The sequence below is a fragment of the Leptospira vanthielii serovar Holland str. Waz Holland = ATCC 700522 genome (assembly GCF_000332455.1).
Lineage (GTDB): Bacteria > Spirochaetota > Leptospiria > Leptospirales > Leptospiraceae > Leptospira_A > Leptospira_A vanthielii.
Window position 1 is genome coordinate 228,156 of the sequence record NZ_AOGY02000065.1, and the last position, 54,433, is coordinate 282,588.

Below are 54,433 nucleotides of genomic sequence, written 5' to 3' on the forward strand. Positions count from 1 at the left end.
AACGGACCCTCTGGATGGCAAGTTGGCGTTTAGATCGTAACCACAAATGCCTGTGGTTGTGTAAAAAGTCGGGTCCATGTTCTTTGGGAGTGATGGGATACTGGTGCGACTCACCCACAATGGAGAGAGAATGCAGGAAGAGTTCCTGTCCCGCTGGTGCCTTGGGATTATCTTGTAAAACTCCATGAACCACCAAAGAGGTTTCTTGTGGTAGGGCTTTGACCTGTTTGAAGATATCCTCCCCTAAAAATTCTTTTTCGGCCACCACTTGGTGAATTTTTCCATCGGTGCGCAGTTGCAGGAATTGGACGTGGTTGTTTCCTCGGAGTCCTTGGACCCAACCTTGAAAACTATGTGTGGAAGCCGGATTTTGGGAATTGGATTGTGATGGATCTAAACTTGGAGTCATGGATGGTTTTTTCTGTTTGCCAGTTCAATTTTCTCTGAAATTTTGAACTTACAGAATGAAATCTAGCATCCTATTAGACGGTAAAGCGATTTCCGAAAAAATTCGAAATCGAATCGCAGAAACATTAGCAAAAGCTAAATCCGAAGGTAAGGGAATTCCTACTCTTGCCACCATCCTTGTCGGTAACAATCCCGCTTCCGAAACCTATGTGAATATGAAGGTGAAGGCCTGTGAAAAAGTAGGCATGGTATCACGTTACGTGAGACTGGGAGAGGAGACAACCACCGAAGAGCTATTAGCCGAAATTAAAAAACTGAATGCTGACAGTTCTGTAAACGGTATTCTTTTGCAACACCCAGTCCCTCACCAAATCGACGAACGTTTGTGTTTTGATGAAATTGCCTTGGAGAAGGATGTGGATGGTGTCACTACTGTTTCCTTTGGAAAACTATCAATGAATAGTGAGGCATATTATCCGTGCACTCCGTACGGAATGATTCTACTACTTCAAGAATATGGAATCGATGTTACAGGAAAACATGCAGTGGTTGTAGGAAGATCCCCCATCTTAGGAAAACCCATGGCAATTATGCTCACGAATCTAAATGCAACGGTTACCCTTTGCCATTCGAAAACCCAAAACCTCCCAGAGTTTGTAAAACAAGCGGATATTATAGTCGGTGCAGTTGGGAAACCTGAGTTTATCAAGGCAAATTGGATCAAAGATGGCGCTGTTATTTTAGATGCCGGATATAACGTTGGTAATGTGGGAGATATTGAAATCTCGAAAGCCAAAGACAAAGCTTCCTACTACACTCCCGTTCCAGGAGGGGTCGGACCTATGACAATTTCTGTTCTTTTACTTCAAACTATGTATAGTTTTCTAAATCAATTTTCCCCTAAGTTGGATTCTCATGCCTCAAACCGCTAGTTTTGATGAATGTTTCCAGACGGTGCCCAAACTAGATCCTCCAACGGATTTGGATAGTTTTTGGAAGGAAGGGATTGCTGAGTTAAAAAAAGTCCCCATCAAAGCCACATACAAAACGGTTTTGAAAGGATCTTTTATTTGGGAATCACTCAATGATGTAAGTTTTCAAAGTATCGGCAATCATGTGTTATATGGGAAGCTGGCCATCCCGAGAAAAAGGGGAAACAGGCCAGTTGTTGTTTATTTCCATGATTATTTAGCCGTCCCTGAAGAAATTCAAAAAGGTTATTCTGATATAGGGGTAGCGCAACTTCATATCACCTTACGGGGACATGGTGAAGAAATGGTTCATGCACCCATAGATCCAACCACAGGAAAGGCTCCTATTGGTTGGACTCCGAATTATTTTGCGCATGGTCTCGACCAAAAAGAAGAGTTTTATATGCGTAAACTCTATTTAGATGTGATCCGAACCATTGAATTTTTACGATTAACCGATGGGATTGATGGCGACCAAATCATTTTACATGGGAAGTCCCTTGGATCTGCTCTTTCTGTATTTGGGGCAGCCTATTCCGATCGAATCAAAGGTTTGATTTTAGAGACACCTTCTTTTTGTTATATTGATAAAGATCAAATTTCTTTAAAAGGAAACCCATGGGTTCGGGAATTGACTCCCTTTTTAGAAAAGAGAGCCACTAAAAAAATTGACTATAAAAAGGAATTAGCTTATTTTGATGCGCTTAACTTTGCTAAAAAAATAAAAATTCCAGCTCTTGTTTCCTGTGGAATGGAAGATACAATCTCTCATCCCAAATCCACCTTTGCATTGTTTAACCATCTAAATTGTGACAAACGTATGCAGCTTTATCCCACCGAAGGTAATGAAGCAGGAAAAGACAAACAACCCCAAGCCAACTTGGAATTTGTAAAAGAAATTTTTGCCTTATGAGTTTAGTTCCCTTCGTTTTTCATAATTCTAAATCGGGGAAAAAGGAAACCTTTCGGCCAAAGGATGAGACAAATGTTACGATTTATTCCTGTGGACCTACGGTTTATAATTTTGCTCATATTGGGAACATTCGTTCCTTTTTATTTGTGGATGTTCTCCGCCGTGCTCTTTTGTTAGGTGGCTATAAGTTAAACCAATCAATGAATATAACTGATATCGATGACAAAATTATCAACGAATCGATCAAACGGAAAATCAGTGTTGAAGAATTCACAAAACCTTGGACAGAAGCTTTTTTTAAAGACTTAGAAACTTTACACGTTCAAAAGTTAGAACATTATCCTAAGGCAACCGAGTCCATTGAAGATATGGTGGGACTTGTGGAAAAACTCCAATCTAATGGTCTTGTTTATGAAAAAGATGGAAATTTATACTTTTCCATTCAGAAGTTTAGCCGGTATGGCGAACTATCTAAAATTGATGTTTCTGGGATGAAGTCTGGTGTTCGTTATGATGCCGATGAATACGAAAAGGATGACGTGAGAGATTTTGTCCTTTGGAAAAACCAAAAAACCGATGAGGAAAAGTGTTGGCATACGCGGATTGGGAACGGACGTCCTGGTTGGCACTTAGAATGCTCTGCGATGATTCGAAAAGTATACGGATCGGGTGTGGACATCCATACTGGTGGTATTGACCTCCTATTTCCTCATCATGAAAATGAAGTTGCTCAAAGTCTTGGTGCTTATCCCGAAGAAGAGTTTGTCGGAACCTGGCTTCACTGCGAACATCTATTAGTTGATGGAGAAAAGATGTCAAAAAGTAAGGGAAATTTTTATACCTTACGAGACATTTTTGAAAAAGGATTTGATCCAAATTCAATTCGTTACCATTTGATTTCTGCGCATTACAGAAGTAAGTTGAATTTTTCGTTAAATAAACTGGTAGAATCAAAGATCGCAATGGATCGGATTCAAAATACAATTTATCGTGTTTTAGAAGCTGGTAATTTATGGGATCATGTCCCGGAAGGTTTTGAAAATTGGGATTTTACGGTTCCTGAATTACAAAATATTAATTTAGAATTTATAAATTCTTTAGCAGATGATTTAAATGTTCCGAAAGCTCTTGCATCCGTTTTTGAATTAGTTCGAGTAGTAAATCAGTATTTAGATGCCAAGGATAATGCAGTAGATATATCGTTTTTAGGAGAGTCCATTCGACTTTTCTATAAAATCAATGAGATCTTTGCCGTGTTTCAATTTAAAAAGGAAATCCAGACTCTTGAAGGTATTTCAGAAGATTGGATTTTGGAACAAATTGAACTACGAAAGATCGCCAAACAAAACAAAGATTTCTCAACTGCCGACAGAATTCGTAAAGAGTTGGAAGAAAAAGGAATCCTTCTCGCTGATACAAAAGAAGGAAGAACCACATGGAAAAAAATCCAGTAGAAATACTTTTTGGGAAACGTAATTTTTTTGAATTTTTGGAGTCGTTAGACCAAGTGGCTCCCGAACGTGGAATCAAAACCATTCGGGAAGTGATTGTAAAGGACTCACTTGGAAACGAAGAAAAACAAAAGATCCGACAGTACATCCCGAATTCAATTAAATTTACGACCGTATCCACCCGGGAACTAGATAGAATTGCTTCTGATAAAAACCACCAAGGTTATGTAATCATTCGTACCAAACAGAAATCCTTTTTGTCACTTGGATTTGAACAGTTTAAACAAAATGTAAAGGTCGGCGAAGGTCCCATTTTAATTTTAGATCGTATCCAAGATCCAGGAAATCTTGGAAACATTTTGAGAACTGCTGAATGTATGGGTGTGAAACATGTGTTAATGTCTGATAGAGATACCTCTCCTATTACTCCCGTTGTAGAAAAAGTATCGGCGGGAGCTGTCCACCATTTGCAAATTTATAGAGTGGCAAACCTGATGCACGGGATGGAATATCTCAAAAAAAATGAATATTGGATTTTGGCCACTGATGAGGAAGGAGAAGAAACTATTTGGGAAACTTTACCAGAAGCTTCGCAGATGGCGGTGATCATGGGAAATGAAGGCGAAGGTGTGAAACGTTTACTTTTAGAAGAGGCAGATTACGTGGCAAGAATTCCCCTTTTTGGTTCTGTGACATCTTTGAATGTTGTAGTTGCTTGTGGTATCACTTTGGATCGGATTCAAAATGTTTCGCGTTAGGCGAAAGATTCTATCTAGTTTTATACTATTCCTAATAGGAATTTTTGTATTTCAATCCTGTATCTACGATTTTTATCGAAAGGAATTTGCTTCCGATAAGAAAAAAAACTATGAGTTGTTGATTTTAGCACTCCTTGGCCTTTTACCAAATCCAAACCAGAAATTGTTTGGATTTGCTCCTGGATTTTCTAGAAATCTTTCAGATTCACAATTTGTAACCGCAGATTATTTTCCTAAAACGGGAAAAAAAAAGTTAGTTTTGATCCATGGTTGGAATCCAGCAGAAAGAGATTCCGATCCTGTTACCAATGATGAAAAAAAAATTCAAAATATAAAGAATACTTTTTCGAATGGCTTGATCCACTTTCAAGAAGGAAGGGGATCTGCAACTAGTGATTTTGATCTTTATCTTTATACTTATCGCACTTCTAACAGTATCCTTGTCAATGGAAGGCAATTTCATTCCACACTTCGTTCTAATTTTTCTGATTCAGATCAGGTATACATCATTGCCCATTCCATGGGAGGACTCGTGACAAGAGTGGCTTTATCTCCAGAAACTGGCTCTCTTCCTTTTGTTCGTTTGGTGGTAACACTGGCAAGTCCCCAATTTGGATCCCCGTTTGCTACTCCCAGTTTTTTAAATAGTAATCCTTTTCTAAATGAATTAGGAAGTTATCTTGTGGGAACACAAGGTGGTTCGGAGCTTGCTTATACAAACCAAGGTGCAGGACAACCTCCTTTGTCGGAAGCAGAAAATCTGGTTCTCGATACACTCAATCAATCCTATCTAAGTTCCGGTCTGAATGGAAAGTTTGTCAGTTTTGCTGGAGTGATGAGTGGCTGTAATGTCGGTCAAACGGCTTATTATAATATAGGTTGTAACATTTTGAATGGCGCTGGTTTTACGCAGTCAGATGGGATTGTTCCGATCAATAGTGCAAGGCTTGGAAATTTATCTTATAAACAAATCAATATTGCAGATTGTGACCATTCCATGATGGCTTTCCAAACGATAAGCCCAGATGATGTTAAAAGTCTGAATCTTTTCACGCAAGTGATTACGGAAATTCGTAATTCACCTTTTTAATTGTTTTTGGTTTAATTTCCTGATTGGTTTTGTAAAGAACGGAGAGAAAAATACAATCCAAGTAGTCCTAATAGAAAAACGGGAAACCCAATCAGTAGATTACCCTCTTTCCAAACTAGACATTGGATCGTATACAAACCACCAAAAACAAAAGAAAGACCAGAGAGTGTTCCAAGAAGGGAGATACCTAAACGATTCTCGTAAATGGTTTGTTTCTGGTTTGGTTCTTGTTGGAAAAGACCCTTCCAAAAGAAAAAGGGAGGTTTCGTTGTTTCATAAAACCTAACTAAAACATCGCGATCGGTATTCGGTAATATATAGGTAGATAAAATCAATAAGACACTGGCTGTAAGAGAAGTATAAAGAACGGAATAAGGAAATTCTACCTTTAGGTAAACAGAAAAGAGTAAATACAAAAGTGGAGAAAGGACAAAGGCTAAAATTTCTGTCCAAGCCGAGATTCGCCAAAAAAACCATCTGACAATTAAGATAAACCCAATACCGGATGATGCTTCGAGTAAAAATACCCATGCTCCTTTGATAGTTTCCATTCCGTAGACTGCCAGGAAAAAGGAACAAATGGCTGTTAGTATTTGGACGGCATAAGATACTTTTAGGTAATACGAGTCAGACCTTCCCTTCTCTAAGATTGGTTTCCAAAGATCATTAACGAGATAGGAGGCACCCCAATTCAAATGTGTTGCCAGTGTAGAAAGGTAAGCGGCAAGGAAGGCACTGAGCATAAGCCCCATCATTCCACTAGGCATTCCTTCTTGTAGTACCATAAGAAATCCTTTTCCACTTTCGACTTCGGAAAGGTTTGGATAAAGCAGGAGAGATACTAGTGCGACCAAAATCCAGGGCCAGGGACGAACAAAATAATGGGCAATCACAAACCATAAAGAACCTTTTAGTGCAGCATCTTCATTTTTTGTAGCAAGAATGCGTTGGGCAATGTATCCGCCACCTCCAGGTTCAGAACCAGGATACCAACTAGACCACCAAAGAACGGTTAGGAGAATTAAAAAATGGTCCCAAGGGAGGGTTCCGGAAGATCCATTGGGGAAAAATAAAATTTTACTACTATCGAGTTTTGATTTTAGACCTTCGAGTCCACCAATGGTTGGTAAGTTGATAGCAAAGTAGGCAAAAAGAATACAACCTATCCAAGCTAAAAAAAAATTGAAAAACATCAATATAAGAAATACCTCTAAGGCCTGCGATCGAAGTATAGAACACACCAAATAACAGTAAATAAACGAGAATATGGGATGCGGTCCAAAGGGGGAAAAATACAGGAATAATTTTTAACATGGCTAAATTGACCCAACCAAGAATCACTAGGTTGAGTAAAAAACCGATGACAAATGCCTTGAATCCTCGTAAAAAATTTGCTTCCTTCCCACTATAACGTAGCCTTATGAGCTCCAAATCTGTGGATGCACCAGACCTCTTCCAAAGTTTCGAAAAGAAAAACACAGTCACAAACCCACCGACTGACATATACCACCAAATCCAGTTCCCGGCAATTCCTTGCCCTCGAATGATCTCTGTTACAGCAAGAGGTGTGTCAGCCGCAAAAGTCGTTGCGACCATGGCAGTTCCTGCCACAAACCAAGACAAACTACCTTCCGCTTGGAAGTATTCTTTTGTGGATTTTTGTTTGGAACGAAAACGAAGTAAAATGAGGACAATGACGACAAAAGGAAAAAGAAAAAATACAAAATCAAAAAAATGAAAAGGAATCATAGTCTCACTTTGATTCCCATCTCTTTCATTGTTTGTTTGGTTTCTTGGATGGAAAATTCGCCAAAGTGAAAAATAGATGCCGCAAGGACTGCATCCGCACCACCACGAAGGATTACTTCTGCCATATGTTCTGGATTCCCAGCACCACCCGAGGCGATGATCGGAATCGAAAGGTTTGATGTAAATGATTTCATTAGAGTTATATCAAAACCGTCTTTGGTTCCATCTTTGTCCATAGAGGTAAGAAGGATTTCTCCCGCACCCATCTCAAAAGCTTCCCGTCCCCAATCAAGGGCTTCCCTACCCGTTTCTAAACGCCCACCATTTAAGTACACTTCGTATCTTTTACGCTCTGGATGAAATTTAACATCGATAGCACAAACAATACATTGTGATCCATAAATTTCACTGGAATCTTTCAGTAATTGAGGATTTTGAAAAGCGCTGGTATTGATAGAAACTTTATCAGCTCCCTTATTCAATACAGCTTTTACATCTTCTATGGTGCGAATCCCTCCACCGACAGTGAAAGGAATAAAGAGTCTATTGGCTACTTGTTCCACTAAGTTCAGAAGGATATCTCGTTTGTCAGAAGAAGCGGTTATGTCTAAAAAACAAAGTTCGTCAGCTTTGTTTTCTTCATAAGCAACCGCACAGGCAACAGGATCACCGGCATCGACTAGGTTTACAAATTGTACCCCTTTGACAACCCTTCCGCCTTTTATATCCAAACAAGGAATGACTCTTTTGGTTAGTTCATCCATGTTAGGTGATCTCGGAAGGAAGTACCAATTTACAAATTTCTAATTCAGAAGTAGATTTGGCATAACTTAGGAGTTTTGTTTCATCAAAATGGGAGGAAGTAATTTGTAATCCGATCGGAAGCCCATTTGAATCCAGTCCTGCAGGGCAACTGATGGCAGGAACACCCGCTAAGTTGACGGAGGTAGTCAGAATATCTGCTTGATACATTTGAATCGGGTCTTTTGTTTTTTCTCCGACTTTGAATGCCGTTGTGGGTGACGTGGGTTGGAATATGATATCCACTGTTTTAAAGAATTCTGCATACTGTTTGCGAATGAGAACTCTTGCTTTCTGTGCTTTTCCGTAATAAGCATCGTAATAACCTGAACTGAGTGAAAAAGTTCCAAGTAAAATTCGACGTTTGACTTCGGGCCCAAAACCAGCGGTTCTAGATTCAGAATATAAATCTTCTAATTTTCCAGCCCCTTCTTTACGTAATCCGTATCGGATTCCATCAAAGCGGCTTAAGTTGGAAGAACATTCAGCAGTGGCAATCAAATAGTAAACAGGGATTGCATACTTTAACAAAGAAAAGTCGAGTGGAACAAGAGTGGCTCCTTTGGATTCCAATTCTTTTAAAATTTCCGTGTAACGTTTGTTTACGTCAGGTGAAAAGTTAAATTCTTCTGACTTCATCACCCCAATGCGTTTGCCTTTCCAATTCACAGAAGAAACGGAACTTGCTTCGAATGGATTTACTTTTGCTGTCGTTTGGTCTTTATGATCGAGGCCTGAGATAATTTCCATTAGGTCTGAGATCCCTTGTAAGTCATTGGAAAAGGGACCAATTTGGTCAAGGCTGGAAGCATAAGCAATAAGTCCATACCTGGACACACGACCGTAAGTAGGTTTTAGACCCCAGATTCCACAAAGTGCTGCAGGTTGTCGAATGGAACCACCTGTATCGGATCCAAGTGATACAGGTAACATAGAGGCTGCGACTGCCGCCGCCGAACCACCGCTAGATCCTCCGGGAATACGACTTGTATCAAAGGGATTTCTTGTAGTGTGGTAGGCACTATTTTCGGTAGAGGATCCCATTGCAAACTCATCCATATTGAGCCTTGGGAAAAAAACAAATCCTTTTTCTTTTAGTCTTTGAATGACGGATGCATCGTACGGGGATCTAAAGTTTTCGAGAATCTTAGAAGAACAAGAAGTGATCTCACCAGTAATACAGATATTATCTTTGATTCCAATGGGAATTCCATCAAATTCAGAAAGTAATTTCCCGGATTTTCTTCTATTGTCACTTTCTTCGGCTTGTTTTAAAATTCGCTCTTTGTTGAATTCGAGAAAAGCTTTTACCTTCGAATCAGTTCCTTCAATTCTTTTTATATAAGCAGAAACTAAGTCTACCGATTTTAATGAACCATCATTTAGCTTTGTTTTGATTTCGGAATATGTAAGAAAAATTAAGTCTTTCATGTTTCAATTACCTTGGGAACCACAATGTATCCATTTTCATAGGAAGGTGCAATTTTTGCGAGATCGTCTCTTTTTAAACCGTTCTCGGCAAAGTCCTTTCTCAATTCGTAAAAGATTTGTTCATAAATTTCATCATCACCTACACTCGTTGTGTCTAGGTTTTTGATTTCATCTACGTATTGTACAATCCGAGAAAAGTCATTTAACATAGAAGAAACTTCCGTATCCTCTATGTTAAGTTTTGCCAAGTGGGCAATGTTTTTTAATTCTTTTTCATCCATAATGTTTCCTCAGTATGCATTCCTATCTATAATTGTCTTAAGGGGGGTGAGTAAAATGATTTTGATATCGAGAAGTAGAGACCAGTTTTCAATATAAAAAATATCTGCTTCGATTCGTTTTTCGATCGAAGTATCGCCACGGAATCCTTGGACTTGTGCCCAACCCGTTATGCCTGCTTTTGCTGCGTGACGTCTCATATATTGTTGGTGTTCGTTTCTAAACTTTTCTACATAAAAGGGGCGTTCTGGTCTTGGTCCGACAACAGACATATCACCCAGTAATACATTAAAAAATTGCGGAGTTTCATCTAAGGATAATTTTCTTAAAACAGCACCCACTACTGTGACACGAGGGTCATCTTTTACTGTCCAGAGTGTATCAGATTTTTCTTTTGCTTGTACTACCATGGACCGAAATTTGAGCATTCCAAAAACCTTATTGTCGAGGCCTACTCTTTCTTGTTTGTAAAAAATGGGCCCCTTACTAGTTAATTTCACAAGTAAGGCAATGATCAGATAGAATGGGCTAAATAATAAGATAAAAAATAGGGAAAAGAAAATATCAAAAGTTCTTTTTAATACTAAGTTGTATCCCAATCTCAACGGGATGTTACGAATCGAGATAATAGGAATCCCGTCCAAAACTTCCACCCTTCCTTTTGCGGTGACAATTTCTTCGTAACTGGGAATAACTTTTAAATCAATACCATGAAAGTCTGCGATATCAATGATCTCTTTTAAAGAATCACCTTCATCATGCGATAGGGCATAGACGATTAAATCGATATTATTTTCTTCAACATAAGGCTCCAATTTTCCAGTTGTTGTAACGGTTTGTATTTTTTTGGGAGAAAGATTTTTTTTCCCAGCTACAAAACCCTTTACTGTATAACCATAGATTGAATGTTTTTTGATTGTTTCAGAAAAATTAATCGCAGATTTCCCTGTTCCAATGATAAGAACAGACTTTAGATTGAATCCTCGACTGCGTAAATATTGCATAAAGGATCGTAATATATAATGGGAAAATGAGGTAAGGATGACTGTGCAAATAGCAAAGTAACCGATGACTAGTCTTGAAAAACTTTCCCCTCGGAAAAAAAACAAAAGAGAAAGTACAACGAGTAAGTTTAAAACCACTCCCGTAACGATTGCAAATAGTTCATCAGAAAAAGACAATCCTCTGCGTGGATGGTATAAATCGATAGAGAGAAATGATAAAACCTGAGAAAAACCAAGTACAACACCCAAAATCAAATAATTTACAGGATCAATTATTTGGATTTGAAAAGCTGAATCAGGAGAAAGATAATAACGAATGATATAAGCGCATACGAAACTTGTCAGCGCTATGAAGAAGTCTGTTACAAGGAATAGGAGTTTGAAGGATTGGCTTCTTTCTTTTAACATTTGTAACTCTATTAATCGGTTAAGTCAGTGGATGTTCCATCAAGTGGACGTTTGCGGAATCTGTACAATCTAACTCTAGTGGCCTGAGCAGACGCAGAATCGCCAAAACTGAAATTGGTTAAGTTAACAGAAAAGTATACAGATTGATCATAAAAAGTCAATTGGTTGTTCATTGTGAGGCCTCCTGGCAGTGCCCGTAAATTCATACTATAACCCAAACGATATTCCCAGTTGTGTAGGTCGAGTTTCAAGGTCATCATAAACCTGTTGATATTAAAGACAGTTTTTTGCCTTTCTGTTTGGCCTTGGGCGCCGGTTCCCGCAGCTAAATCTTCCCAAATTGTAGTTTGGTCATAATTAGTTCCTGTTTGAGATGTATACATTTCCGGACTAGTATTCATTGCATAAAACTGACCTTGCGCTAGAGCTGTAAGTCGCCAAGGTTCTGTGACTCGGGAGTCAAGTTCTAATTCAACACCGGAATATCTTGTTACTTTGACATCAGTTCTAAAGAAAAATCTGTAACTATCCAAATAACTATCTTTATACACATGATACCATGTAGATCCTACTTCTAAGCTTCGAAAAGCACGAATGATTGGCCATGAAAAACCTCCCATTTTATAGGAAAGGGTAAGGTTATTTGATAGAGATCTATTTTGAGGAGTATGATGCACATAATCATTGTTAATGAATACACCGGAATAGAAGTTACGTTTTCTTTCCAAAAGACTCGGTCTACGTGTTGTAAATCCGTCCACAAAGTCAAAAAAACCACCGACTCTCACAACAGTATAATACCATCGTTGCATATTGGTAAGTCCTGGATTGTAAGAGGATGAAAATTGGCGTAAATCTCTTATCGTTCTTACAGAGATGTCCCAATCATTGAGCGCATAACTTTCTAATGCAAATTCCGCCTCGTTCTGGCGTAAATTTCCAAGGATAGGATCTTTTGCTTCTGCCTTGTCTGCATCTAAACGTCGGTATGTAGTAGATAAAAAGATTTCAGGAATACCCATTCGAACTGTATGAGATTGTCTGACATACTGATAGGATTGTTGTTTTAATAATGTGGCGTATGCTTTGTTTACGTCTCTGTCTGGACTGTTTAAATCATTTCCAGATCCGGGATACTCAACCGTTTGTTTGGTAGCACCCATATATACAGAAGGTGTAAATGACATATAAGCACCCATGGTTATTGGGGAACGAAATCCTGTTTCACCGATTACGTTGGTTTGCGATCGTAAAACAAAGTCTTGGTACTGACTTCTTGGATCCACAACCCCTGTTGTTGGATTGGTTCTTTGTTGGGGAGCACCGTAGATTCGATTGATATTGGTTTGAAAAAATAAATCCCAATAAATAGGACTGTTAGTTCCAGGAACCAAACCAATGTTACTGGAATTTCTGATTGTTACTGCTGGTAACGTATCTTGTGCTGCAAAGTATTGGTTTGCTTGGATTTGGTAAACAAGAGTTCGGCTCATCGCAATTCCGACACCCAAGTCTCCTCTGTTTTCAGTATAGTTTAAGTTCCAATTTAATAAGTTTCGGATGAGACCAAAACGAACATCTCTATAAGAGTATAATGATTGGAGTGAATTTGATGGTTGGTATCTGTTCCCAAATTCGTAGTCAAATTGGCGATTGCTATAATTTTCGTATTGGATTTGAACGTTTCTTGTGTAGTCACGCGAGAAATCATTGAATTTTGCATTCAATCGAAGGTCTGTTTTCCACCATGGATCATAGTTAACACCTGTATTGCGGTATGGCAACCCTGTATTCGGAAACATTTCGCCGCGATCTACGTTATTCGTGACTGCTACGTTTCCAATGCCACCATTACGGAACCGGTCTTCATATACAGGTGTGATTGTGTTATTTTTATAATTAGCGTAACCAAGATTGATATTGTAATTTAAAATTGGTGATACTTTCCACATCTCTAGCTGTGCGGCTTGTCCCGTTTTTTCATACATATCAAAGCGAAATTTATAACCATTGGCAAGTAGAAGACTATTCGGATAGGAATCAGACCATTGATAAGAGTTTTGCCAAAACCAACCTTGAGTATTGTTTTTACCAACTTGTGTTGTGACTCCGTTCCCTGACTCAGAATTGTATAAAACAGGAAGCCAAAACAATGGAGTTCCCCCTACCTTGTAGGAAACTCGGTATGCTACAACAGACTTGTCATCATGGATAATGATTTTTCTAGCTTGAAAGGATTCGTGAGGAAGTTCCGCATTACAGGCAGTAAAGTATCCCATCTCCAAAAGATATCTTTTTTCATCCAAACGTTTTATCTTTTGCCCAATGAAGTATGATGGGAACATACTTAGTTTGGAATTATACACAACACCTTGGTTGATTTTTAAATCGTAGATCATCCGGTCGCCATTAACTTTGGCAGTGCCGTCTTTGTATTCCACACCACCTTCAGCATAGACCTCTTGACGATTCGCATCGATGGATACCGAGTCAGCAACAAGTTCACCGGAGCGAATTTTAAGTCGCACTTTCCCACGAAGGACAAGAACCCCACCCTTCGTTTTGTCAATATTCAAAAGTTGACCTTCTGCGGCATTTTGGATTTGAATTGGTGGGCCTTTTTTTGTTTGTGAACTGAGTAATGCTTCAGGAGTTAACGCCTGTTCCTCTTCGGGAACAAGTGCCTCCCGTAGTCTTTCTCTTTTTGTATAAATGGTTCCCGATGGATTGAGTCCTAAATTTCGAAGATTGTCTTCTACTTCTCTATCAGACATGGAATCCACAGATTTTCTAACGAGTCCGCGTTGTACTTGGGCAGTAGTTTGTTTTCTTTCTTCTTCTTGAGCGTTTTTTGTAGGGCTGGATTGGTCAGGAAAAGTGAGTTTTAGCCCATTGATATCCTGCGCCAGAATTTCCATTCCGAAGAGAAAACCATAAAATAATATGAGAAAACGAATGGATTTTTGCACAGCGGGCTTTGAAAGTATAGAACGACAGTTTTACACCGGTCGAAAAAATCAATGGAAAACCAGGCAGAATTTCGAACAGGAATCTCGTATTTTATCGGAAAAAGAGGTTGCGAAACTATTCGTGTAATGGACATAATCAAATGGCTCATTCCTTGGGCATCCGGGAGTTTTGAATGGCAAAAACCTACTCTGGAGAACGTATTCCTGGTACTTTGCGGTACAATCTCAAAGTAAGAGAGGGAAGTACGGAACATTGTTTTACGGTTCCGGAACCATCGATCCAAATTCCCATGGAAGGTTTTGGACCGGATGAAAGTGCCAATCGGTTAGCCTTAGCCATCCTTCTAGATTTCACCAAAAACCCACAAACTTCGTTTTTATATTATAAGGACTTTAATTTTTTCTTAAGTGGACTTTTTTTGGAAGATAATTGGATGTTACATTCCAACCGCATTGATTTATTTTTTAAATTGTTAGAAGAAACTCCCCCGTTATCTAAATCTTTGGTGTTGGGGAAGCGCTAACGATTGTTATAGTGGCTTTATGATCGGTAAAGTAAAAAACCAAGATGAGGATTCTTCATCCCTGTACATTTTTCCCTTATGTTCGGTAACGATACTTTTTGAAACCTCTAAGGAATTCATTTGGGAAATTCCCTTCATTAGATCCTCTGCTCCATTGTCCTTGATTTGAATGAGAATATGGCTTGATCCGTCATCTTCCGCTTGTTTTAAGATGATTGTAATTTTTCTTCCAGTGGTATCTTCTCTCGTATTGACTCGAACCCTTGCATCTTGGATGAGATTGAGGAGGACTTGTTTTATTTTTTGAGGTTGGCAATAAGCAAGTGGTACATCGCCTATTTCAATTTCGCATTGGATTCCTTCTTTTAAAAAGTATTGGTGTAGGAAGGAACGAGTGTCGTTTAAAATACTTCCCAAGTTTGAATAGTTCCATTGAGAAGAAGTGGATTGTGAATAAGAAACTAAGTTTTTGATAATTTTTGCAATTCGTTCCGATTCTTCTGCAATTTTGGATGCTTTTTCACCCAATGAGGGATTAGCTAATTTTTTTGCTTCTAAAGAAATTAGATCTGCCAGATTTAAAATAGATGTGAGTGGATTATTGATTTCATGTGAAATCCCAGAGGCGACAAGTGCTATCGTCTCCCATTTCTGATTTTCAGCAAGCCTACTTTCCACATTGCGAATGTGTTTTTGCACTTGAGATTTGTAAATTGCCATTTCTACGGAAATATACAAATCACGGCTGTTAAATGGCTTGATTAAGTAACCGAAGGGTTCAGTGGCCTTGGCTCGGTTGATAGTGGCTTCGTCCGAATACGCAGTTAGATAAATAACAGGGATTTCTTTTGTTTTTTTTTATGATACTCGCGATTTCAATCCCATCCATCGGACCATTTAGCATAATATCCATTAACACTAAATCAAAGTGTTCGTTTTCAATATGTTCAATGGCATCGTTGGCATCGGAAACATAAGTAGCGTTATATCCATATTGTTTCAACGTAGAACATATATTGATCGCAATAATTCTTTCGTCCTCAACGACTAGGATCCTCTTAACGTCTGTTTCTTTGTCTGTTCCCACAACTGCTGTCATATTCTTTAAAACCGGTTTCATCTATCAAATACAATAATTAGAGTTTGTCAACAGAATCCGTACAACAAATCTCTGTATTGTGAATGAGGATTTAAACGAAGCCCAAAAATCAGTCATTTTATCACCTCCCGGCCCTGTCCTCGTCGTTGCAGGCGCAGGTACTGGGAAAACGAACACTCTTGTCAATAAATTAGCAGCTCTTGTTCAGAGTGGACTAGAGCCGAGTTCCCTACCTCTTTTAACCTTCACGAGAAGGGCAGCCAAAGAGATGTTGAACCGCGCAACGAAAAAACTAGACTCCAGGATGTTGTCCGTACAAGGCGGGACCTTTCACTCGTTTTGCCACCATTTCCTACGAAAATACTCGTTAGCTGTTTCCCTCAATTCCAATTTTACGATTTTGGATGAAGATGATGCCACAAGCCTTGTGGGTATGGCAAGAGACCAAGTGGTTTCCAAACAGTCCAAACTCCGGTTCCCAAAAAAAGAAACTCTTGCGGAGATTTTTTCCGCTTGTTTCAACCTTCAGATTTCCTTGGAAAAAGTGCTGCAAAAGGACTACCCAATGTTTCTCGGACTCACAAAAGAAATACAAGAAATCAAATCTAAATTTGTAGAATTAAAACTAAAACACAATTCTCTGGATTTTGATGATTTGTTAGATTTCACAAGAAAGATATTAATGCAAGAAGAATCTATCCGTGAACGGATTGGATTACAATATAAGTATATTTTAGTCGATGAATACCAAGATACCAATCGGATCCAGGCGCATATTGCTTGTTTACTGGCAAGTAAACATCAAAATATAATCGTTGTTGGCGATGATGCCCAATGTATTTACGGTTTTCGCGGAGCCAATGTCCACAATATGTTGGATTTTCCAAAAATTTTCCCTAACACAAAGATAATTCATCTAACAGAAAACTATCGAAGTACTCAATCCATTTTGGATTTAGCAAATGCTGTTTTGGACGAGAGTAAAGAAAACTATAAAAAAATATTAGTATCACATACGCAAGGTTCTTTAAAAAAACCAATACATACAAAGTTTGAATCCGTAGAAGAGGAAGCTACTTGGATAGCAGATAAAATTTTGGAATTGTATGAAGATAACATTCCTTTGTCGGAAATCGCTGTTCTTTTTCGAGCAGGTTATATTTCCAACCTTCTGGAAGTCAAACTAAGTGCTAAACAAATTCCGTTCCGAAAATATGGCGGAAAACGTTTTTTGGATTTAGCGCATGTGAAGGATCTTCTTGCTTACCTTCGCATCATTGATAACCCCAAAGACATCCTTTCATGGAATCGGGTTTTACTTTTAGAAAAAAACATTGGAAAAAAATATGCGCAAGTTCTTTATAAAAATCTAGAACTGAACAATTTCCAATATGATATGTTGGAAAGTTCATCCACATTTTTTTTGGGTATTCCTGAAGCAGCAAAGTCTGCGTTTCAAAGATTAGTTCAAATTTTCCAAGTAAATACGGTTAGTTTAGGAAATAGTTTGGCCGTAGTGGAAGTCGTTCTTTCTCACTACTTACCAATTTTAGAGCAGGAATATGATGATTTTGAAAAAAGGAAACAGGATTTGGATTCCTTGAAAATCTTGACAAAATCGACTGAGAACCTTTCCGAATACCTTGCAAATTTAACTCTAGATCCCACAGAAAAAAAAGATACAAGCTCTATTGATATAGAGGAAGATGAATTTCTCACACTATCCACAATTCACTCAGCTAAGGGGTTAGAGTGGAAGTATGTATTTACCATGCATTTGGTGGAGGGATGTATACCAAGTTCTCGGATCAAAACTGTCCAAGATTTGGAAGAAGAAAGAAGATTGTTTTATGTAGCAATCACTCGGGCAAAACAAGGTTTGTTTTTAACATCTCCCGTATTCTCTGATAAAAACCGATTAACAACTATCAGTCGATTCCTGGTTGATTTACCTAATCTCAGAGATTTAGTCGACGAAGAATCGACTGAAATTGCGAAGATTCATACTGAGGTAACAAAATCTAATTCGGAAAACGATCGGTTTCAGGACATCCAAAGATACTTTTTGAATTGATTTCTATCAAATCACCCTCTAGGATGGGTTCAGATTTGGGGGACGTATGAAATTATTCATTCGCAGTTTGGTTTGTGGAGTTTTTCTTTTGCCGCTATTTATGGCTTGTGCTTCACAAGACACAAAGGATGTTTCTGATCCATCTAACCAAGATTCTAAAACAAACTCAAGAGCTGCCAATCTGGAAGATCCAGAAAAAGGTGGAAAGAAGTTTGGTTGTATCGAGGGAAACTGTGTGAATGGAATCGGTAAATATGTTTATGATAATGGCGATGTTTACACCGGATCTTTCAAAAACGACTTACGAGAAGGCCCTGGAAGTTTTCTCTACTCTGACGGCGAAAAGTTTAGTGGTACATACATAGAAGATAAAAAACAAGGCCCCGGTGAATATAATTTCAAAAACGGGGACAAGTATATTGGAGAATTTCAAAACGGACAAATCAACGGAAAAGGAACTTATAGTTTCAAAGATGGTAAGTCTGTTTCGGGTGATTTTACTTCTGATGGTCAGGAAGGTATCGGTGTACTTACCGATGATGGTAAAGCCAGGAATTGCAAAATCGCAGGAAGAAAACTTCTCTGCGAATAAATATCACCTTACAATTGGCAGTTGGGACGTTTCCCTTCTGCTTTTGCCCGTTCCCATAAAACCATAGCATTCGGCATTGCCGCATTTAAGTGTTTCATTCTCGTGGCATCAGATGGATGAGTTGATAATAACTCGTTTGGTTTGTTACCACCAAGAGCACTCATATTTTTCCAAAGTTCCACACTCTGTCTAGGATCAAATCCTGACTTTGCCATAAGTTCCAAACCAATCAAATCAGCTTCCGATTCATGTTCCCGAGAAAACGGTAATAAAATTCCAAATTTTGCCCCCATTCCCAGAGCTCCTGCAATTGTAGGTTTTCCAAGGCTTTCTAAAATTTTAACTGACCCACCAGCCAATTGGTTTTGAGATACACGTTCATTTCCATGGCGAGCAATCACATGACCTATTTCATGCCCTATTACAGCTGCTAATTGGTCTTTGTTTTTTGCGATTGAAAACATTCCTGTATAAACACCAATTTTCCCCCCGGGCAGAGCAAATGCATTGGGATTGTTGTCTTTAAACACAACTACTTCCCAGGAATTTACTCCAGTTGTATCAGAGGTGACAGCTAATTGTGCAGACACAATGCAGTTTACATAAGTATTGGCGACCACGCTAGTATCGACAGGCGTTTTTGTCTTCATTTCTGAAAATGCTGAGGTTCCCATCTCATTCATTTCTGCATCTTTCACAAGTATGATTTGTTTTCTTCCTGTAGGAGAAGTGCTGCAGTGGATGAGGATTGTAAGCGTTAAAAAGTAAATTGAATTTCGAATCATTATTTTTCCTGTTGTGAATAGAATTGATGTATAAAAGGCACTACATCTTCGCTACCAATTGGTTTTGATAACCAATAACCTTGGATTTTGTCGCATTCATAAGATTTGAGAAGTTCCAATTGTTCTAACTCCTCTACTCCTTCTGCCACTACCGAATAACCAAGATCATGCGCCATATTGATAATGGAAATTAATAAAAAACTTTCTTTAGATCCTTCCTCCACATTATTAAGGAAAGATTTATCAATTTTTACAATGGATAACGGTAATTTTTCTAAATAAGAAAGGGAGGAAAATCCTGTTCCAAAATCATCTAAAGCAACCTTTACGCCAATATCAATTAAATTGGAAAGTATCGGCACTGTTTCAGAAAGGTTTTTCATTGCCAAACTTTCTGTAATTTCAACTTGTAAGGAGGTGTATGGAATCCCTCTTCTATTATGGAGGTCTACAATCCAATGGAAGATGTTTTGATCAAAAAAAACTTGTGGGCTTAAATTAACAGCTATGGAAATCGGTAGTCCTTGTTTGATTTGTACTTCTTCAATGACATTTGCAGCTTGTTCTAATACAAAACGAGTGATGGGAACGATGAGACCCGAGTCTTCCGCAAGGGGAATAAATTCTGCAGGAGAAACCATCCCCCTTTGGGGATGGCGCCAACGAACCAGTGCTTCCCAGTGACCGATTTTATTTTCTTTAAGATCTAAGATTGGTTGGTAGAAAACAAAGATTTCATTGTGCGTTAATGCTTTCTTTAGATCATTTTGAATTTCTAGTTGGAAGTGGATTTTTTCCTGCATTGCTTGGTTAAAAACTGATACAGTTCCTACCTTCTGCGATTTAGCATGAAACATTGCAATTTCTGCATTTCTTAAAAGAACATCAGCATCTTTTCCGCCAAGTCCGAAAGCCGAGATCCCACAAGAAGCAGTTAGATAGATTTCATATCCTCCGAGTGGAATGGGATCGCCTAGTCGTTCGAGAAGTCTTAATGCATAATTTACTCCTTCATCGATGGCGAGAAGATGGGTGAGTAGAATCGAAAAGTTGTCTGCACCAAGCCTTGTGATGACAGCATCAGAATCCGAAAATTGTTTAAGTCTTTCAGAAAAGATAACGAGGATTTGGTCTCCAGCATCATTTCCAAGCGAATGATTGATTCGTTTAAAGTTATCAATGTTGATACAAAATAAAATTGGATACCCTGTGTTCTTCATATTATAGGCGAAGATTTTTTGTTCAATCCTCGCAAGAAACAATGCTCGATTGGGTAGTCCAGTTAGATTGTCATAAAAAGCATCATGGGTTAATTGTTGTTCTGCGAGCTTTCTGTTGGTTATGTCATGATGGATTGCTATGTATTGAAATATGGATCCGTCTTGACCTGTAAACGGAACTATAGTTGTATCTGCCCAGTAATCACTACCATCTTTTTTAATATTGCGTATTTCACCCCGCCATACTTTTCCTTTCTGAATTGTTTCCCAAATTTTAGTCCAATCGTCTTTGGTTTTGTCTGCGGATTTGAGAATTCTATGGTTTTGTCCGATCAATTCTGAAACCGAATATCCGGTAGCTTTTGAAAAAGATTCGTTAACGTAAGTAATGATTCCATTCGCATCTGTAATCGAGACAATATTGGCTTGGTCTAAAGCAAATTTCTGGAGTTGGATTTCTTTTAAAGATTCATATAAGAAAGTCTCTGTAGTATTTTTTTCCTTTCTGTAGACAAGCTCCCGTCGTTCTCTTTCTAAAACCTCGGTTAATCGAAGAAGGTTTTTTCTATCAATTAGATCATTGACCCCAGACTTCATATAACTCAAGTTTTTCGAAAAGTCTTCTGGATCGCTAAGTAAAATGACTGGGATATCAATTTTTTTATCATTTAAGTATTGTAGGTAAATTGGAATTTCTGAATGGAATGGTTCTCTTGTGCTGCAGATGATGGCATCCCAGTCCTCTTCGTGTACAGTCGCTTCCCAGGATGCAAATGACTCCACTACTCGGTAAAGAGGACTTAGGCCGTTGGCCTTCATTTCTCTCACTAGGTCAAATACACTATTAGAATCGTTTTCGAGTATTAGAACGCTGATTGGAATGCCCATTGTATTTGCCGAACTCGGCTATCTCTCCCACTTATGTTTCGTATTTTTCTTAAAATCTCAACCTAAAAAAGATTCGAAATTTATTGGAAATTTCGTCTGATATTCCACGTGCATCCGAAAACTTTCGAAACTACTTATATCAAAAAAGATTATTTAGAGCATGAACTAAGGAAATTACTCTTGGACATGAGTGATTTGGATTATAAAGGACTCAATGAATACGACAAAGGTGGATACGATGGTTTCAACCAAGCGATCACTTTGGTTTTAAAAAGGCTACAAACCTAGGGTTTTTTCTAGTTAAAATGGCAGATGGGTGCAAGCGACAAGTTTCCACAAAAATTCTTTACAAAATTGGCAACTAAACAGATAGTATACGTGGCCAGTAGGAAGTTCAATGAATTTCACAACAAAACAAGTTAAAAATCATACAGTTGTTACACTAGAGGGTTCCCTCGATATTTATTCTGCACCCGCACTTAAAAAAGAACTCCACAAAATCATCGATGACGGGGCTGAATCAGTAGCAATTGATATGGTGAATATCAAACTATTGGATTCCTCCGGAATTGCTTTGCTTGCGAATCTTCAAAAGAAACTTAAGTCTGAAGAAGGGCAGTTTTTTCTTCTCAATGTCAGCCAGGATGTCATGGTAATTTTGAAACTGTCCAGTTTGGACAAATTCTTTACGATCCTCGGCGGAGAATCTGAACTTCCTTAAATTTAGAAATTTTTAGTTAAATCTCTCAGAGCCGGAAGAACTTCACTTCTCCCCGTACTACCGGCGCTTCAATTGATTTTGGTTTTGTCCAGTCTCCAGAACTATCTTGAATCCAACGACTCGATTCGGTTTGGGTTCCTGAACCTGTAATTAGTTTTACGTTACCACTTCGATCCCCGGATACTTGTACAGATACCACCAAATCATAAGGAAGGTTTAACCCAAAGGAACCTAATTGTAATGTAGCAAGGTTTCCTTCAATCCGCACTTCATCGCAAACCACTTCTCTTCCATCCCTTAACTGCACTTTCAGTTTTAAAGGAGTTTGAGATACCTGTTTTTTTATAACAACTGGAGGACTTTGTTCGGTAGTTTTTAAAGTCACTTCTGGGGTTTCTGCAACCAGTGGAATCTTTTCTTCTGAGACTACAGCGGCTAATTTCGTAGTTTCACCTTTGGAATCTTCGAGAGACTCCCGAATGTTTTCTTTGATTTCATTGAGTTCTTTTGTTTCTTCCACAGAAAGGTTGGATGCCGTTTCAGATTTTAACACCTTTTCTATGATGACCGGTTTTAGAACCAAACTTTTTCCTTCTTCGATATTCTCAGCTGCCTTGGAATCCCCTAGTTTGTTTGCTTCTTCTTTCGAAAAGGCTACAAGTGATTTGTTTTCTTGATAGAAATTTCCAATTAACAGTAAACGCCTATTAGCTCTAATGGCAACTTCTTTGTTTTGTTTTTGTTTGACGAGCTGAATGTATTCTTTTACGGCATTGGAAGTTTTACCTAACTCCTCCATCGCCCGTGCCTTGATATAAGATTGGTCTTTTGTCAAATTGGGTAGACTTTCCAAAGTTTTTAAGGTTTCTTCATAGTCTCCACTTTGGAATAGAGAATAAGCCAATTCCTCTGGAGACTTCTTTTTATTTTTCAGTTCCTCTTTTTTCTTTTCACCTTCCTCTAAAAAACTAATGAGGAGGCTCGCGTTCTCGGCATAGTGAGTTCCGGGAAATAAATCGATGGCTTTGGTGAGTTTGAGAAAGGCCTTTTCTCTTTCTCCCATCATCACCAAACAGTATCCATGATGAAGGAGTGTGAATGCCATTTCATCAGAAAGTGAAGAAGTGATCGCTTCTTCCAACTCTTGGTATTTTTTAGAAGCAATGGGATACTTTCGTGTTCTTTCCATATAGAACGCAAACTGCAATCGAATGATGGTTTTTTGTTGTTCTTCTAACTCCAACGCTGGTTTGAAATTTAGAAAACGAACTGAGTTAATGACATATAAACCAAAACGGTCTTGCCAGCTCATTTTTAAGTCCAAACCCTCTGTTTCGGAGTTCATAATCCCCGATTCGAGAATGTTGACTTTTACCTCAGACATATAATCATCTTTGGAAAGGAACATTTGTTTTAGTCGCTCTCTCAAAGTTTGAGAAGAGAGTTCGTAATTCATTAGCTGGTCTCGTAGAATCCCAAATCGCAGTTCCTGTAGTTTTACACTGACGATGGATTGAGAGGCCAAAGCGAAAAAGAAAAACAAAACAAAAAAAAGAGAGAAAAAGAAAAACTTTTTCATTCTGGTACATCAAGGACAATCATAGTCACATCATCCTTATATTCCTCATGTTTTTCTTCGAGTAGTGCCATTGCCTTTTCTACAATTTCTGCATTAGATAAATGAATGTTATCAAGAACCACTTCGGTGAAACGTTCGAGTCCAAAAAGTCCCCCTTCTTTGATGGGAGTTTCCACCACACCATCCGTATAAAGAATGATTTTATCACCGGGAAGAACAGGAAAGGATTCTAAAGAGTATTGGATGTCATCACCCATACCAAGTGGTGGGCCTGAACTATCTACATAAGTAATTTGTTTTGTGGAAGGACGAATGATAAAGGGGGCGTTGTGGCCTGCATTTACAAATTTAACAACACCTGGTTCTTCAAAGACGACAAAAACTCCTGTGGCAAAAAAAGATGCTTGGAGGCGATTGGCTATAACTTCACCTAGTTGGTTGATTGCTTCTATGGCAGAATGGTTTTCTTTCATAATGGCTTGTAGGGACATTGCCATAACGACCGTTACAAGTGCCGCAGAAACACCATGGCCTGAAGCATCAGCTAAAAAGAATCCGTAATAATTTTGTTCGGGAAACTGGAAGTATTGGTACAAGTCGCCGGAAACTTCTCTCATAGGGCGATAGAGTTTTCCAATATTAAACTTTTTATACTTTTTCACGGAAGGTAAAAATAATTCTTGTACTTCTTTTCCAATCTGAAGTTCTTGATTGATTTCTTCATTTAGTCGAGTAATCGTTGTTACTTTGTTTTGGATTTCTTCTGCCATTAAATTGAATGACTTCCCCAAACTATCCAACTCATCATTACTTTTGAAATCCCAAGTGACTCGGGATTGCAAATTCCCCGTTGCCATATCTTTTGAAGCAATTTCTAAGGATCCAACTCGTTTGAATATGGCTCGGTATACAAGGATTGCAAAAATAATATGAAATACAATTCCCCAAAGGACAGCATATCCAACTTGGATGTAGAGTTGTTTCAATCGGTCTTGGATTGAAGAGATATTGAAATGAGTGAATAAAAAAACTTCCTTGTTATCGGAGAGACGAATGGGTAAGAGAAAATCGACTGTGAAATCTGATTCGTTTAGATCTAAACTATACCGAGCCTTAAAGAGATTTCCTTCCTTATCGGAAGATACCTCTTTGGTTTTTTTTAAAACAGATTCTGTTATCTCTTTTACACCTGGACCAGACTCCGGTTCCGATAACACGATTTTGCCATCAACATCAAAAATTGTAAATTTGTTGATTTCGTATAATTTTAGTGTTTTGCGGAAGACTTCAAAACTTTCATCCCTCTCCCCCGAAAGACCAATCGTTTGGATATCGGCAAGAATGGTATTGGCAAGGTTTTCTGACTGGAATTGAAAGTTCTTGAGAAGCAAATCAGATTGATTTTCGAAGATCATCACCGTAAAAAAGATGATATTGAGTAAGGCAAGAAGGGAATAAAAGAGTCCAATCTTAAAGCGTAAGGAATTCGTCGTTTTGATTTTGCTTTTGTTCACGGCAATTACTAGTATTGTCGATAATTAAGTGATAGAAATCTATCACAAAATTGAGATTTTCCCATTGGTTTTAGGCATCCACATATCCTTCCCTTCCTGCTTGCGGGCCTCCCTTCTTACCTATTTCATAGTATTTAGTTTCTCAGCTCTTTCTGCCGACAAGATCCGGTTAAAATCAGGGGAAGTACTGAATGGAAAAGTGGTGAATGTGACCGCAAGTCATGTTGAATGGCAGGACCAGGGGAAACGTTATAAATTTTTAAATTCAGAGGTTTTGGGCATTGATGTTGGATACGATGGTCTTCCTGCTTGTGCCGATTACAAAACATTTGGTGAAGAAGATTGTGATTTGATTCTCACGAAACTTAACAAAACGACCGCAAGTTTTTCCAAAAAAAGTAGCCCATTAGAGCTCGAGATAATTCCCATCAAAAAAATAGCAACGCTGAAAGTGAGTGCGGAATTTGGACTTCCTATGGAGCGTTACATTGATTCCGGTGTACGGGGAAAATGGATTTTTGCGGACAAAGAGATTGTTGGAAATTTTAAATCTCTAGAACGCGGTAAAATTACCATTGAGACAGAATCAAAAACTTTGGAATCCTTTGATACTTTGGATTTTCAATCCTTTGAGATCCAAAATAGATCAGTGATTGTCAAAGTAATCAAAGAAGAAACTCCCAAAGTCATTCCAGGTTATGCTCCCATCACAGAAAAAAGATACGGCAAAGCTGCTTTTATTTTTGGAGGAGCTTTACTTTCCGGCTTAGGAATGTTATACGAATACAATGCATCTGTAAATGCAATTAATAAAGATATTGAATACATTCCTTCCGGAGACGGAAAAATATTTATTTTTGCTAATACCCTTAACACGGATAATTACGACTTTCACAGGCAACGTTTTCTTATCTATTCTGTGGTTTTCACTTCGATCATTACTTATAGTTTGATAGATAGTTTTTACTTGGGACCTATGGAGACAAAAAAGGAAAATACGAACGGAGTGTATTTGAAACCTTTTTTGGATATGAGACCAAACGTAAGTAGTTTAGGTCTTGGGTACCAACAGTTTCAAAAACCTAATGAAAGTTTTTTTTATGGGTTTAGTTTTGAATCTAAGTTTTAGTTTTATTAAATCAAACGATAGACTTTCTTAAGAATAAATTTTTAAAATTCTGTTTGAGTCTTAGGAAATGCCATTTGATTAAGAAAGCATAAGGAATTTGGTCCAGTTGACACATAGCACCACAATTTCCTTCTTCGTTTTCCTTAGACCATAGTATGGTACCTGAAAGTCCAACAAAACAATGCAAACCAATCCAAAGATCGAATTTGACTTTTGTATTTTCTTGAAACAATTGTGAGGTTGGCAGATAAAACATATTTGCCTGTATATGAAAGATAGCGGAGTTTTCTTCAACGTTTAATGTGTGTAAATCAACAGAACTAAAGAGAGGTACTTCAAGCATCCTGTCCCTAAAAAAATATGGATTAATAATTCCTGCAAAGAAAAACATCATAGAAAGGATCATTGGATACATTACAAATAAGGCAAAATAATCTTGAAGTGCCAAATCGGGAAATTTATGAGATATCCAATCGGGAGAATCAAATAATAAATATACTGATAAAATTCCAGGAACTAAAAAGAATACAGTAAGGAGAGAATGACGTATGGTTGGAAATTGTAAAAGTTTGATACCTGACGTAGATATATGTTTTTGAATATTTTGAATCCAACCTTCGTGCCGATTGTGACGACTCAAAATTTCATACTCTTCCATACTCATTTTTAAGAGTTTTAGGATGTGTCCAGGAACAAGGATCCTGGATTTCGCAATAGTCAGTTCTAATAAAAAGAAAAGGGAAAGAATACAAATAGGAAGAATTAATAATAAGTCAATTTCTTGAATTAAAGAAAGATTATACAATCCATGAATCCCAACACAAATTAAAAATCCAAAGGATAATTTTCCCCATTTAAAAACGGGATTTTTGTGAAATAAAAACATCATTAGATAAGCACCTATGAGTCCACCATTCATCATGTGGATGGGCAAAGCCGTGATGGAACGAAGCACTTGTGACCAAAGGCCTGTGTTGATGTAATATAAGATATTTTCAACTAAACCAAAACCTCCACCTAATACTAGTCCATAGAAAATACCATCGGTAACAGTAAATTCATCCTGATTCTTACGAAAAAAAAGATAAATTCCTAAGAGTTTCGCAAACTCTTCTATAAAGGCTGAGTGAATAAATGCATTCCAAAAGGGAGCACCATTCGGAATCCAATTTAATAGAAGAGCTTGCAGGCCAATCGCAACTCCTGCACTAAAAATGGAAAATGCAAAAGCAGTATATTGTAAAAAGGAATCCGTAAATCGGTAAAAATGAAATCGATAGAAGGAATAATAAAAACCTAAGGTAAGGAAGTTGATAAAAAAAATGATCAGACTAGGTATAGAAATTTGTGTGATCATTTGGTATGATTAACGGCTAAAAAACCTTGAAAATAAACGAGAATGCTACAGAAATTTGATTAAACTAGTCTTTTTACTGCCTTTCGTAAACCATCAATCGTTAGAGGAAACATGGTAACAACGTCTTCTATGGCCTCAATCGTAGGTGCTCCCCAGAAACGTTTGGGTTCTGGATTCAGCCAAACCGATTCTGGAAAATATCCCACGAGTTCCTTCAGAGATTCGAGTCCACTTTTAGCCTTTCGTTGTTTTTCTTCAGAGCTTGAGCTGTGATACGAATAAGGATTGTAAGGTGTTCCCATAAGTTCGTAAGGTGCCATGTATGCATCACCTACAAAAATCAGTTTTGTATTTTTGCGGAACTTTTCTTCGAATTGTTTGAGAGAAATTTTGGTTTGGAACTCGTGGTTTGCATATAAATATTCATGAAAGATATTATGGAAAAAATAATTATGAACTTCTTTGAAGTGATATAGTCCTCTACTTGCACTAAATAGTTTACTTACCCGATCTGAATGAGGGGTCATACTTCCGCCAATATCCATGATGAGTACAAGCCGAAGAGAGTTTTTACGTTCCCTTTCCTCTACCAATTCGATTTCACCTCCGTTTTCACAGGTTCTATCGATAGTTTTATCTACATGGAGTTCTCTTCTCCCTTCCTTTTTTAAAAACCTAAGTTCCTTTAAGGCAAGTTGGATGGATCTTGTGTCTAGGATTTCATCTTCCCGGTAGGCTTTGTACTTTCTTTCGTTCCACAAACTAACACCAGAACGGTTCCCTTCCCCCTCTGTATTTCCTCCAATGGAAATTCCATTGGGATTAAATCCTGAATTACCAAATGGAGAGATTCCCGAAGTCCCAACCCATTTGTTTCCACCATCGTGGCGTTCTTTTTGTTCGGCCAAACGTTTTTTTAATTCTTCGATGACTTCTTCCATACTTAAATTTGGAGCATTTAATTTTTCCGAACCACCCAAGTGTTTGGGAATATTTTCTTCCAACCATTCGAAGAGCGTGTCTCTAAACAAAATTCGTTGTTCCTTCCAACTTCCAAAGGTTTTGGAAAAGGCAAGGTCATAACTATCATAGTGTTTTAGATCTTTGGCAAAATTGAGTCTACCAACACGGTAAAGTTGGTCCAAGTTCATATAACCAGAAGGATCAGTAAGTTTCCTGAGACTTGCGAGAAATGCAATTAGCTCTCCCGTAGAACAAGGAACAGACTCTCCTCGTAGATTGTAAAAAAAATCCAAAAACATATTAGTTCAAATAAACTCGATAGTCGTCTTCGGATTTGAATAAAGTTCCCGCAAAAGGGATTTTACTGGATTCCAGAGTTTCCCCGGATACAAGGAGCACCTGAATCCAATCCAGAAGTTCACTTGTGGACGGTTTTTTTCGAAGACTTTCTATTTTTCGAATGGAATAAAACATTGCCAGAGCTTTTTCCATAAACTCGGTTTGGATGGAGGGGTAATGTGCTTTGATGATTTCTTTCATTGCTTCTCGTTTCGGAAATTCAATGTAATGGAAGATACAACGCCTGAGGAACGCATCGGGAAGTTCCTTTTCATTGTTTGATGTAATGATGACAATCGGTCTTTCTTTTGCGATGATATGTTCTTTTGTTTCTGGAATAAAAAACTCCATTTTGTCTAATTCCAGAAGTAAGTCGTTTGGAAATTCGATGTCCGCTTTATCAATCTCGTCAATGAGGACTACCGCTTTATTCGGTTGGGCAAACGCCTCCCCCAAGGCCCCAAGCCGGATGTAATTTTTTACCTCGCGCACCCGGAGCATCGCCTCCTCTTCGGGAAACCTAGAGTCATTCAAACGGGAAACGGCATCATAGAAATACAAACCTTCCTTGGCCAAACTGGTGGATTTAATATGCCATCGGTAAAAGGGAAGGTTCTTTGTCTCTGCAAGGAAACTCGCAAGGAGAGTTTTCCCAGTCCCCGGTTCACCCTTCAGGAGGAGAGGTCTTTTTGTAATTTCTGCCACTAGGACCGCTTCTTTCAGATCTTCGGACAGGATGTAATCAGCCATGGTGTTATCTACCTTTTGGACTCCAATCTTTTCAGAAAAACGGGGGAATCCACTAAAAATTGCTTTTTGTAAGAAATTGAATTCCCATATTAAGGATTTGGAACGATAGTAAATTATGGGCGATTTTGATAATACGAAACGGGCAATTGGCGTTGGGAAACTGGATGATTCTGCAAGAAAGGATATGTTCAATAAGTTTGTCAGTGCCGGCGGGGAAATTGTAAAAGAAAAACAACCCCAAAAAGAAGACGACTCAAAGAAGAACCGCCCGGAACCAAAGGTTCGTCAAAGCACTGTTTCTCGTGGTACTGGTGATGATAGCCGTTCGGGAAGTCGGGGTGGAAATCAAAACAAATCTGATTCGGGAAACGCAAGATCCCAAGCAGATTCCAAAGCCCAATATGAAAAAGAAATTAGCAGTTTTTCAGCCAGGTTTGGAATCAAACTCAAATGTTGGCTTGCCCGTGTCACTCCGTTTGGAACGAGTGATCTCACTCCGAAGTTTATGCATGATTTTAGCATACGCGCCAAACAATCATTAATTGAGCTTCAATACAGTGGAAATGAACTTTTAGCAAACCAACAATATTCCCCTCAACTGAGTAAAGCCTTAGATAAAATCAATCCACTCCTCGTAGAATTACTTGCCATGGGCCAAAAACTTTATAATGGCCCTGAACTAACAGATATTACTGATCCCATCCTAGTTGCCCCAGAGTCCCCTGTTGCTATCGAACGAGTCAAAAATCCAATTTATGCACTTTTTAAAAGGATGTACATTCTTTATCCTTATCAAGAGACTCTAAAAAAATCTTTTATGCAAGCTTATGATGAATTACAAAAATTGGAAGGGAAACCATCACTAATTTATGCAAACAAAAAACGAAAGGTAACGCAAGAAATTGATACTCTCTTTGAAGGTTTTTTTGATAGACTTTACCTTGTTGTTTTAAGGGCAGAAAACAAAAATATACCACTGATTTCTCGTTATATGGAGAATCTATTGGGTATTTTGCCTGAGGATCGACCTGGACAAAGAAAGTCAGGGGAAAACGTACCTGGTGGGAAACAGGTAGAAACCAAAGACGATAAAAAAGAGGAAGATTCAAAGAAGGAAGATACTGAAGAGGAAATTCCACTTTCCAAAGAACAAGCGTATGGCCTTCGTTTGATGCAGATGTATTCCCTGCCGAAACTTCGTAAAAAATTTGATCCAAAAAATGAATATGGCCACATTTCCGATTCGGACAAAGCACTGCTTGCCTTGTTTTATTTTTTTGAATTTGATGATGAGTATTCCTTTGTAATGACAACAAAAAAAATTGATATCAAACCTGGCTCGGTTAACGGAGTTAAGGTGGATTATCGTCAAAAGATGTTGGATATTTATGAAGGTACAAGAACCATCATTGACCAATTCCGTATTTATAACGATATCGTAAGAGAGTTAGAAAAACACAAAGCAAATCCTGGTGCCAACTACATTGAAGCTTCCAAAAAACTAACGGGAATTGAACAAAAACGTACCGGACAATCCAGAACCGTTAGAATGGCCATCAAAGAGTTTAGTTTAAAATCCAGAGATTCACTTCTTGTTCTGATAAAGGACATGAAAAGCAAAAAGGAAATCGTCGCCAACATGAATGACGTTTTGACTTTGGATTCGATGGAATCTCGCAAACGACTCAACAAAAAACCAGTAAAACAATGCATTATGGAAGCATATTGTTACTTAATGGCTTTGTATGAACGTTTGGAAACAGGAGATTTATTCGGTGGGCTTGTCGAACTCACTTCGGAACAAATGAAATCTTCCTTTGGTGTGGAACTAGGAAATGCCAGTGGTGAATCTACGGATACAGAGTTTGCCGATTTAGATAAAGACACGCAAGAACCATCGAAGCAAACTCAAACACCGAAAACAAATAATGATTTAGAAACTAAAGATTCTGAAGAAGATTCTTCTGATGAAGAAAATGACAGTTCGGATGATCCTTTGGATGATGACATATTACCAAGCGGGAATCCTTTTTAATGGCAGTCATCAAAATCGCAATCTACCAGAAGAACTTACACAAACGTCTAAACCCTGATGAAATTTCTAAAGTCCAACAAAGTAAGGCTCATTTTTTAATTTTACCAGAAGGTTTTCCTCATCTTTTCCAAAGTGAATCACCCCAAGATGCGGCAAAACATGAAAAAGAATACCAAGACCATCTATTGGAAATTTCAGAAACTTTTCCCGGTGTCATCCTCGGTGGCAGCCATTATCGAAAAAATGAAGAAGGTCATTTGGTTTCCGCTCTACCCATTGTCCAATCTCTCGTTTTAGTTGATTTTTATGAAAAAAAATCCCCTTCTCCTTCTAAAGAACCCGGAGTGGTTCCAGGAATAACAGAATCTATCTTTATTATGGGGGGACTCCGTTTTGGACTACTTGTTGGTGAAGATTTAGAAAATGAATCCATCTGGAAAGAGTTTAAAAAAGAAGATATCGAGATTATATTTTATTTATCTTATGCTGATGAAAAACGTTCTTACGAGGAGGATCTCACATACTTTGAATCCCTAGCGAAAGAAAGAGGGGTCCATTTAATCCGTGTTTGCGGACCATCAGAAGGAAAACCTGCTCGGAGTCTTTATGCCTCACCCTCTGGAATCAACTGGAAGGTAGGAAAAGCGGAAGAAGATAAAGATGTGTTTAAAACTTTGTCTGTGAACGTAATGAGAAGTTATTTGTTATAAATAAAAACAAGCGGGGATCTCTTTTTTAAAGAATGATCCCACTTAAGTTTTTTTTTCTGTAATCGCAGTGTCTTAAAGGATTTATTTTTTATCTAATTCTTTCCAGTCCATGGTAAGAAGGAGAATGACGATCCCAATCGACACACAAGAATCTGCCACATTGAATGCAGGCCAACGGTCAAAAAGTAAAAAATCGGGCCATTCAAAGTCTAAAAAATCCACCACCCCAATGTATTCGATACCTGGTTTTTCGGGGCTGAATCCAAATCGAAATCCTACGCCGGGAATTTTTACGAAGAATTTATCGGAAAAGTTTCCGAAGGCGCCAGCCATTACAAAGTTCCAACCCCAAGCATTGCCTAAATCAGCATTTTGCCAACGGTAGAAGATTAAGAATACAATCGCAAAACCTGTAGCAAAAAGGGATGGCAGGGCATTGTCTTGAAAAAGTCCAAACACAAAACCAGTATTAAAAGTTAAGGACAATCTGAAAAAATCACCTAACACTGGAATACTCTCATGAGCTAACATTTTTGTTATGATGATATATTTGGATGTCAGATCTAAAAAAAGTCCAAACGCAACAAAAGCAAGATATCCAGGTTTAAAGACCGAAAAAAATGGGGTTTTAGGTAGATTCATAAATTAAAGATGATCCGTTTATTTTTGTTTCCAATAACTAAGACTTGATTTGGCTAATGTCCAAAAACTCAGTCCTGATAGTATATAAAATAATATGCTTGGTTCTTTCCATAATTTTTCCGAATAATACATTCCGAAAAAGAAAAATATCGAACCGAGAGCTCCGAAGGTAAATATTTCTTTTAGCCGTAACTCCTCTTTTCTTGAGGAATCTGGGGTTTGGAACTCTCCACGGTTCCATTTATATAAAAATTCATTCAGTTCCTTGGGTAAAGAAAAGAGACTTGTAATGAATTCTTCTCCTTCATCCTTCCAAAGTTTTTTTAAGGAACTTCCTTTCAAAACGATCTGTGAAAATGGTTTTTCTGCATAATCGATCATAGACCGTGTTGGGTCTAAGTAGGATGAGTTTCCAAGTAACAAAGCGAGTACGCGGTGAAGGCTTAGGAAATTAGGAGGAAGTTTTAAACTAGAAAGAAGGCGTTTTAGACTCACTTGGATTTCTTTTAAAAAACGAAGGTCTTCTGCTGGACGAAGTGTATCGAGTCCAATATTGCGAAAGTGGTCAGTGGAATCCAAAATCCGATTTAGTTTTTCCAGAGAATACTTCACAATTTGGATGAGTTCTTCTTTCGATAATGATTCGGTGACAGCTCCGAGTTCAAATAAAGATTCGGTGATCAGGTGATAGTCCTTTCGCATAGCACCAATTAAAATTCGTTCTAAAATGCGAGTTTCTTCTTCTGAGATGGATTGAACGGCACCAAAATCAATAAAACAAAGTTCACCTGTTTCCATAAAAATTAAATTTCCAGGATGTGGGTCTGCATGAAAGAATCGGTATTCAAAAATCATCAGAATATAAGCCCGAACCAGTTTTTCTAAATTAGGATTTTTTTTGGTATGAGATTCTAAAACCCCCAATTCATAAATTTTTTTTCCCTCCACAAATTCTGTAACTAATGTATGTTTGTTACAAAGTTCATCAATGGGATTTGGAAAATAAAAATCCTTCTCTAAAGCAAATAGTTGTTTGGTGTATTTTAAGTTTTTTAATTCACTACGAAGGTCAAGTTCTGAACGAATCATCGAGTGCAGTTGTTCGTTTACTTCTTTGGCAGAAATTTTGAATACAAATCGGTCAATGATCCAAAGTACTCTAGAAATGGTTTTTAAATCACGAATGGCATCTTCTTCAATTCCTGGATATAAAGTTTTGATCGCTACTTTTTTCTCATTGTAATATCCAATGTGAACTTGGGCGGTGGAGGCACTGGCATAGGAGGTTTTGTCCAGGTCCGTAAAAATTTCGGTCATTGATTTTCCGTAATCACTAAACCAACGTTTGTCGATATCCTCAAATTTCCTGGGAGGGATTTTGTCTTGTAAGTCTTGTAGTTCCCATAAAAATTCCTCTGGTAAAACATGGAATAAATTGCTGACAAACTGACCAATTTTGATATATACACCACCTAACCGAAAGAATAGGATCTTTGTTTCTTTTCCTTTTCTTTTTAAAAACTGAATTCTTAGGTTTTCATATTTGGTTTGGCTTTTGATTTTTCGTCTTATTTTCGTTAATATGAGATACTGGAACCAAGTTCTTATCACAAAAAAATAAATAGAAGCGGACCTGTTTTGTTTTGAATTCATTGTTTTCGCCTGTAAATGGATTCTATCAAGTTTAGAATCTCAATATTGTCAGAAAGACTGCCTTCCATCGTTTGTTTTTTTCCTGTAATCACTTGAAAGATTTCATCATAAATTCCAATAAACGCATTGGCTGTCTCCGGTTTTGGAAACAGAGGTGGCAGAAAGGGAACTAAACTTCGGAATCCTTTGTACAACTTTGAAGTTTCTGATTGATAAAATTGAAAACCGTCATTAGAACAGATAATTCTGTGGGTATCCGTATGGATGTCGAGTTCAAATTGAAAATAGTTTCTTTCACCCGACACATCTAAAAAAACATCCACACCTGCTTTGGTTCGAAACCAGGCCACAGCTCTGGATTCGATAGAATTCTTTATTGGTCTTTCTAATTTTGCATCAACTAACTTGGGTTTTCCGAGAAACCAATGGATGAGATCTACCGCATGTGTACCATCATGAAGTAAAGGGCCACCACCTAGTTTTGAAAACGCAAGTCCAGGGTTTTTAGCCGAAGTAAATACAGAGGCGCGAATGGATTTTATGTTCCCAAATTTCCCTTTCGTTAGTTGGTCTTTTACAAATTGATAACTGGGATGATACCTTCTTTCATGGTTGATCCAAATTCGGGTTTTGTGTTTTTTTGCAAGTTTTTGAATTCGTTTGGCCCCGGATTCTGTGAGTGCCACTGGTTTTTCAATGAGAAGATTGGGAATCCCTTGTCGGATGCAGTGTTTGGCCCAGTCTTCATGGTTGTTGCTGGGAGTGGAAATGACAGCTAATTGAATGGATTTTGGTAGGGTCACTTTCGTGGGATCGGGGTTTACGATTTCTGTTTTTGTTTTCCAAAAGGATTGAAAGGACTCACATTTTTCGGGATTGGTATCTAACCCCAAAACAAATTCAAACCGATCCTTTCCCCATTCGGAGGTCAGAACACCCATATGAGTGCAGGGTTTTTTGCGAAATGGATCCGTTTCTAAACTGGAACAAATCCGTCCTAGGCCAATCAGGATGGTTTTGATTTTGGATCGTTTCATTTATCTTTTTCTTCCAAATCTTTCTTTCTGAAAGAAACTGGCGTAGAAGCTATGATCGCACCATTTGAATATTCCCTGTCAACTATTCTAAGTTTGTTTTCCAAAGACCCACATTGGGACCGGACAGACAATCCAACTTTTCGATGGATCACAACCTCTTCTGCTGAAGCCAAGTCTAGGTCTTTGTTTGTTCCCTTACGAGGAACAAGGGACGGTCATGAATTTATCCCTGATGCCTTATCGAAAGGGGCACTTGCCTTTCTATGCGAAAAAAACCATCCCATCTTAAAAAAACTTTCCGATGCCGATCAGTCGAAGGCGATTTTTGTTCCCGATTGTTTACAGGCATTGGGAGTGCTTTCTCGGTATCATAGAATTAGATTTAGACCCATCATTCTTGCCGTCACTGGATCATCAGGAAAAACAACCACAAAGGATTTGTTAGGTGGCTTATTTGGTTTTTTGAATCGAAAATCCTTTGTGGTTACAGAAAAAAATTATAACAATGAAATCGGACTTCCCTTTACTTTGTTTCGGATTACCGAAGAAACTCGAGTGGTAATTTGTGAATTAGGGATGAACCATAGAGGAGAAATTGCTAGACTCTCCCGGATCGCTGAGCCTACACATGCTCTCATTACAAATATTGGTTCGGCACATATTGAAAACCTGAAATCAAGAGAAGCCATTGCCGAAGAAAAAATAGATATCATCAGTGGAATGCGAGAAAATTCAGTAATCTTTGTTCCCGACGATTTGGAGTTTTTGAATCGTGTGAAATTGAGAGCTAAAAAACAAAAGATAAAGGTTTTGGTTTGGACTCATAAAGAAAAACCGAATTTAAAAATCAAAAAAATAGAACCAAATGGATTTCGCCTGGAATGGAAGGGAAAAGAAATCCATTGGAAACTCCCTGGTTCTAAACTTCTTTCCAATGTGCGCGGAATGTTAGCTGTCGGAACTCATTTTGGAATCAATCCGGACCAAATTGCAAAAACAATTCAAAATTACAAAAGCCCTGACAAACGATTGAATATCAATAAGGGTTACTATACCATCATTGATGATTGTTATAATGCCAATCCTGAATCCATGCTTTCTAGCATTGGAGCAGCAGTACAATTTGCCGGTAATAAAAATATTGTTTGGATTTTAGGTTCGATGAAGGAGCTCGGGAAGTTTTCCAAATACTATCATGAAGAGGTGGGAAAAGAAATCCAAAGGAGTGGCAAAGGTATCTTACTTGGGTTTGGCGAAGAAACAAAACCTATGGTGAAAAAAGTGCATGGAGCCCAATGTTTTACCGAAATGGATGAACTCATCCAATTTGTGAAATCGAATGTTCCCAAAAATTCTGTTTTACTCGTTAAGGGATCTAGGTCTATGAAAATGGAAAGAATTGTACAAGCCTTAGAAACATTTAAGGGTTGATGAAGAATTGGCCTTTCCTAGATTACACGTATGCCTACAAATCTACCAAAAGTAGCTGTCATTATGGGTTCCCATTCCGATTGGGAAACCATGAAAGAAGCCTGCGATATTTTGACAGAGTTTGGAATCCCTTTTGAAAAAGAAATTGTATCAGCACACCGTTCTCCCGAACGGATGGTTGAGTTTGCAAAATCAGCAAAACAGAATGGATTTGGTGTGATTATTGCGGGTGCCGGTGGTGCTGCCCATTTGCCCGGAATGACAGCGTCGCTCACCACATTGCCAGTATTAGGTGTTCCTGTGCAGTCGAAGGCACTAAATGGAATGGATAGTTTATTATCGATTGTACAGATGCCGAAAGGTGTCCCTGTTGCCACGTTAGCAATCGGAACGAGTGGTGCTGCCAACGCAGGGTTACTTGCGGTTCGTATCCTTTCTTTACTCGACCCGGCATTACACAAAAAATTAGAATCTTATGCAGACAACAATCGTAAGTTAGCACTTTCTAAAAATGACCAACTTATCTAAAGAAAATCAGAATCTAAAAATAGGTGTTTTGGGCTCAGGCCAACTCGGACAGATGATGTGTTTAGAGGCCCTTCCTCTAGGTTATGATTTTTATTGTTATTCACCAGACGAGGATTCTCCCTCAGAAAAGGCGGGAGCCCGTGCTTCCATTGGTTTTTATGAGGACTTATCCAGTTTAAAAACATTTCTTTCGAAAATTGATGTTTTAAGTTTCGAATTTGAAAACATTCCCAAATCTACTTTAGAGTATCTGGAATCCCAAACAAAACAAATCCAGATTTTTCCACCCCCGAGGGCACTGGTCATTGCCCAAGACCGGTATTTAGAAAAGACTCATTTTCGGAAGTTAGGATTTCGCACTGCCGATTTTTTTCACCTAACAAAAGACACTGCAAAGTTTGAAATCGCCATCACCTTCCCATGGATCATCAAAACACTTCGTTTTGGGTATGATGGAAAAGGTCAGGTAAAAGTTAAGGATGAAAACGAATACAAAAACTTTTTAGACAAAGCCTTTGTAAGTGGAAATGAAGAGTATCTTGTAGAGGAAGTGATTCCCTTTCAAAAGGAAATCAGTATCATCCTCACTCGTTTCCAAAATGGGGAAATTGTATGTTACGGGGCTGTAGAAAATGAACACAAAAATCATATTTTAGATCTCTCTATTTATCCTGCCCGAATTCCAGCAAGCCTGAACCTGGAGGCCACTGAGATGGCTTCCAAACTCGCGGAGACTTTGGGTTATGTGGGAACCATGGGTGTGGAATTCTTTCTAAATGAAAACCATATCTATCTTAATGAATTTGCTCCGAGACCGCATAACACGGGACATTTCACTCAAGACTGTCAAAGTTTTTCACAATTTCATTTGCATGTCTCTGCTATAACAGGAAATTTTCCCCCAACCGATGTTAGACCCAGACCTACGTTGATGAAAAATATTCTAGGAAATGAATACAAAGAGAGTTTGGCTATAGCCCGTTCTCTTCTAAAAGACGATAGATACCAATTGCATCTTTATGGAAAACGGGAAGCAAAAATAGGAAGAAAAATGGGGCATATCAATTTTAAAGGAAATTTAGAAGAGGTAAATCCCCTCTTCCATGACCTATAACTACGATTTGTCTTCTAATAATTGAAGGCCCCAGTCTCGCACATTCCCAGCGCCTAAACAAAGTAACATGTCCCCTTTTTTCAATTTAGACTTGATAGAGATTAAATCCAAATCTATTTCCCCTTTTAAGAACTCTACATTCTTAATTTCAAGAAAAGGTAAAAAGGATTCATGAGTGATTCCTGGAATGGATGGTTCCCCTGCGGAATAGATGGGTAAAATCATTAAGTGTTCTGCAAGAGAAAGAGACTCTGCCAGCTCTTTTAATAACAATTGTGTGCGAGTGTAACGATGAGGTTGGAAAAGAACAACAAACCTTCCGTTTGATTTCAATTTGTTTTTTAACGAACGAATGACCATGGCAATTTCTGTGGGATGGTGACCGTAGTCGTCCATCACGGTGACCCCATTCCAAATTCCTAAAATTTCTTGCCTTCGCTTAGCGCCAATATAACGAGAAAGGATACCCGCTGCTACTTCAGGAGAAACTCCTGCTATAAAAGCGCCGACCAAAGCCACAAGGCCATTGGTCAGATAATGAACCCCAGGATAGGGTAATTGTAAAGTTAGGGAAGTAAATCCAGGAAAATCAAATTCCAAAACATCCTCTTTGATCTGATATAGTATCACAATGAGTTGGTTTCCGAGTTTTGATTCTAAAGAATGATACCAATCCGACTCTTTATCTTTTTTTTCCATACAGAGATAGAGGTGGAAATCTGGAGAAAAATGAATGTCCTTAGTTTTATGTATGAGAACATCCCGAATCCCAGGATCATTGGCAAACAATACGGCATCACCGGCAGTGCCAAAAGAAATATATTCAAAAAAGGCATCTTCTAAACGTTCTCGGGTTTTGTAATAATCCAAGTGGTCATTGTCAATATTAGTCAATAGACGGATGGAAGCTTTGTGGCCAAGAAAGGTTCCGTCAGATTCATCGGATTCGTAAACGGCAAATTTTCCACCACCGATCTTTCCCCCTCGCTTTTCCAAAAGACTCGTGTCGCCGCCTATCATAATGGTAGGGTCCATCCCCAATTCTGTGAGAATTTGAGAAACCATGGTGGTCGTAGATGTTTTTCCATGACTGCCGGCAACGGAAATGGATTTTTGGTTGGAAACCAAAAGATGCATAAATTCTGATCTATGTTTTAGAGGAATATTTTTGTTTTTAATTTCATCAAACACTTGTTTGTGTTTGTCGTTGATTGCAGAACTATACACTACCATCTCGATTCCCTCTAAAGGAATCTGTTCGATATTGTTTTGAATGGTAGCCCCGCGTTCTTGTAAGTACCGAGTTGTTTCAGAGTTTTTTTTGTCGTAACCAAAAACCGATAGTTTTAAGTCGAGTGCCATATGAGCAAGACTCGACATTCCACTTCCACCAATTCCCAAAAATAAAATAGGACCTTTCATTGTTTTAAAACTTCAATTTCTGTTAATGAAAAAAATAGGAAACCGTTTGGTATGCTGCATTCACATTGGAAAGTGCTAAAGAGGTATGTCCCATTTCTCGGAGAATTTCAGAATGGTCCTTCCATCCGAGTAAAATCTGCACAAGCCTTGTTGGATCTTCTGAAGTGGAATGAATGGTCACCGCAGCACCTTGTGATTCTATATAATTTGCATTTTCCTTTTGGTGGTTGTCTGCGGCATAAGGATAGGGAATGAGAATCATCGGTAAACCAAATACCAAACATTCAGCAAGCACTCCGGCACCCGACCTTGCAACAACTATATTTGCCCATTCATAATTGGGTTTCATATCATTTGCATAAGAAATGATTTCTGCATCACCCACTGATTTACGTTTGGTTTCTTCATACAAAGAAGTTCCTGTTAACAAACGAAATTTATACTTGTTTGCAATATCAGGATTTTCCATTGCTTTTAGAATCATTTGGTTGAGTTGCCTTGCCCCTTGAGACCCACCAAGAACGAGAACATTTACGGTATTCTTTTTTCCTTCATGTAAGTTTTCATTTTGTCGGATATTTAAGTTTATTGGAATCACGCGCCTGCGAATGGGATTTCCAATGGTTTTGCCAGAAATAGAATAGCCTTCCGTTAAAGGAAAACTGAAAGCGAGTTTTTCTGAAAACCTTGCAAAGATCCGAGTGATTTTTCCTGGAACACAATTTTGTTCACAAAGATATAATTTCTTTCGAAATAGAATGGCATAGAGGATGGCAGGAAGACTCGAATACCCTCCCATCCCAATCACTGCCCTTACTTTCAACTGATGGAAGAGCAAAATCGTTTTAAAAAAAGGATATAAGAATAAAAGCGGATAAACTAATGTTCTTAAACCACCTAACTGTGGAACATTATGCCAAAGGACAGGACAAGGTGGATTTAAAAGATCAGGATTGTCTTTGTTACGCACAAGGGAATGCAGATACACCGCATCGAATCCAAATGTGGATATCTTCTCAGCCAAAACTTCAGCAAGTGCCACTCCTGGCGATATATGTCCACCAGTTCCACCAGCAGCAATTAATACGGATCCACTCATAATACCAAATTCTCTTTACTCGTGATGTTGGCAAGAATTCCGAATAGGATAAAAATTGTAATGAGGGACGATCCTCCATAACTTAAGAAAGGTAAGGAAATTCCAGTAACAGGGACAATCCCAGTCACAACAAATAGATTCAAAATGGTTTGGAAACCAAAGAGGATGAGAATCCCTGATCCCAAAAAGAATCCTAGTTTGTCCTTTAAACGCTTCAGTAAAAAATAGATTCTGACAAAAAGAAAAATCACAACAGAGAGAAATAACAAAAAACCAAAAAATCCAAAATCCTCAACAAAGGATGCCATCACAAAATCAGTATGACTATAGGCCAAATATCGGTGGGCATAACCGGAACCTACGGGGCGACCAAAACTTCCACCATCAAAGAAGGCACGAAAACTGGTCACAAGTTGGTGGCCTTCATCAAATCGAAATTTATAAGGATCAAGCCAAATTTCTAAACGTTTTTTTCTATAACCGACTTGGGTCACAAGAACTACAAGGAGAGGCAAAACAGAAGCGCCTAAGATAAAAAGCCGCTTCATGGGAAACCCAGCAAGGAGTACAAAGAAAAATAAAACAAGGAGGAGCTCAATCGTTGTACCAAACGCAGGTTCGATGACAATCAGAACTAATGTGGCAAAAATCAAAAGTACTGAGACAATTTTCTTTCTGTCCCATTTTACTTTTTTGAAATCAAAATTATAAAAAAAATAAGAGGAAAAGAGTAAAAGACTAATCTTTGAAAATTCGGAAGGTTGGATTTGGACTCCGCCAATTTGGATCCAACGATTGAAACTCCTTCCATAACTAGTTCCCACTGATTTTCCGAGGCCTGGGATAAAAACTGAGATTAGTAATAACAAACTAAAAACAGAAAATAAAAAAGACCAACGCACCAGAAATTGGTAAGGAATTTGACTGAAAATTAAAAAACTAAATACACCAAGAATCCCCCATAACAATTGTTTATTTAGGTAATAATTAGGATCAGAAAACTCACGTTCGGCGGGAATGACAGAGGCACTGTACATAATGACAATGCCCATTCCAAATAAAAAAAAGATTCCGTACAATACTGGCCCGTCAAACCTCGAGTTTCCAAATCGAAAGAGGTTTTGTATTGACCTGTAGATTTCCATAACTGTTGTCTAACCGTGATCGCCTATTGGATCTTAAGGGTAGATAAAGTAATGATAGCAAGGATGATTCCGATGATCCAAAAACGAATCACTACTTTTTCTTCCGACCAACCTGACAATTCAAAATGGTGGTGTAAAGGAGCCATCTTAAAGATTCGTTTTCCCGTCAGTTTGAATGACCCAACTTGTAAGATCACACTCACTGCCTCTGCCACAAAAATTCCTCCAAGGATCACAAGAAGGATTTCTTTTTTTAACATAATGGCAACAAGACCAAGGGTCGAACCAAGAAATAAGGAACCCGTATCTCCCATAAACACTTGAGCCGGATGGCAATTGAACCACAAAAATCCAAGTAAGGCACCAGAAAGTCCTGCAAGGAAAACCGCATATTCATGAGATCCAGGAAGGTAAGGAATGTGCAAATAGTTTGCGGCAGAGGGAGTGCCGGATACATAAGAAATAAGCGCGAAGGTTGCCGTTGCAATCACAACCGTTCCCGAAGCAAGTCCATCGAGTCCATCGGTAAGGTTGACTGCATGAGAACTTCCAATTAACACGATGATGGCGAAGGGAACTGCCAAGAATCCTAAATTCCAAACAGGACCTTTTACAAATGGTAAAAACAAATCGGTGATAGTAAATACGATCCCTTTGGTAGCGACCACATTGGATTTCCCGGTAAAGTAAAAGTAAAGAGTAGTGATAGATACAGCAAAGAAGATGGTCACAAGGAATTTGGTTTTTGCCCTCATCCCCCCTTTGATTTTTTTTACCGACTTCATATAATCGTCCGTAAAACCTAAACCTGCAAATAGAATGGCAGAGACAAGCAGTAATAAAACATTTAAATTGGAGAGATTTCCCCATAACAGAGTGGAGACGGTCAGCGATAAAATCATAATGAGGCCCCCCATGGTAGGAGTTCCCGATTTGGCAGCATGAGACTGAGGTCCATCGTTACGGACAGATTCTCGAAACTTTAAGGAAAGAAGAAAGGAAATCAAAACCTTACCAAAAAGAAAGGTGATAAACATAGAGGTAAGCCCCGCCATCATGGCACGGAGGGTAACATAACTAAAAACTCTAAGGAAACCATAATCGTTTCCGAACGATTCATAAATCCACTGGAACATTCTACTTCCCCTTTCGACTAAAGTCCTAAATTTTGAAAAGCATTCTCTATCTCTTCAAAATCGACAAATTTTGATTTTTCTTTTCCTATGATTTGGTAGGTTTCGTGGCCTTTTCCGGCAACCACCAAAATCCCATCTCGGTCGAGGAGTCCAACGGCTCTTTGAATCGCCACTCTTCGGTCTGTGATTTTTTCATACCTTTGGAATCCCCGAGAAAATCCCGATTCAATTTCATCCAAAATTGTTTCAGGAGATTCTGTTCTTGGATTGTCTGAAGTGAGAATAACGAAATCTGCAAAAGTTTCAGCAATGCGAGCCATTTGCGGTCGTTTGGTGCGGTCCCGATCCCCACCACAACCAAATAGACAAATGATTTGTTTGGGAGCAATTTCCACACAACTCTTTAAGATATTTTCTAAGGCATCCGGTGTGTGGGCATAATCCACTACCGCAATCCGAGTCCTGTCAGGAAAGGGAACCACATGAAAACGACCGGGAACCGTAGGGATTTTTTCCAAACAAGAAATCACTTCCTCCCATGGAAATCCCAACTCATAAGCAATGGCTAAGGCAAAGGAAGTATTGAATACATTGAAATTACCAAGTAAGTTTGTTTTGATACTACGGACTTCGATGAAGGGCAGGTTCTTTGCTTTTTTATGAAAACGATATTCACTTCCCAAAAGAGAAAGTTTTGTATTTGTATAATTGAACTCACCCGATTTTCCCAAAATAAAAACAGGAGATTTTAATTTGGCATCGGCGATTCGTTTGATCATTGCCGTTCCGTAAGAGACATCTCCGGCAACGAGTCCAAATTTATTTTTTACAGAGGATTGTTCTAAGAGTTGGAATATTTTGAACTTACTTTCAAAATATTCTTCCATATCAGGATGAAAGTCCAAATGATCTTGCGTTAGGTTCGTAAATCCAGCACAAGTGATTTCCAGGCCCGCCACCCGTCCCAGTTTCAATCCATGGCTACTCATTTCGATAAACACATATTCGATTCCCTCTTCTAACATTTGTTTGAGAAGAAGGTTGAGAGAAGATGCATCGGGAGTAGTATAACCTGATTCTAAAATCCGATCCATAATTTGGATTTGTACAGTTCCAATGAGAGCTGCGTTTTTCCCAACTTTTCTTGCTAGGTGGAAAAGGATGAAAGTTAAGGAGGTTTTGCCATTGGTTCCCGTGATGGCCACAAGTTTCATTTTTTTTGCAGGATTACCCGCAAGTAAACAAGCTATTTTGCCGTGAGCTTCTCCCACAGCTTCTTCTGTTTCAAGGATGGCAGAAAAAAGTTCCAACCCTTTTAATTTCAATTGTCGTTTGGAAACAAGGATTACCTTAGACCCAAGTTCCTCTGCCATCTTAAGGAAGGATTCTTGTTTTTCGTTTGTCTCTTCTGGGAGAACAAAGATATCATTGGGTTTTAGTTTGCGGCTATCTCCCCAGATATAATCAACTTCCAAAGAACTTTCCCCTTTGATGAGTTTTACATCGGGAATCCGTTTGATGATTTCTGATAGTTTCATTTTTTTTCGGTAAGTCCCTCTTCTGGGATGGGTGGGAGCTCTATCGTCACTGTGCGATTCCCAAGGCTTATGGGAAGAAATTGGTAGGTTCTGCGGTAAAGTGTTTCAATTCGTTCAGCGGAAGTATAAGCCACAATTCCGATTTTTAATTCATCATTTTTTCTTTTCAGTTCTTCTTTGGCGGAAGTCCTTTCGTGAATTTGGCGTGTGAGTCTTGCTTTCTCCAAACCTTGCCAAACAATGGAATAAAAAAAGACAAGGAAAGGAAATAAAACCACCATGGGTTTCAATGGAGAAAAAAAGCCAAGAACCAGTTCTGGTATGTTCCTAATTTTTCCTTTCATCGTTCCCATCTAGGTTTTAATATCGGATCAATTTTTTGGATCCCCCGTAATTTTGCGGAACGAGAAGCCCTGTTTTCTCGTATTTCTGTGTCGGTTGGTAGAATGGGTTTTTTTGTTAAGATATCAAAATGTTCGGTGGTCTTTAGATCACGAAAGGTCCACTTGACAATCCGATCTTCTAAAGAGTGAAAAGAGATACAAGCAAGAACTCCTCCCACTTTTAGCAAATCACTAAGAACCCGAATCCCCTTTTCTGCATGTAACAGCTCTTCGTTGACCTCAATCCTTAGTGCTTGGAAAATTTTGGTCGCTGGGTGGGATTCTTTTGGCCAAAACTTTCTAGGGATTGATGTTTCCACAAGTTTTACAAGTTCTGTATTGGTTGCAAATTTCTTTTTCTGCCTCGTCTGTACTATGTTATTTGCAACTTTTAAGGCCCAACGTTCTTCTCCGTATTCCCAAAAGACTTTTTTTAAATGTAAAACTGTGCTGTAATTGACGACATCCGCTGCCGTTTTCCTACCCACTTGGGGTTCGAGTCGCATATCCAGTGGTTCATCGTTTTTAAAAGTAAACCCTCTTCCCGAATGTAGGAAGTGGAATAAAGAAACCCCTAAATCTACAAGAGCTCCATCAAGCCCTGGACAATCCACCGAATCTAAAAGTTCTTTGTCCACTTCGGAAAAGTTCATTTGGAAGGGGTGGACTCGGTCAAGAGATCCAATCACGGATAAAATTTCTTTTTTGGCCCGTTCCAACATGACAGAGTCACGATCAATGAGAATGAGCTTTGCATTCGGAAAGGTTTGTAAAATGAGTTTGGAATGCCCACCTTCCCCAGCAGTCCCATCAAGAAACCATAGGGGTTCGGGGCTTTCGGTTTTTTGGAGTAAATCGATGACTTCTCTTGGAAGTACGGGAATATGAGGAGATTCTGACACTGTTACTTTCTTACTGTATACTTGTCAAAATCCTTGCAATCCTTTAATCCTTTAGGGAGATTGAAAGTACAAATGAGTTCCTATGAAGAACATTCGCTTAGAAAAAACCTGTTCAGCATAGGGAAACTAGGTTATGCCAAAGGGGATAGACCCAATGTCGACTGCATCCTTTGCGGGGTTCGAGACAAAAACGAAATTGTTCCCAATCTGACCATTGCAGAAACGGAACTTTCAATCGTTTCGGTTAATCTTTTCCCCTACAATCCTGGCCATATCATCATTTTTCCCAAACGTCATATCATCCACTACTTAGAACTCACGGAAGAAGAAGCACTCGACATCCATAAACTCACTCAAAAAACCATGAGAATCCTTGAGAAACAATGGAAGGTTCAGGGTTTTAACCTTGGATATAATTTAGGAAAGAATAGCGGCGGTTCTATCCCCCATATCCACGAACACATTGTGCCTAGATTTCCAAATGAAGCAGGATTTTTAGATGTACTTTCCAATACAAGAATAGTAATCTATGAGCCCTACCAAATGTGGGATGACCTAAAAAAACTTTGGGTTAAAGAAGACTAAAATTCTTATTCTTTTTTTTGGTAGATGGTATGACCTAAAAACTTAAAACTATCAGAGATTCCAAACATGGTTTCTGAGTGGCCAAGGATGAGATATCCCTTTGGTTTCAAACTGGCTTCAAAATTTTGGAATAGAGTTTTTTGCGTTTGTTTGTCAAAATAAATCACGACGTTCCTACAAAAGATTAAATCCAATTTATCCGTTATGGGAAAGGGAAAGTGCAAAAGATTGATTTGTCGAAAATCGATCAAAGCTTTCAGGTGAGGTTTTGCTTCATAGAAAACATGGTCTTTTTCTACCGTTTTAATGAAATGTTTTGTCTTCATGGCTTCAGAAACCGGTTCTAGCCTATCATCCCGGTAGAGACCTTTTTTTGCCGTGGCAATGACTTGTGTATCAATGTCTGAAGCATAAATTTTACAATTCCAACCTGGTTTTGCGTTGAAGTAATCGTAAACAGTAATGGCTATTGAGTATGGTTCTTCCCCAGTAGAAGAGGCAGAACACCAAATGCGCAGGGTTTTGGATCCGCCAGTCGCAGCTGCTTGTTCTAAGGCAGGGAAATATTGATTTTTTAGAAATTCAAAATGGTGGTTCTCACGAAAAAAATCTGTTTTGTTTGTTGTTATGCGGTTGATGAGTTCTTGCATCTCATCGGTGGCAAACTTAGGGTCTAGTTTTAATTTCGCTACATAGTTTTCAAAACTAGTGATTCCCAGTGTGCGAAGCCTTGCATTGAGTCTAGACTGTACCATGATTTTTTTATGTGGTGCTAAAAAAATACCAGCTTGTTTATACACTAAATTTTTAATGAATTCAAATTCTGCATCACCGATTGTGTTTAAAGATGTTCGAAAGTCCAATTTGCCCTCGTAAGTGATTCGACACTCTTTTCCTGTTCTGACAAGTTGTTTTTTATAAGGGAAATTAGATAATGAAAATAGGCATCGTAAAACACCTGAATGCCCGCCCCCTAACCCTCTATTTTGAGAGAACTTCCGGCTATTTACCGGTGTATGAAAATCCTAGTGTCCTCATTGAACTGCTAAAACGTGGGGAACTTGATTGTGCCCTTGTTTCCTCTATCGAATGCGAAAGAAACCGTGAGAGTTTGGACTTCACAAAGATTGTTGGAGTTTGTGCAAGGGACGTGGTACGTTCGGTTCTTTTCTTTCGCCATGAATCAGAGCCTGGTCTTCCGAAAGTAGTTTACACTGACAAAGGGTCAAGGTCTAGTGTGGCACTGTTACAATGCCTCCTCTTTCGTGAATTCGGAAAATTAGTTGAGGTAATTCCCACACCCGCTTCTGAAATCTCAGAGATGATGAAAGAAGGTAAGGGATCGCATCTTTTGTTTGGCGACCATGCCTTATTACAAACGCCAGTTCCTGGATACCAAGTGGTGGATCTTGCCGAATGGTGGAATCAGTCTACGGGGTTATATTTTTGTTTTGCCTTTTGGGCATTTCCCAAGGGAAAGGTTTGGGATGACCGGCTCTTTTTAACAGCTTTGGAATATGGATTAAAAGAATTAGACTCCATCATTAAAGAAGAGAAAAGACTACCGATTGCAGTCACTGACCGTTATCTCAAACAAGAGTTACACTACATTCCCGAACAGAAAAACTTAGATGGCTTTGATTTGTTTATCAAAACGGCAAAGGAACTAAAACTCGTTTAGAAAAAACGAATTTTGTATTCCCAAGTTTTTGAATCCTGATTTTCCAAAGTTTCCTGCAATGGAATTTGGTAGGTCAAATTTCCAAGACCGATAAAACCTCGATTGGAACTACATTCAGAATCTTTGGGAAATAAAACTTTAAATTGAATGCGACCTTCACGTAAAAGCCTAGAAGCTTCTGAAATGATTTTCTTTTCCCCAGCACTTGTATCTAAAATTGCATTGTCCGTGAGATTTGGAAAATCACGTTTTACCGTTAAGGATCTTGGTTTGGATTTGATAGAAAAGGTTCCAATTAAAACACCTTCCAAATGCAAAGGATCTTCAAAATCAAGTTTGTAAGACACCTTTCCTTTTCGTTTGAAATACATATCTGTCGTTTCCGATTTTTCTAATTCCCGAAAGGTAAAGTCTCTCACCTGTAAATTGTTATTCGATTTTTTTTTGACTGAAGAAATGATTTCTTCTTTGGAAGTCGGTAGAAATTTAATGAGAGAGTCGTTGGAATCTTTTTTTAAAGGGACTGTGTAAGCGATTTCTACTGTACCAGAACTTAACTTTCGAAAGAGGATGGTCTCCTCATATTCAAAACAACCAACAAAAAAAAGGATGAGTAATAAAGGAAAACGAAACACATCCTAGGCTTCCCATACGGAAAGCCCAGGGTCAAGGACTATTTAGAAACGGGGTAAGCTTCGTTTCCGTGTTCTAAAATATCCAAACCTAACAATTCTTCTTCTTCGGAAACACGTAGACCGATTGTTTTTTTGATGAGATAGAATGCTGCAAAACTGGTAGGAAAAGCCCATAAAAAGGCAGTCGCTACACCGATGGCCTGAGCCGCAAATTGCCCAAAACCAGCACCTGAAAAAAGTCCTGTATCCAAACTGAAGAGACCAACAGATAAAGTCCCCCAAGCACCGCAAACTCCGTGAACAGAAACAGCACCCACCGGATCATCAATTTTGATTTTGTCTAAAAATAGAACCGAGACAATCACAAGAATCCCAGCGATAGAGCCAATACAAACGGCACCAGTAATACTCACAACATCACAGGGAGCTGTGATGGCCACAAGGCCCGCAAGTCCTCCGTTTAAAGTAAGACCGATCTCTGGTTTTTTAAATAATAACCAGGTAAGAACCATAGCAGAAATGGCACCAGCGCATGCTGCCATGTGGGTAACAACAGCGATCCGAGCAAAACTTCCACCTTCAATGGACGTTGTGGAACCTGGGTTAAATCCAAACCAACCAAACCAAAGGATAAAGACACCAAGGGCTGCCATAGACATGTTGTGACCTAATATAGGATAGACCCTTCCATCGGTTTGGAATTTCCCCATCCGAGGACCAACAACGATGGCTCCTGCAAGACCTGCCCAAGCTCCCACACTATGAACGACAGTTGATCCTGCAAAGTCGTGGAAACCCACACCCTCTCCACCACCAAGTCCCAAAGTTTCTAAAAATCCAGAGGAGATTCCAAGGAGACTTCCCCAAGCAAAGGATCCAAAGATAGGATAAATAAAGGCTGTGATCACAATGGAAAAAACCAAGTAGGCAGAGAACTTTGTCCTCTCAGCCATGGCACCTGATACGATGGTTGCCGCAGTGGCAGCAAAAACAATTTGGAAAATAAAGAAAGTATATTTGGAAGGATCCATATTTCCATCTTCGGTATTGATGAGACTTTCTGCAAAGGATGGAACTCCCACTCCAATTCCTGTGAGGACTTGAGGACCAAACATAATGGAAAAACCAATCACCCAATAGGCGATGGCTCCCACTGTTAAGTCAGAGAAGTTTTTCATAAGGATATTCACCGCGTTTTTGGCTCTTGTGAATCCAGCTTCCACGTAGGCAAAACCTGCTTGCATAAAAAATACAAGAAAAGCTGCAATACAAGTCCACACCCAATTGGCTTCCTGTTTGGTTGTTTCTAGGGCAAGTTTTGTTTCCGCAAGGGAAGTTTTAATACCTGCCATTTCTTTTGCCAATGTTTCTAAACTCTGAGTTTCGTTTGCCACTTCTTCGGCTCCAAGTGCGGAACCAATAAGAAGGACCGATAAACTAAAAAATATTCCAAATCGTTTCATAATCTTTCCTTAACTAACTTTCTGCGAATGTGATTCTAACCTTAAAAGTGAGGTTTTTAATTCCAAACTTTGTGGTGTGTTCTTTACGCCTTGTTGCAACACTTTGATTGCTTTTGGTTTCGCATTTTCTTTCAAATAACATTGTGCAAGTAATATACTTGCTTTTGCAAAACTGTGATCACTCGAAAGTGCCATCTTTAACGCACGTTTTGCTTCCGAAATCATTCCTGCTTTATAATAAGCTCGTCCCATCATAAAATGAGATGCTGCTGTATTGTCACCGGAAGTCCGTAAATACTGTTCTAAATAGCGGATCGCTTCGTTATATTTTCCGTCCCTATAATACATCTTACCTAAAAAGACTAAGATTTCTTTCAGGGAAGAATCAATGCTATAGGCTTTGAGGGCCTGGGCATAAGCTTCTTCCATTTTCATTTTAGAATTGGATTGTTTCGCCATTTGAATGTAATGCGAAGCTTCTGGAATGGAATCCCCACAATACAGAAATAGAAAACTTAAATCATCTCCATTCGGAACATCCCCTTGGTATGCCCGAAATCGTTCTACAAAGGCATTGGAGAGTTTTTTTAGATCCACTTTCCCGCGACCTTCCATTACAAGGCGTTCTCTTTCGTCTTGTAACCAAGTAAGGATTCGATCCACTCCCACCTCATCTTTCAGATGGTTTCTTTGTTCGCTAAATCCATCAGAGATGAGAAGTAAAAAATCCCCAGGCTCCAACTTACCTTGTTTTTCTTCATAGTCGATTTTTCTAACAGGAAGGATTCCAAGAGGAACACCTTTAGTATCATACTGAATGAATGTATCATCAGCAGCCTTGTAATGTAACATACGTTGGTGGCCTGCGTTTACATAACCAAAAGTATAATCACTAAAAATACGAACCATAAAAGCAGTGAAATAAGTGGATTCTGGAAGTTGTTCTCTTAGTTTTTCACCAAGTTCTTCCATAATCTCTGTGAGGCCAAGTCCCGCCATCACCGATCTTCTAAACTGGTGGTGGATGGCCATAGTCACAAGAGCTGCTGGAATTCCATGTCCCGATACATCAATGTTAATTGCTGTTAAGGAATGGCCTTGTCTTACAATATCAACCAAGTCCCCACTGACTTCCGCCATGGGTTCGTAGTGGCTTGCAAAATAAATTCCGTTCCATGCACTTAGGTCTTGGGGAAGGATTTGGCTTTGGACATTTCGTCCCATTTTCAAATCCCATTCCAATTGGTTTAAAATAGCAGCCTCTCTAGCCCTTGCGGTCACAAGACCTTCAATAAGCCTTACCCCGTAAAGGGCCAGTGCCAATTGCGAAGTGAGCGCTTCTAAAATTTCTAAGTCATCGATGATATAAAAGTTTTCGCGTTCACTTTCGACAGCGAGAGTTCCGAGAATTTCTTCCTTTTGCATGATAGGAACACACATAACGGATTTTGTTTTTTCTCCCTCATCAAAAAAATGAGCCGAGCGAGTTAGGTCATTCACGAGAACCGGTTCTTTGGTTTCGAATACTGCTCCCGAATAACCTTCACCAATTACTAAATTTCTACGGGGGGGTTCTGTCTCTTTGACAAACTTAACAGGGACAAGATACTCTCCGTCCCAGAGTCGGAGTGTTGTATTGTCCGACTCAAAAATTTCCTGACAAATCAGGATGACTTTGGAAAAGAGTTGGTCCTCTCTATCTAAATTGGCAAATTCTTTGGAAATGTAGAGGAGGATCGCAATTTTATCTTTGTCTGTTAATCCTCCCACGACTTTGTTTTGTCCGCGGAAGTTGACGAGCATTCGTTTGGAAACTTTGAAATCAACCATATAGGATACCTTTCTGATTTAGATGCAAGTATCGTACCGACAGTGCATCTCGCCTAAAGAAGTCGGATTATCCTATATTTCTCTACACTTTGCTCCAATCTTCAGCGGAAGAGGTAAAGAGCAATTATGGAAACCATCCAATTTGCTTAAATAATAAACAAATGGTGTTCTTCATTGGAACTGGATTTGAATTTGAAAGGCAGCTCTCGTCTCAGCACCTTCTCTTTCGGGTACACTTAAGCCGGATCTTTGCAAAGAAATTGCGTATAAATACCCTTCTCCTAGTTCTTTCGGAAAGATCGAACCGGCAACCCCAAGAGAAGCCGTATAAAAACCTCTTAAAGATGAGTCGGCACGAAACTCTCTCCCTAGTCCTGAAATAAATTGGAATGATTCTATTTTACCTATCGCCAAACCAATGTTACCTGTATACATCGAACGTAATGGATATTGAAATGAGTTATCGCCTCCATTGAGCGATAGGTGGGATCTTTCAAAAAATGTCCGATTCCCTTCGATTTGTAAATCAATGAATTCTGTAATTTTGTAACCAATACCAACTAATAATCGTTCGGGGAGTCGTTCTTTTAATTTTTCTGATCCTAGATATTTATCAAAGCGGTAACTTCCTGGAGATTCTAAAATCACACCCAGCCGAAAATTTCCATACTGGTAGGCAGTTTGGGCAGATACATTCCATGAATAAGAGCTATACCCACCCATCCTTCCTGAAATTCCTGGTCCTAAATGTAAGGCAAAAGAAAGATTCTCATTCCACTTCCAACTAACAAAACCTTGGAAGGCATAATTGGAAAATCTTTCATCTGCAGGAAAGGATCTTAAAAAAACAGGTTTACCGCGAAATCCAAAACCTAGGGAATCGGAATAGGAAAAATACGCAGCTCCCGAAAGGTACAAAGGGGAGGTTTTTGGATTCGCATAACTTCCGTTTACTCCGCCGTCTACGATATGTTTGGGTTGATTTGCCAAAAAAGCAGCGTTTCCATAAAGACTTCCCATCGGATTTGAGCTAACCACGCCCGTGGATGAGAGTCCAAGCAAATAGGCAGATGGGTATGCGGATTCATAACCTGAAACTTGTGCGAAAAGACTTCCCAAAGAAGTGGCAGAAAAGAAGAGAACCAGTATGGGGAAATACCATTTTCTTTTGAAAATCATTTACTGCCATTACTCCAAAGATTTATTGGAAAGAAAAGGGATTTCTTATGACAAGGCCAATGTACAAACAATTTCGATCCCCACAAGGTTGGTATTCTTTTCTTTTTCCTGCCAATTGGGAACAAATGGTCGTGGAAGAAATTCCAGCCTTTTTCCATCCCAACGGGGGTGGCGCCTTACAAGTTTATGCTTTTGAATCAAAATTAGAAGATTTCGATGTGGATTTAGAATTGATAGATTCTAAAGTTTAACGCAACACTTCCTTTATTTTTTCCGCGGGAGTTTTCCAGCCAAGCGTTTTTCTTGGACGCTCATTTAAAAGCTTTTGGACTCTTTTCAGTTCTTTTCTTGATATATCATTAAAGTCAGTTTTTTTAGGAAAGAAATCTCTTATTAGCATATTCGTATTTTCACAAGTCCCCCTTTCCCAAGGACTTCCCGGATGACAAAAATATACTTTCATTTGAGTATCTTTTGTTAAATAGCTTATGGTTACTCATTTCTTTACATACGTGGCGT

The 54,433-nt window shown here is 38.7% G+C and carries 51 protein-coding genes and 1 pseudogene (1 of these 52 running past the window's edge); 19 read left to right on the forward strand and 33 right to left on the reverse strand.

Translation table 11 applies throughout. The annotated features are described in order from the left end of the window. On the reverse strand, positions 1-409 hold the 5' end (the start) of the coding sequence (gene asnS, locus LEP1GSC199_RS16040; RefSeq protein ID WP_002986986.1) for an asparagine--tRNA ligase. It extends 896 nt beyond the left edge of the window; 409 of the gene's 1,305 nt are visible here — the first part of the coding sequence; its start codon is at positions 407-409; its stop codon lies beyond the left edge, outside the window. Positions 410-464: 55 nt separating this feature from the next. On the opposite strand from asnS, the gene folD reads away from it, so the two are divergent. Genes folD through LEP1GSC199_RS16065 form a run of 5 tightly spaced genes read left to right on the forward strand, consistent with a single transcriptional unit; the run spans position 465 to position 5,591 of the window. After that, complete coding sequence (gene folD, locus LEP1GSC199_RS16045; protein WP_002987049.1) at positions 465-1,340, forward strand: bifunctional methylenetetrahydrofolate dehydrogenase/methenyltetrahydrofolate cyclohydrolase FolD; 876 nt, start codon at positions 465-467, stop codon at positions 1,338-1,340. After that, positions 1,324-2,292 (forward strand): acetylxylan esterase, encoded by a 969-nt coding sequence (locus LEP1GSC199_RS16050; RefSeq protein WP_002987472.1) that lies wholly within the window; start codon positions 1,324-1,326, stop codon positions 2,290-2,292. The genes folD and LEP1GSC199_RS16050 overlap by 17 nt, the downstream gene beginning before the upstream one ends. Further along, positions 2,289-3,746 carry a cysteine--tRNA ligase gene (cysS, locus tag LEP1GSC199_RS16055; RefSeq protein ID WP_002987021.1) on the forward strand — a complete coding sequence of 486 codons (1,458 nt, stop codon included), beginning with the start codon at positions 2,289-2,291 and terminating at the stop codon, positions 3,744-3,746. Before LEP1GSC199_RS16050 ends, cysS begins: the two co-directional genes overlap by 4 nt. Next, positions 3,728-4,501, forward strand: a complete 774-nt coding sequence (gene rlmB, locus LEP1GSC199_RS16060; RefSeq protein WP_002987173.1) for a 23S rRNA (guanosine(2251)-2'-O)-methyltransferase RlmB — start codon at positions 3,728-3,730, stop codon at positions 4,499-4,501. The genes cysS and rlmB overlap by 19 nt, the downstream gene beginning before the upstream one ends. Beyond that, positions 4,488-5,591 carry a lipase family alpha/beta hydrolase gene (locus LEP1GSC199_RS16065; protein WP_002987343.1) on the forward strand — a complete coding sequence of 368 codons (1,104 nt, stop codon included), beginning with the start codon at positions 4,488-4,490 and terminating at the stop codon, positions 5,589-5,591. Before rlmB ends, LEP1GSC199_RS16065 begins: the two co-directional genes overlap by 14 nt. 11 nt (positions 5,592-5,602) lie before the next feature. Here LEP1GSC199_RS16065 and LEP1GSC199_RS16070 read toward each other — a convergent pair whose 3' ends face one another. Genes LEP1GSC199_RS16070 through LEP1GSC199_RS16095 form a run of 7 tightly spaced genes read right to left on the reverse strand, consistent with a single transcriptional unit; the run spans position 5,603 to position 14,181 of the window. Further along, entirely contained in the window at positions 5,603-6,784 is a 1,182-nt protein-coding gene (locus LEP1GSC199_RS16070) for a sodium:solute symporter family transporter (protein ID WP_232420810.1), read from the reverse strand. Then, positions 6,675-7,340, reverse strand: a complete 666-nt coding sequence (locus LEP1GSC199_RS21895) for an SLC5/6 family protein (protein ID WP_002987041.1) — start codon at positions 7,338-7,340, stop codon at positions 6,675-6,677. The genes LEP1GSC199_RS16070 and LEP1GSC199_RS21895 overlap by 110 nt, the downstream gene beginning before the upstream one ends. Beyond that, positions 7,337-8,104: an imidazole glycerol phosphate synthase subunit HisF gene (gene hisF, locus LEP1GSC199_RS16075; protein ID WP_002987141.1), complete on the reverse strand. Its 768-nt coding sequence runs from the start codon at positions 8,102-8,104 to the stop codon at positions 7,337-7,339. The genes LEP1GSC199_RS21895 and hisF overlap by 4 nt, the downstream gene beginning before the upstream one ends. 1 nt (position 8,105) lies before the next feature. Continuing rightward, entirely contained in the window at positions 8,106-9,572 is a 1,467-nt protein-coding gene (gene gatA / locus LEP1GSC199_RS16080) for an Asp-tRNA(Asn)/Glu-tRNA(Gln) amidotransferase subunit GatA (protein WP_002987276.1), read from the reverse strand. Then, the gene (gene gatC / locus LEP1GSC199_RS16085) at positions 9,569-9,853 is read right to left on the reverse strand and encodes an Asp-tRNA(Asn)/Glu-tRNA(Gln) amidotransferase subunit GatC (protein ID WP_002987181.1); all 285 of its coding nucleotides are present in this window, start codon (positions 9,851-9,853) and stop codon (positions 9,569-9,571) included. Before gatC ends, gatA begins: the two co-directional genes overlap by 4 nt. A 9-nt stretch (positions 9,854-9,862) precedes the next feature. Beyond that, positions 9,863-11,263 carry an undecaprenyl-phosphate glucose phosphotransferase gene (locus LEP1GSC199_RS16090; RefSeq protein ID WP_002987356.1) on the reverse strand — a complete coding sequence of 467 codons (1,401 nt, stop codon included), beginning with the start codon at positions 11,261-11,263 and terminating at the stop codon, positions 9,863-9,865. A gap of 11 nt (positions 11,264-11,274) precedes the next feature. Next, on the reverse strand, positions 11,275-14,181 hold the full coding sequence (locus LEP1GSC199_RS16095) for an LPS-assembly protein LptD (protein ID WP_051999782.1): 2,907 nt from the start codon (positions 14,179-14,181) through the stop codon (positions 11,275-11,277). A 224-nt stretch (positions 14,182-14,405) separates the two neighbouring features. Here LEP1GSC199_RS16095 and LEP1GSC199_RS16100 point away from each other — a divergent pair, with 224 nt between their 5' ends. Then, a complete protein-coding gene (locus LEP1GSC199_RS16100; protein ID WP_002987256.1) occupies positions 14,406-14,756 on the forward strand; it encodes a hypothetical protein in 351 nt (116 codons plus the stop codon). A 6-nt stretch (positions 14,757-14,762) separates the two neighbouring features. Here the strand turns inward: LEP1GSC199_RS16100 and LEP1GSC199_RS16105 are convergent, their stop codons facing one another. Next, the gene (locus tag LEP1GSC199_RS16105) at positions 14,763-15,476 is read right to left on the reverse strand and encodes a sensor histidine kinase (protein ID WP_002987090.1); all 714 of its coding nucleotides are present in this window, start codon (positions 15,474-15,476) and stop codon (positions 14,763-14,765) included. 58 nt (positions 15,477-15,534) lie between these two features. Then, a complete protein-coding gene (locus tag LEP1GSC199_RS21900; RefSeq protein WP_232420811.1) occupies positions 15,535-15,876 on the reverse strand; it encodes a response regulator in 342 nt (113 codons plus the stop codon). Positions 15,877-15,934: 58 nt separating this feature from the next. Between LEP1GSC199_RS21900 and LEP1GSC199_RS16110 the strand changes: the two genes are divergently transcribed. Both LEP1GSC199_RS16110 and LEP1GSC199_RS16115 read left to right on the forward strand, forming a co-directional pair. Beyond that, positions 15,935-17,929, forward strand: coding sequence for an ATP-dependent helicase (locus tag LEP1GSC199_RS16110; protein WP_002987224.1), 1,995 nt, complete (start codon positions 15,935-15,937; stop codon positions 17,927-17,929). Between the two features lie 46 nt (positions 17,930-17,975). After that, on the forward strand, positions 17,976-18,521 hold the full coding sequence (locus LEP1GSC199_RS16115; protein WP_002987062.1) for an MORN repeat-containing protein: 546 nt from the start codon (positions 17,976-17,978) through the stop codon (positions 18,519-18,521). An 8-nt stretch (positions 18,522-18,529) separates the two neighbouring features. Here the strand turns inward: LEP1GSC199_RS16115 and LEP1GSC199_RS16120 are convergent, their stop codons facing one another. Together LEP1GSC199_RS16120 and LEP1GSC199_RS16125 are read right to left on the reverse strand one after the other, a co-directional pair. Then, positions 18,530-19,306 (reverse strand): M48 family metallopeptidase, encoded by a 777-nt coding sequence (locus LEP1GSC199_RS16120; RefSeq protein WP_002986963.1) that lies wholly within the window; start codon positions 19,304-19,306, stop codon positions 18,530-18,532. Continuing rightward, entirely contained in the window at positions 19,306-21,414 is a 2,109-nt protein-coding gene (locus LEP1GSC199_RS16125) for an EAL domain-containing protein (RefSeq protein WP_039927093.1), read from the reverse strand. The genes LEP1GSC199_RS16120 and LEP1GSC199_RS16125 overlap by 1 nt, the downstream gene beginning before the upstream one ends. Before the next feature lie 108 nt (positions 21,415-21,522). Here LEP1GSC199_RS16125 and LEP1GSC199_RS16130 point away from each other — a divergent pair, with 108 nt between their 5' ends. Together LEP1GSC199_RS16130 and LEP1GSC199_RS16135 are read left to right on the forward strand one after the other, a co-directional pair. Next, complete coding sequence (locus tag LEP1GSC199_RS16130; RefSeq protein ID WP_002987119.1) at positions 21,523-21,702, forward strand: hypothetical protein; 180 nt, start codon at positions 21,523-21,525, stop codon at positions 21,700-21,702. A gap of 109 nt (positions 21,703-21,811) precedes the next feature. Beyond that, positions 21,812-22,135: an STAS domain-containing protein gene (locus LEP1GSC199_RS16135; protein ID WP_002974097.1), complete on the forward strand. Its 324-nt coding sequence runs from the start codon at positions 21,812-21,814 to the stop codon at positions 22,133-22,135. A gap of 25 nt (positions 22,136-22,160) precedes the next feature. Here LEP1GSC199_RS16135 and LEP1GSC199_RS16140 read toward each other — a convergent pair whose 3' ends face one another. Together LEP1GSC199_RS16140 and LEP1GSC199_RS16145 are read right to left on the reverse strand one after the other, a co-directional pair. Further along, positions 22,161-23,714, reverse strand: coding sequence for a tetratricopeptide repeat protein (locus LEP1GSC199_RS16140; protein WP_002987458.1), 1,554 nt, complete (start codon positions 23,712-23,714; stop codon positions 22,161-22,163). Next, on the reverse strand, positions 23,711-25,228 hold the full coding sequence (locus LEP1GSC199_RS16145; RefSeq protein WP_002987315.1) for a SpoIIE family protein phosphatase: 1,518 nt from the start codon (positions 25,226-25,228) through the stop codon (positions 23,711-23,713). Before LEP1GSC199_RS16145 ends, LEP1GSC199_RS16140 begins: the two co-directional genes overlap by 4 nt. Positions 25,229-25,256: 28 nt before the next feature. On the opposite strand from LEP1GSC199_RS16145, the gene LEP1GSC199_RS16150 reads away from it, so the two are divergent. Beyond that, positions 25,257-26,357, forward strand: coding sequence for an LB_137 family protein (locus LEP1GSC199_RS16150; RefSeq protein WP_002987157.1), 1,101 nt, complete (start codon positions 25,257-25,259; stop codon positions 26,355-26,357). A gap of 10 nt (positions 26,358-26,367) precedes the next feature. Here the strand turns inward: LEP1GSC199_RS16150 and LEP1GSC199_RS16155 are convergent, their stop codons facing one another. Genes LEP1GSC199_RS16155 through LEP1GSC199_RS16165 form a run of 3 tightly spaced genes read right to left on the reverse strand, consistent with a single transcriptional unit; the run spans position 26,368 to position 29,766 of the window. Next, positions 26,368-27,714 carry a PrsW family glutamic-type intramembrane protease gene (locus tag LEP1GSC199_RS16155; RefSeq protein ID WP_002987102.1) on the reverse strand — a complete coding sequence of 449 codons (1,347 nt, stop codon included), beginning with the start codon at positions 27,712-27,714 and terminating at the stop codon, positions 26,368-26,370. 59 nt (positions 27,715-27,773) lie between these two features. Continuing rightward, positions 27,774-28,976, reverse strand: a complete 1,203-nt coding sequence (locus LEP1GSC199_RS16160; protein WP_002987411.1) for a VWA domain-containing protein — start codon at positions 28,974-28,976, stop codon at positions 27,774-27,776. 1 nt (position 28,977) lies between these two features. Further along, positions 28,978-29,766 (reverse strand): AAA family ATPase, encoded by a 789-nt coding sequence (locus LEP1GSC199_RS16165; RefSeq protein WP_002987286.1) that lies wholly within the window; start codon positions 29,764-29,766, stop codon positions 28,978-28,980. Between the two features lie 115 nt (positions 29,767-29,881). Between LEP1GSC199_RS16165 and LEP1GSC199_RS16170 the strand changes: the two genes are divergently transcribed. After that, positions 29,882-31,801 (forward strand): hypothetical protein, encoded by a 1,920-nt coding sequence (locus LEP1GSC199_RS16170; protein ID WP_002986944.1) that lies wholly within the window; start codon positions 29,882-29,884, stop codon positions 31,799-31,801. Further along, positions 31,801-32,511, forward strand: coding sequence for a carbon-nitrogen hydrolase family protein (locus LEP1GSC199_RS16175; RefSeq protein ID WP_002987357.1), 711 nt, complete (start codon positions 31,801-31,803; stop codon positions 32,509-32,511). Before LEP1GSC199_RS16170 ends, LEP1GSC199_RS16175 begins: the two co-directional genes overlap by 1 nt. A gap of 81 nt (positions 32,512-32,592) precedes the next feature. On the opposite strand, the gene LEP1GSC199_RS16180 is transcribed toward LEP1GSC199_RS16175, so the two are convergent. Genes LEP1GSC199_RS16180 through LEP1GSC199_RS16190 form a run of 3 tightly spaced genes read right to left on the reverse strand, consistent with a single transcriptional unit; the run spans position 32,593 to position 35,843 of the window. Then, positions 32,593-33,153, reverse strand: coding sequence for a lipoprotein signal peptidase (locus LEP1GSC199_RS16180; protein ID WP_002987358.1), 561 nt, complete (start codon positions 33,151-33,153; stop codon positions 32,593-32,595). Between the two features lie 18 nt (positions 33,154-33,171). Next, positions 33,172-34,806, reverse strand: a complete 1,635-nt coding sequence (locus LEP1GSC199_RS16185; protein ID WP_002987217.1) for an ABC1 kinase family protein — start codon at positions 34,804-34,806, stop codon at positions 33,172-33,174. Further along, positions 34,803-35,843 (reverse strand): Gfo/Idh/MocA family protein, encoded by a 1,041-nt coding sequence (locus LEP1GSC199_RS16190; protein WP_002987011.1) that lies wholly within the window; start codon positions 35,841-35,843, stop codon positions 34,803-34,805. The genes LEP1GSC199_RS16185 and LEP1GSC199_RS16190 overlap by 4 nt, the downstream gene beginning before the upstream one ends. Positions 35,844-35,894: 51 nt before the next feature. Here LEP1GSC199_RS16190 and LEP1GSC199_RS16195 point away from each other — a divergent pair, with 51 nt between their 5' ends. The 3 genes from LEP1GSC199_RS16195 to LEP1GSC199_RS16205 are packed head-to-tail and all read left to right on the forward strand — an operon-like array spanning position 35,895 to position 38,916. Continuing rightward, positions 35,895-37,274 (forward strand): UDP-N-acetylmuramoyl-tripeptide--D-alanyl-D-alanine ligase, encoded by a 1,380-nt coding sequence (locus LEP1GSC199_RS16195; protein ID WP_002987426.1) that lies wholly within the window; start codon positions 35,895-35,897, stop codon positions 37,272-37,274. A 30-nt stretch (positions 37,275-37,304) separates the two neighbouring features. Next, positions 37,305-37,802: a 5-(carboxyamino)imidazole ribonucleotide mutase gene (gene purE, locus LEP1GSC199_RS16200; protein ID WP_002987329.1), complete on the forward strand. Its 498-nt coding sequence runs from the start codon at positions 37,305-37,307 to the stop codon at positions 37,800-37,802. After that, positions 37,786-38,916: a 5-(carboxyamino)imidazole ribonucleotide synthase gene (locus tag LEP1GSC199_RS16205; RefSeq protein WP_002987202.1), complete on the forward strand. Its 1,131-nt coding sequence runs from the start codon at positions 37,786-37,788 to the stop codon at positions 38,914-38,916. Before purE ends, LEP1GSC199_RS16205 begins: the two co-directional genes overlap by 17 nt. Here LEP1GSC199_RS16205 and murC read toward each other — a convergent pair whose 3' ends face one another. The 7 genes from murC to rsmH are packed head-to-tail and all read right to left on the reverse strand — an operon-like array spanning position 38,917 to position 46,541. Continuing rightward, the gene (gene murC, locus LEP1GSC199_RS16210) at positions 38,917-40,338 is read right to left on the reverse strand and encodes a UDP-N-acetylmuramate--L-alanine ligase (RefSeq protein ID WP_002987084.1); all 1,422 of its coding nucleotides are present in this window, start codon (positions 40,336-40,338) and stop codon (positions 38,917-38,919) included. Between the two features lie 22 nt (positions 40,339-40,360). Then, positions 40,361-41,437, reverse strand: a complete 1,077-nt coding sequence (locus tag LEP1GSC199_RS16215; protein ID WP_002986985.1) for a UDP-N-acetylglucosamine--N-acetylmuramyl-(pentapeptide) pyrophosphoryl-undecaprenol N-acetylglucosamine transferase — start codon at positions 41,435-41,437, stop codon at positions 40,361-40,363. After that, on the reverse strand, positions 41,434-42,582 hold the full coding sequence (locus LEP1GSC199_RS16220; protein WP_002987058.1) for an FtsW/RodA/SpoVE family cell cycle protein: 1,149 nt from the start codon (positions 42,580-42,582) through the stop codon (positions 41,434-41,436). The genes LEP1GSC199_RS16215 and LEP1GSC199_RS16220 overlap by 4 nt, the downstream gene beginning before the upstream one ends. A 23-nt stretch (positions 42,583-42,605) precedes the next feature. Further along, positions 42,606-43,718, reverse strand: a complete 1,113-nt coding sequence (gene mraY, locus LEP1GSC199_RS16225; protein WP_002987127.1) for a phospho-N-acetylmuramoyl-pentapeptide-transferase — start codon at positions 43,716-43,718, stop codon at positions 42,606-42,608. Positions 43,719-43,735: 17 nt separating this feature from the next. Continuing rightward, positions 43,736-45,256, reverse strand: coding sequence for a UDP-N-acetylmuramoyl-L-alanyl-D-glutamate--2,6-diaminopimelate ligase (locus tag LEP1GSC199_RS16230; RefSeq protein WP_002987210.1), 1,521 nt, complete (start codon positions 45,254-45,256; stop codon positions 43,736-43,738). Continuing rightward, positions 45,253-45,609 carry a hypothetical protein gene (locus LEP1GSC199_RS16235; protein ID WP_002987377.1) on the reverse strand — a complete coding sequence of 119 codons (357 nt, stop codon included), beginning with the start codon at positions 45,607-45,609 and terminating at the stop codon, positions 45,253-45,255. Before LEP1GSC199_RS16235 ends, LEP1GSC199_RS16230 begins: the two co-directional genes overlap by 4 nt. Further along, positions 45,597-46,541, reverse strand: coding sequence for a 16S rRNA (cytosine(1402)-N(4))-methyltransferase RsmH (gene rsmH, locus LEP1GSC199_RS16240; RefSeq protein WP_002987463.1), 945 nt, complete (start codon positions 46,539-46,541; stop codon positions 45,597-45,599). Before rsmH ends, LEP1GSC199_RS16235 begins: the two co-directional genes overlap by 13 nt. A 72-nt stretch (positions 46,542-46,613) precedes the next feature. Between rsmH and LEP1GSC199_RS16245 the strand changes: the two genes are divergently transcribed. Continuing rightward, positions 46,614-47,126, forward strand: coding sequence for an HIT family protein (locus LEP1GSC199_RS16245; RefSeq protein WP_002987086.1), 513 nt, complete (start codon positions 46,614-46,616; stop codon positions 47,124-47,126). A 5-nt stretch (positions 47,127-47,131) separates the two neighbouring features. On the opposite strand, the gene LEP1GSC199_RS16250 is transcribed toward LEP1GSC199_RS16245, so the two are convergent. Then, positions 47,132-47,989, reverse strand: a complete 858-nt coding sequence (locus LEP1GSC199_RS16250) for a CheR family methyltransferase (protein ID WP_002987152.1) — start codon at positions 47,987-47,989, stop codon at positions 47,132-47,134. A gap of 71 nt (positions 47,990-48,060) precedes the next feature. On the opposite strand from LEP1GSC199_RS16250, the gene LEP1GSC199_RS16255 reads away from it, so the two are divergent. Continuing rightward, a complete protein-coding gene (locus LEP1GSC199_RS16255) occupies positions 48,061-48,807 on the forward strand; it encodes a menaquinone biosynthetic enzyme MqnA/MqnD family protein (protein ID WP_002986960.1) in 747 nt (248 codons plus the stop codon). Here the strand turns inward: LEP1GSC199_RS16255 and LEP1GSC199_RS16260 are convergent. From LEP1GSC199_RS16260 to LEP1GSC199_RS16275, 4 genes are all read right to left on the reverse strand, one after another. Next, positions 48,804-49,442, reverse strand: coding sequence for an LIC11874 family lipoprotein (locus tag LEP1GSC199_RS16260; RefSeq protein WP_002987364.1), 639 nt, complete (start codon positions 49,440-49,442; stop codon positions 48,804-48,806). The two genes, LEP1GSC199_RS16255 and LEP1GSC199_RS16260, sit on opposite strands and share 4 nt — an antisense overlap. Positions 49,443-49,480: 38 nt before the next feature. Then, on the reverse strand, positions 49,481-50,905 hold the full coding sequence (locus LEP1GSC199_RS16265) for an ammonium transporter (RefSeq protein WP_002987423.1): 1,425 nt from the start codon (positions 50,903-50,905) through the stop codon (positions 49,481-49,483). Positions 50,906-50,914: 9 nt separating this feature from the next. Continuing rightward, positions 50,915-52,735 carry a GAF domain-containing SpoIIE family protein phosphatase gene (locus tag LEP1GSC199_RS16270; RefSeq protein WP_002987394.1) on the reverse strand — a complete coding sequence of 607 codons (1,821 nt, stop codon included), beginning with the start codon at positions 52,733-52,735 and terminating at the stop codon, positions 50,915-50,917. Between the two features lie 171 nt (positions 52,736-52,906). Continuing rightward, the gene (locus LEP1GSC199_RS16275) at positions 52,907-53,914 is read right to left on the reverse strand and encodes a hypothetical protein (protein WP_002987419.1); all 1,008 of its coding nucleotides are present in this window, start codon (positions 53,912-53,914) and stop codon (positions 52,907-52,909) included. 47 nt (positions 53,915-53,961) lie between these two features. On the opposite strand from LEP1GSC199_RS16275, the gene LEP1GSC199_RS16280 reads away from it, so the two are divergent. Next, positions 53,962-54,165 carry a hypothetical protein gene (locus tag LEP1GSC199_RS16280; protein ID WP_002987120.1) on the forward strand — a complete coding sequence of 68 codons (204 nt, stop codon included), beginning with the start codon at positions 53,962-53,964 and terminating at the stop codon, positions 54,163-54,165. Here LEP1GSC199_RS16280 and LEP1GSC199_RS16285 read toward each other — a convergent pair. Continuing rightward, a pseudogene (locus LEP1GSC199_RS16285) lies at positions 54,162-54,433 on the reverse strand (IS30 family transposase); the annotation flags it as partial. The gene LEP1GSC199_RS16280 and the pseudogene LEP1GSC199_RS16285 sit on opposite strands and share 4 nt — an antisense overlap.

Excerpts from the sequence above, each read along its gene's own strand:
- folD (WP_002987049.1), top strand. The coding sequence starts at position 465 with ATGAAATCTAGCATCCTATTAGACGGTAAAGCGATTTCCGAAAAAATT.
- LEP1GSC199_RS16050 (WP_002987472.1), top strand. The coding sequence starts at position 1,324 with ATGCCTCAAACCGCTAGTTTTGATGAATGTTTCCAGACGGTGCCCAAA.
- cysS (WP_002987021.1), top strand. The coding sequence starts at position 2,289 with ATGAGTTTAGTTCCCTTCGTTTTTCATAATTCTAAATCGGGGAAAAAG.
- rlmB (WP_002987173.1), top strand. The coding sequence starts at position 3,728 with ATGGAAAAAAATCCAGTAGAAATACTTTTTGGGAAACGTAATTTTTTT.
- LEP1GSC199_RS16065 (WP_002987343.1), top strand. The coding sequence starts at position 4,488 with ATGTTTCGCGTTAGGCGAAAGATTCTATCTAGTTTTATACTATTCCTA.
- LEP1GSC199_RS16070 (WP_232420810.1), bottom strand. The coding sequence starts at position 6,784 with ATGTTTTTCAATTTTTTTTTAGCTTGGATAGGTTGTATTCTTTTTGCC.
- LEP1GSC199_RS21895 (WP_002987041.1), bottom strand. The coding sequence starts at position 7,340 with ATGATTCCTTTTCATTTTTTTGATTTTGTATTTTTTCTTTTTCCTTTT.
- hisF (WP_002987141.1), bottom strand. The coding sequence starts at position 8,104 with ATGGATGAACTAACCAAAAGAGTCATTCCTTGTTTGGATATAAAAGGC.
- gatA (WP_002987276.1), bottom strand. The coding sequence starts at position 9,572 with ATGAAAGACTTAATTTTTCTTACATATTCCGAAATCAAAACAAAGCTA.
- gatC (WP_002987181.1), bottom strand. The coding sequence starts at position 9,853 with ATGGATGAAAAAGAATTAAAAAACATTGCCCACTTGGCAAAACTTAAC.
- LEP1GSC199_RS16090 (WP_002987356.1), bottom strand. The coding sequence starts at position 11,263 with ATGTTAAAAGAAAGAAGCCAATCCTTCAAACTCCTATTCCTTGTAACA.
- LEP1GSC199_RS16095 (WP_051999782.1), bottom strand. The coding sequence starts at position 14,181 with ATGGAAATTCTGGCGCAGGATATCAATGGGCTAAAACTCACTTTTCCT.
- LEP1GSC199_RS16100 (WP_002987256.1), top strand. The coding sequence starts at position 14,406 with ATGGCAAAAACCTACTCTGGAGAACGTATTCCTGGTACTTTGCGGTAC.
- LEP1GSC199_RS16105 (WP_002987090.1), bottom strand. The coding sequence starts at position 15,476 with ATGGCAATTTACAAATCTCAAGTGCAAAAACACATTCGCAATGTGGAA.
- LEP1GSC199_RS21900 (WP_232420811.1), bottom strand. The coding sequence starts at position 15,876 with ATGAAACCGGTTTTAAAGAATATGACAGCAGTTGTGGGAACAGACAAA.
- LEP1GSC199_RS16115 (WP_002987062.1), top strand. The coding sequence starts at position 17,976 with ATGAAATTATTCATTCGCAGTTTGGTTTGTGGAGTTTTTCTTTTGCCG.
- LEP1GSC199_RS16120 (WP_002986963.1), bottom strand. The coding sequence starts at position 19,306 with ATGATTCGAAATTCAATTTACTTTTTAACGCTTACAATCCTCATCCAC.
- LEP1GSC199_RS16125 (WP_039927093.1), bottom strand. The coding sequence starts at position 21,414 with ATGGGCATTCCAATCAGCGTTCTAATACTCGAAAACGATTCTAATAGT.
- LEP1GSC199_RS16135 (WP_002974097.1), top strand. The coding sequence starts at position 21,812 with ATGAATTTCACAACAAAACAAGTTAAAAATCATACAGTTGTTACACTA.
- LEP1GSC199_RS16140 (WP_002987458.1), bottom strand. The coding sequence starts at position 23,714 with ATGAAAAAGTTTTTCTTTTTCTCTCTTTTTTTTGTTTTGTTTTTCTTT.
- LEP1GSC199_RS16155 (WP_002987102.1), bottom strand. The coding sequence starts at position 27,714 with ATGATCACACAAATTTCTATACCTAGTCTGATCATTTTTTTTATCAAC.
- LEP1GSC199_RS16160 (WP_002987411.1), bottom strand. The coding sequence starts at position 28,976 with ATGTTTTTGGATTTTTTTTACAATCTACGAGGAGAGTCTGTTCCTTGT.
- LEP1GSC199_RS16165 (WP_002987286.1), bottom strand. The coding sequence starts at position 29,766 with ATGGCTGATTACATCCTGTCCGAAGATCTGAAAGAAGCGGTCCTAGTG.
- LEP1GSC199_RS16170 (WP_002986944.1), top strand. The coding sequence starts at position 29,882 with ATGGGCGATTTTGATAATACGAAACGGGCAATTGGCGTTGGGAAACTG.
- LEP1GSC199_RS16175 (WP_002987357.1), top strand. The coding sequence starts at position 31,801 with ATGGCAGTCATCAAAATCGCAATCTACCAGAAGAACTTACACAAACGT.
- LEP1GSC199_RS16180 (WP_002987358.1), bottom strand. The coding sequence starts at position 33,153 with ATGAATCTACCTAAAACCCCATTTTTTTCGGTCTTTAAACCTGGATAT.
- LEP1GSC199_RS16185 (WP_002987217.1), bottom strand. The coding sequence starts at position 34,806 with ATGAATTCAAAACAAAACAGGTCCGCTTCTATTTATTTTTTTGTGATA.
- LEP1GSC199_RS16190 (WP_002987011.1), bottom strand. The coding sequence starts at position 35,843 with ATGAAACGATCCAAAATCAAAACCATCCTGATTGGCCTAGGACGGATT.
- LEP1GSC199_RS16195 (WP_002987426.1), top strand. The coding sequence starts at position 35,895 with ATGATCGCACCATTTGAATATTCCCTGTCAACTATTCTAAGTTTGTTT.
- purE (WP_002987329.1), top strand. The coding sequence starts at position 37,305 with ATGCCTACAAATCTACCAAAAGTAGCTGTCATTATGGGTTCCCATTCC.
- LEP1GSC199_RS16205 (WP_002987202.1), top strand. The coding sequence starts at position 37,786 with ATGACCAACTTATCTAAAGAAAATCAGAATCTAAAAATAGGTGTTTTG.
- murC (WP_002987084.1), bottom strand. The coding sequence starts at position 40,338 with ATGAAAGGTCCTATTTTATTTTTGGGAATTGGTGGAAGTGGAATGTCG.
- LEP1GSC199_RS16215 (WP_002986985.1), bottom strand. The coding sequence starts at position 41,437 with ATGAGTGGATCCGTATTAATTGCTGCTGGTGGAACTGGTGGACATATA.
- LEP1GSC199_RS16220 (WP_002987058.1), bottom strand. The coding sequence starts at position 42,582 with ATGGAAATCTACAGGTCAATACAAAACCTCTTTCGATTTGGAAACTCG.
- mraY (WP_002987127.1), bottom strand. The coding sequence starts at position 43,718 with ATGTTCCAGTGGATTTATGAATCGTTCGGAAACGATTATGGTTTCCTT.
- LEP1GSC199_RS16230 (WP_002987210.1), bottom strand. The coding sequence starts at position 45,256 with ATGAAACTATCAGAAATCATCAAACGGATTCCCGATGTAAAACTCATC.
- LEP1GSC199_RS16235 (WP_002987377.1), bottom strand. The coding sequence starts at position 45,609 with ATGGGAACGATGAAAGGAAAAATTAGGAACATACCAGAACTGGTTCTT.
- LEP1GSC199_RS16245 (WP_002987086.1), top strand. The coding sequence starts at position 46,614 with ATGAGTTCCTATGAAGAACATTCGCTTAGAAAAAACCTGTTCAGCATA.
- LEP1GSC199_RS16255 (WP_002986960.1), top strand. The coding sequence starts at position 48,061 with ATGAAAATAGGCATCGTAAAACACCTGAATGCCCGCCCCCTAACCCTC.
- LEP1GSC199_RS16265 (WP_002987423.1), bottom strand. The coding sequence starts at position 50,905 with ATGAAACGATTTGGAATATTTTTTAGTTTATCGGTCCTTCTTATTGGT.
- LEP1GSC199_RS16270 (WP_002987394.1), bottom strand. The coding sequence starts at position 52,735 with ATGGTTGATTTCAAAGTTTCCAAACGAATGCTCGTCAACTTCCGCGGA.
- LEP1GSC199_RS16275 (WP_002987419.1), bottom strand. The coding sequence starts at position 53,914 with ATGATTTTCAAAAGAAAATGGTATTTCCCCATACTGGTTCTCTTCTTT.
- LEP1GSC199_RS16280 (WP_002987120.1), top strand. The coding sequence starts at position 53,962 with ATGACAAGGCCAATGTACAAACAATTTCGATCCCCACAAGGTTGGTAT.